This window comes from Paraprevotella sp., from assembly GCF_986071375.1.
Genome location: NZ_CFQRNQ010000003.1, coordinates 1 through 57,671, shown reverse-complemented (window position 1 = coordinate 57,671; position 57,671 = coordinate 1). Strand labels below are relative to the sequence as shown.

Sequence of the window (57,671 nt, the reverse complement as noted above, 5' to 3'; positions counted from 1 at the left end):
ACGCCTTTCGTAGACTACCGTATCATACAACAGTTGCTGTTGGGGGGAGATAATTACTACGGCTTGTCGCAATATTATGACCGTTTTGTGGCGTTCTTTGCCACCGGAAGCTTTTCTTATAAGGGACGCTACACGTTCAACCTGACGGGGCGTATGGATGGTTCCAACCGCTTGGGACGTTCGCGTGATGCCCGTTGGTTGCCTACGTGGAACGTGTCGGGGTCGTGGAATATGTTGGAAGAAGAGTTTATGAAACATCAGGATGTCGTTTCCACCCTCTCTTTGCGTGCCACATACGGATTGACAGCAACAATGGGGCCTGCAGACAACGCTTTGGCCGTGTTCCGTAACTCGACCACTTACCGTGGCGATGACGGTTACAAGGAATCGCAGATTTATATCGAGTCTTTGCAGAACAAGGATTTGACGTGGGAGAAACAATATGAGTTCAACTTCGGGTTCGATTTCGGAGTGTTGCGTAACCGCATCAGTTTGAGTTCCGACATCTACAGCCGTCGCGGATTCGACCTCATCGGTTTGATACGTACCAGCGGCATGGGCGGACAGAAGTGGAAATATGCCAACTATGCCGACATGAAATCATGGGGTGTGGAGTTCACGCTGAATACAAAGAATATCCAACGCAAGGATTTCTCGTGGACTTCGAACTTGACGTTCGCTTACAATCATAACGAGATTACCAATCTGGAATCTACTTCCAGCATTTTCGATTTGATGGTGGCCGAAGGTGCCCCGTTGGAAGGCTATCCCGTACGGGGATTGTTCTCTTTGCAGTATAAAGGTTTGAACGGGCAAGGGATTCCACAGTTCATCAACGAGAAAGGCGAACTGACCTCTACGGGTATCAACTTCCAAAGTACGGATCCCACGTATTTGAAATATGAAGGTTCGGTGGATCCAACCGTGACCGGAGGATTCGACAACCAGTTCAAATATAAGGCTTGGACGTTGGGATTGTATTTCACCTTCCAGGCCGGCAATAAGTTGCGCCTGGATCCGGACTTCTCGGCTTCATACGGTGATTACAGTGCCATGCCTAAGGATTTGAAAAACCGTTGGATGAAGCCGGGCGATGAGCGTTACACGAATATTCCTGCCATACCTTCATCTTATCAGTATGCGAATATCGAGAATCTGGACGTGGCCTATAATGCCTATAACTATTCGGACATCCGTGTGGCCAACGGTGGTTTCCTGAGGTTGAAGGAACTCACTCTTTCTTATGATTTCAACGGGGAGTGGATGAAAGCCATCGGCATGAACCGTTTGCAGTTGCGTTTGGTGGCTTCCAATTTGTGGCTCATCTATGCCGATAAGAAACTGAACGGGCAGGACCCGGAATTCTTCCAGAGCGGAGGGGTTTCCATGCCTTTGCCGCGCCAGTTGACTTTATCTATACGAACCAGTTTTTAATGATTTGCAAGACAGAAGAAAATGAGAAATAAATATATATCGTGCTATGTAGCTGCGTTTTGTGCCGGTTTGCTTTCTACGGCCTGCAACGACTTTTTGGACGAGGTGCCCGACAACCGTACGGTCATCGACACGCCCGAGGCTGTATCGGAGTTGTTGGTTTCTGCCTATCCCGATGCCAACTGTGTCTTTTTCACCGAGTCCATGTCGGACAATGTGACTGACCGGGGCAATACGCTTGATCCTTATGTGCAACCCGAATGGAATCGGGCCAATCGTCAGGCGTTCTATTGGGAGGACATCGACATGACATATCAGGACAGCCCGAATTATTTCTGGATGGCCAGTTACCAGGCTATTGCGGCGGCCAACCATGCACTTGAAGCTATTGCAGAATTGGAGGCCAAAGGCGTGGATTGTTCCGTACAGAAAGGAGAGGCGTTGTTATGCCGGGCCTACAATCATTTTATGTTGGTGAATGTGTTTGCGCAACATTATAATCCTGCGTTTGCCGCTACCGATATGGGAGTGGCTTACGTGACGGAACCGGAAAAAGAAGTGTTCGGGCATTACGAGCGTGTGTCGGTGAAAGATACATACGACAGAATCCGCAAGGATTTGGAAGAAGGCTTGCCCCTGATTTCCAATAAGGCATACGGCGACACGCCGAAATACCATTTCACCCGTGAGGCGGCCCAGGCTTTTGCCTGCCGTTTCTATCTGTATGTCGGAGAATGGCAGAAAGCTATCGAAGCGGCAGACGAGGCTTTGGGAGATAACCCGACGTTGCGCAATTGGAACGAGTATATCCAGATGTCTACAGCCAACCGGGAGAAAAACTATACTTCGGTGCAGGAGAGTGCGAACTTGCTGTTGGCATCCACCGTATCTCAGTTTGCCGTGGATCAGTCGTTCTATCGTTACGGGTATTCTACGGCCGTCAACAATTCCCTGTTCCAGCAAAATGACAATGTGGTGAACGGAGTGTGGGCTTATCGTGCCGAAGCTTATAATGTGTCTAGCGAGGCTTTGACCATGATGAAGTGGAAACCCTATTTGAAGAGCGACGGCGTGAACTCCAACAGTGGTGTGTATTACGTGATGGAACCCCTTTTCACGACCGACGAGGTAGTGTGCGACCGCATCGAGGCTTTGGCCATGGCCGGACGTTACGATGAGGCTTGCGAGGACATCGAACTGTTTTTGACGAATAAGATAAAGAACTACGATTCGATAGCCCAACCCGTTACCCCCTCGATGGTGGAGACTTATTACAAGAAGTTTGCCCCGTTGCATCCTTATTATGAGAACCAGATGAGTGGGAAGCAGATGGCTTTTGTCAACTGTGCGGTAGATTTCCGTCGCAGGGAACTGTTGATGGAGGGCGGACGTTGGTTCGACATCAAGCGTTTCGACATTGAAATTACCCACGAAGCTTATCAGACAGGGGCAACCGATGTGTTGGTACGTCGTGACCTTCGCCGTGCCGTGCAGATTCCGGAAGAAGTCATTTCGTACGGGGTAGCTCCTAATCCCAGGTAAGGAACTTTGGTAGTAACTATAATTTAAAAAAGCTAACAGATGAAAAAGATTATCATATTTGCAGCATTGTGCCTGTCCTTCCTGACGGCTTGCGACAAGGAGGACCTCGGTGGGTCGAATATACATGTACCGGAGTTCGATTATAATGCGCTGAGCGAGACGGACAAGTATATTTATGACCATTATACGGTGCCATACAATGTAGAGGTCGTGTATCGTTGGAACCAAGGCGACGTGTCGTCCGATGACATGCGGAAAAATTTGGTGCCGCCGCGTGAATCTCAGGTGGAACCGTTTTTGGAGATGATAGAGAAAGTGTGGATGGATACCTACACGGCGGAAGTCGGACAACAGACTTTACGTTCTTACATACCCAAGCAAATCCTTTTGGTGGGGAGTGCCAGTTATAACGATGACGGAAGTACGACGGAAGGTACGGCCGAAGGCGGACGGCAGATTGTATTGTATTCGGTGAATGATTTCAACTTCGAGTTGGAGCAGATTCAGTCGTATGCCCATGTGATGCACCACGAGTTTGCCCATATTTTGCACCAGAATGTAGAATATGATGCAGAGTTCGAGAAAATCACTCCTTCTTATTCTTCTTCATGGATGCAGATGAACGACGAGACGGCGAGGAGCAAAGGGTTCATTACGGCCTATGCTTCTTCAAGTGCGGACGAGGACTTTGCGGAGATGGTGTCTATCATGTTGACAAATTCTCCGGAGGACTGGAACAATATGATAGAGAGTGCGGGGAATGCGGCGGCTGTGGAGGCCTTGCGTAAGAAAGAGGCCATCGTGGTGGCTTATATGAAAAATAACTGGGGGGTCAATATGAAGGATTTCCAGAAAGAGGTGGTGGCCGCAATCAAGGCTGCGGTACGTAATTAAATAAGGACTTGAACGATGAAGAAAATGAGAAAACATGGATGGGCCATGATGATGGCGGTCGTTTGGGCGGCCTGTGTGCTCGGCAGTTGTAAGAATGAGGTGGATGACGTATTCGACCGGGATGCGACATCGCGTATCGAGGCGGCCATCACGGAGTGCGACAATATGTTGCAGAGTTCGGAGTACGGTTGGCGTTTCGATTATACGCCGGCCAATAGTGCAATGGTGAATTTTGTGATGCGTTTTAAGGACGGACGTGTAACGATGGAAAATGCCGAAGGGGAGACTTCCGAATCGACTTATAAAATAGCCAATGCCGAAGGTCCGGTACTTTCATTCGATACTTATTCCATATTGCATGACTTGGCTGACCCGTCGGAGTACCCGTTGGGGACAGGCAAAGGAGGAGAGTTCGAGTTCGTGGTGTGTCAGGTGACGGAAGATACGATTTACGTGCGGGGACGCAAATCGGGAAATGACTTCAAGCTTTCGCGGGCGGCTGAAGGAGAAATCCAGCATGTCCGTTTGGAAACGGCCTTGGATATCGACGGAGGGAAGGATATCACTTTCTTCCACACCTTGCAGGTGGGCGGACAGGATGCCGCTACGTTGTTCTTGGGTAACGACAAGCGCAGTCTGGATGTGATGACGGCAGACGAGCAAACCCGCAATGTGCCGGTGGATTTTACGGCAGACGGTTTTCGCTTTGCTTCGCCGGTTGTGGCTGCCGGGGTGACTGTTTCGGAAATGAAATGGGATAACACGCGGAAGACCTTTGTCACGTCGGATGGTAATGTGGTATTGGCAGAAGCGGCTTCCAGTCCTTTCAATCTGGGACAGACGGTAGAGCAGTTGTTGGCAGCTCCTTACTGCCTTATGAAGGGGGCGAGTGCAGCGGCCACTTTACAGTTGCTGCAATTCTCGAAAGATTTTCCGGAGTGGCAGCGTACGGAGTTTTTCTTCAATGCCGAGGCTACGGTGGATACGTTGAAATATCAGGTGGACACGCAAGAGAATGTGACGGAAGTTGGTCGTACGCAAGGGCAGGCCGTACTCAATTCCATGAGTTTTGTGGTGAACAACCAATACGGTTTGCCCGAGTGGGGGAATTTTACCGTGAAACGGAATGAGGTGAAGGATGCTGATGAAGTGAAGTTCGTGGAAGGTATCCGCAACGGTGCTCCGGCCAATACATTGAACAAGAACATGTATTGTAAGAAAATCAAGGGTATTTTGTTCGATTCCAAGGGCGTGACGGTGGCATCCCGGAATGGGATGTTCTATGTCGTGTCGGCTTCGGACGCAAAAATGTGGTTGGTGCTCGAACCCCAGGGCTTGCCCTCACCGGCAATGGTGATTCCGACCTTAATCAAGCAATAATCAATTTAATTTATCAATAAAAATATGAAGAAACAAACGTTTGTATTATGGGCTTTGACCGGAATGTTGGCTGTTCCGGCTTCGGCTCAAGTGGATTATAAGACCCGTGCCATCGTGGCAGAACCGGAAAATGCCCCGGTGGCAAAGCGTGCTTTGGCGCGGGATGCCGAGGGGGCAGAGTATAGCTATCCGGTCGGTTTGCGTAATCTGGGGATGATTGGTCAGGATGACAATGCCTGTTGTAACTTCCTGTCCTTTAATAAGGTCATTAATCGGGATGCTTATATGTGGGCACCGATGGGGGAAACCGTGTCTTATATCGACAATTCTTCCGTGCAGGCTGTAGACTATCATTGGTTTATTCCCGGTGCGGATGCTACGGAGTTGGAAACACAGGATGCCGATGCGGTTTACAATACGTCTGGTATCTACGATTTCCCGACCATGACGGTGAAGGACGGAGCAGGGCAGACCTATACTTATACGGCACCCGGTAAACTTAAAGTCGGAGGAAAGGGAGAAATTTGTACTTCCAATATGTTGCGATTGGGTACGGATGCCAAAGATCCGGCCACGACGGCTGTAATCGGCCAACGTCCGTTCGGACAAGAAGGAACAGGATATTTAGGAGGAACCAACAGCTTGAATCTGGTGGGGTATGGTAATTTGTTCATGATTGCCCATCCTGAAGCTTCCATTACTAGCGTACGGGCTTATCTGCCGGAAGTGCCCAAACATGAGGAGGGGGCGGAATTGCTGATGCAAATCTGGTATCCATTGACGGGAGAAAACAGCATTCAGTTGATGGGCTTGCCTTTGGAGGCCGTTACGTTATCTATGGATGATATCAAAGAGACAACGGATACGAAACTGAAAAAGGCCGCCGTGGCTGAATTCAAATTGTCCGAACCGTTGAAGATTTCCGATAAGCCTTTCTTCTTGGTGACGATAGAAGGGTTCGGAACGGATCCGTCCAAAGAAAATTTCCGCTTGTACATTGATGTGAAGCCGGTGGAGATGGATGAGTCTATGGCCGGTAACCTGTTGGCACACAATTCATACTGCCGCTTGAAAGGTGAGGATGATTACCTTCGTCCGATTAATTATTACGGCGGTCAGCTTGGCGAGTCTTTCATGATTTGTCCGGTGATAGACACCCATACGGAAGAAGGTGTGGGCATTCAAGGCGTGGAAGCTTTGCAACCGGCACACGCCCAATATAAGGACGGTGTCTTGTCGCTCAGTTCGGAAGGTGCGGAACAAGCCGTGGTGTACAATGTAGGAGGAGAGAAAGTCGTGAACGCTGCGTTGGACGGCGGACAAGCCGATGTGCGTGCCCATTTGGCCAAAGGTATCTATCTGGTACGTTTTATGAAAGGCGGTAAAGTATCCGGTGCAGCCAAATTGTTGTGTAACGAGTAATGTTTATGTTTAATATTAAATTGGAGAGAAAATGAAAAAGTTTACTAAAATGTGGGCGATTGCCGCTTGTGCATTGTTCGCCGGAACGGCGGCGGTAAATGCCGAGGATTATACGTGGAAGTTTGTAACGGCAGGTGATGCGACGACATACGCTATCCGTTCCGACGGGTCGTTATGGTCCTGGGGATGGAACGAGAAGGGGCAGGGCGGAAATGGCGTATCGGAACGTACGGCCACTCCGACGTTGGCAGATGGAAACCGCGTATGGAAAAAGGCCGTTGGCGGGAAAGCATACGGCTTCTTTTTGGCTGAAGATGGTTCTTTGTGGGCGGCTGGAACTCATGAGAGCGGCGTGCAGGGGACAAACGATGGTATCGACCATAAAGTCTTGACACGTATCGGCACGGATAACGATTGGGCCGATATGGCTTGTTCTCGTTTTTGGGGGTATAGTGGTTTTGCTATCAAAACGAATGGTACGTTATGGGCGTGGGGTGAAAATTCGGCCGGGCAACTGGGCATTGGCAATATACAGGCACAGACGGCACCGGTGCAAGTGGGGGCTGATATGGACTGGAAACAGGTTGCTGCCGGTTGTTCATCCGTATTGGCTTTGAAGACCGATGGCTCATTGTGGGGCTGGGGATTCAATATGTATAGTGAATTATTCGGTCATGAAGGTAAACAACTGTCACCGGTCCGTTTGGGTAGCGAGACAGACTGGGAGCAAGTTGTTGTGATAGATTTCCGTGCCTATGCCGTAAAGAAAGATGGTACGTTGTGGGCTTGGGGAGATAATGCCAATAATTTATTAGGATTCAATACTCCGACGGAAGAAGAGACTACAGCGGAAGGTAATCCGGTGGAGGTGGTGACGGTGCCGCAGATAACGGCACCTACGCATGTAACGTCCATTGAAGGTAAGGTTCTTACCATATCCGGTTGTGAGAATACGTTGAGTGTGGCCACAGGAACGGACGGTGTTATCGAGAAAGTCTGGATGTTGGGTTCAAATACAGACGGCGCATTGGGTGATGGAAAAGGTTTGGGCAACGGAAACAAGGACATTCCTTTCGCAAAAGTTCCGGTTCATCCTTCTTTGAAATCCAGTCTGAAATTTGCGGGAATGTCAAGTGGACAGAATTATACGGTAATGCTGACGACGGACGGAGATATTTGGGGTTGGGGATGCAACCGTGGAGGACAATTGGGCGATGAAACCCCGAATGACCAGTTGCAAGTGGCCTATAAACTGAAGCCCATCGTCATCAACTGTCCGCAGGACGAAATCGAAATGTCTGTAGCTGATGTGAAAGCCAAAGCTGACGCAGTTGTGGCTTTTGACGGGGAGTTTCTGACCTTACGGACTTCGGGTCGTCTGACTTCTGCTACGGTATATGACATGAACGGTACTGCAGTGATGATTCTTCCGGCTTCGTCTTCTTCTTGGAACGTGTCTGCCTTGTCAGCCGGAGTCCATGTGGCACGTTTTATGATAGACGGGGCAACTGTGACTTACAAATTCATGGTGAAATAAAATCTTAGGAAGTCTTTGACTTTAAAATGAAAAGGCCATGAAAAGATTATATAGGGGAATATTTTCCTTTATGCTGATGGTATCTTGTGCGCTGCAACTTGGCGCACAAGATACCCGTATTGTACCGGCTGACGAAATTCCCTCTTCGTTAAGGGATGCGGAGGCTGTGAAATTGACGGGTACGTGGGAAACTTCGACTTTTTCGGAATTGAAGATGGCTTTGGGCACGAACGGTATCGGTGCTTCCAATACCGTATTGGCCAAGGTTGACCTCAGTGAAGCGTTTATTGCGGACGGGACCTCATTGTATGTGAGTGCCGGTTTTACTTCCAATGGCGTGTTCAGCGGTTGCAAGGCTTTGAAAGAGGTGGTGATGCCTGTGGCTGAAGAAGCCGCTCATTTTACGTCTTTCGAGAAAGCTTTTGCGAACTGCGGCGCGTTGGAAAAAGTGGACCTTACGGGCTGTGTGAATGTGGAGACGTTCAATAATGCTTTTTATGGTTGTGAACATCTGGCTACGGTGGATTTCGGCACGAATACGGCAGCGGTGGAAAGTAGTTCCTGGAGTTCGGCTTTTGAAAATTGTACGGCATTGACTCACGTGACGTTGCCTGCCGTGTTCGTCCCTGCTTCCAAGGTCTTTTCCGGATGTACGGCTTTACAGGAGATAGATTGGACGGCTTGCCAGGCTGTGGAAGTGCCGGTTTTTTATGCCGATATGTGGGACGGGGTGGAGCTTTCGGGCGTGACGTTAAAACTGGACCATCCGCAGTATGTGCTGTTTAAGGCAGACGCTTCTTGGAGCCAGTTGAACTTAGAGGATTTGAATCCGGAGCCTTCCACGGAGTTCACGGTGGATGCTTCGGACATACCCTCTTCATTGAAGAAGGCTACTGTGATTACGTTGACCGGTACATGGGACAGCAGTGCTTTCAACCTGTTGTGTATGGCCCTGATGGACAACCCTGCGTTCGGGACTAGTGAGAATACTGTGTTACAGAAAATAGACATGAGTGCGGTAAAGGTGGTTGAAGGCACGTCGCTTTGTTGGCAAGGGCTTTCCAGATACGGCATATTCAGAAATTTCAAGGTGTTGGCAGAGGTCGTGATGCCGGTAGCGGAAGAGGCAGCTCATTTTACGGATTTCACTATGGCATTCCAAAATTGTACCGCTTTGAGGAGTATAGATTTGAGCGGTTGCTCGGGGCTGACTTCGTTGGAGATGGCTTTCCAAGGATGTATGTCATTGGAGAAAGCGGACTTGTCTTTTTCTTCCGCTTTGGTGTCGGTGGACAATGCTTTCGAATCTTGCGAAGCATTGGTTTCCGTGGTGCTGCCGGTGCAATTCCCCATGGGGAAAAATACCTTTGCCTATTGTAACGCGCTGAAGGCCATCGACTGGACGGCTTTCGAGGGGACGGAAGTGCCTGAGATGAGCAAGACTTTCTTTATGGGTATTGACGATCTGAAGGCGGTGACCCTGTCTTTGAAATATGAGGCCTATAAGTTGTTCTCAGCCGACGAGGACTGGAGCGAACTGAACCTTTACAATACGGAGCCGGACAAGGTGACGGATTTCGTAGTGGACGCTTCGGACATCCCGTCGAGCTTGAAGAAAGCCGTGACGGTTACGCTGACCGGAGAATGGGATGGCGATGCTTTCAATCTGTTGTCTCTTGCTTTGGGGAATAACGGAGGACTTTTTGTCACACAGAACACGACGTTGGTTACGTTGGATATGAGTCAAATCCAAGTGACCGAAGGGACATCGTTATGGAGAACGGGAATTAAGGAATATGGTATCTTCAACAACTGTACGGCCTTGACAGAGGTGATTCTCCCTGCAGCCGAAGAAGCGGCCAAATTCACGAAACTGAATATGGCTTTTGAAGGGTGTACAGCATTGAAGGATATCGACTTGAGCCTTTTTGCCGGAGCTATGGACATCGAACGTGCGTTTAAGGGTACGGCTATCGAGAAAGCCGACTTGAGTGCTTGCACGGCATTGGGCAGCACGGTCAGTGCGTTCGAAGGTTGTGCGGCTTTGCAGGAGGTGATACTTCCGGCATGTTTCGTAGCCGACAATTATACATTTGCCGACTGTACCGGACTGAAGCTCATTGATTATACGGCTTATACCGATACGCAAGATGCACCGGCTGTTAAAAACAATACGTTTAGCGGTATTGATGATTTGAAGGCGGTGACGTTGAAGGTGAGCGGCCTGAATCATGAACTGTTCGAGGCCCATAAGATATGGTCGGACTTCGATATAGAATATGATGCCAGTGGCATTTCTGGGATGAAGTCCGACGGGAAGGCCAAGCCGCTTACTGTTTATACCGTAGACGGTCGTTACGTGGGTACTTATGCTCCCGGGACGGACTGGCGGTCGTATTTGCCGCAACGCGGTGTGTACATCGTGAACGGTAAGAAGATGATAAGGAAATAAGAAGATATTTCGTATGTAGAAAGAGCCGGATTTATCTGGCTCTTTTTTTATTCAATAAGTAGCTCATACATTCCTTGAACGTGACCGAACCGCTAAGCCACATCAGTCCTCCATAAAGCAGGGCGGCTGTGAAGACTTTTGTTCCTAACAGCAAGTAGGCGTTTTCTATCGGTGAAGTGATAAAGGCGGTCACGGCCATTGCCAACGCGGCCATTGCGGCGTATGGAAACAGGTCGAGGACGGCTTCCCACAGGCGCAGGCCGATTTCGCGCCGGACGAAATAGAACCATACGGTGAGCCAGGCGATATTGATGGCAGTGTACACGCACACCATGGTTTGGATGCCGTAAGGGTAAGAAAAGAATATGGCTCCAATCTGCGCGATGCCTGTGCCGATGGTGTTCCATAGCACCAAGTCCGAACGTTCTTTGGTGATGACCAGGTTGGCGCACAAGTATTGTATCGGTCCAGTGAATGCCCCGATGCACAGAATCTGCATGATGGGGACGCAGTCCAACCATTTCTCTGTGACGGTAATCAGGATTAGTTCGCGCGAAATCAATGCCATTCCAAAGAGGGACGGGAAAATCAAAAAAGCGTTGAAACGTAGCATTTTGCGGAATACCCGCTTATGGCGTTCGCGTTCCGTTTCCACATCGCGCAATACGGGTTGGGCTACGTCTTTTAGGGTGCCGATTACCATGGAACTCACCATGCCCGTCCATTTGTTGGCTTGGTTATAAAGTCCGACATCGTGTACGGCATAGAAACGTCCTAACATGACGGACAGGATGTTGCCGTTGATATTGCTGCAAATGTCGTTGGCCAACAGCTTGCTGCTGAAACCGAACATTTCTTTTAAGGGACGGAAAGATACCGGCAGGGTGGGGCGCCATTTCGAGAAATACCAGAAAAGAATGGTGTTGCAGGTGGTGAAAGCTATGCCTTGGGCGGCCAATCCCCAATAGGCGTATCCTTTTAAGGCCATCGTAAGGCCGATGGCGCCGGATGTGGTGAGGCTAATCACGGTGATGATGGCCTTTTGCTTGACCTGCAACGTGCGGAACAGGTAGGCGTAGTGCGCCGTGCCCAAGCTGGCCATCACGAAACCTAAAAAGGAGAAACGTGCCAACGGGGTCAGTTCGGACAAGTCCTGATGGGCAGCAGCATCCGATTGTTGGTAAAATTCCGTAATCAGCGGGGCCAGAAAGAAGAGCAACAGGTACATGGCGCAACCGGTTGCCACGTTGAACCAGAATACGGCGTTGTAGTCTTCATGTACGATTTGCCTGCGGTTGGCTAAAGCGGTTCGGAAACCGCTGTCTTGCAATATGGAGGCGATTTGTGAGAAAACGGTCAGCAAACCCACCATGCCATAATCCGATGGTGAGAGGATGCGGGCAAGGAAGATGCCGAACAAGGTGCCCAACACCAATTGTGCCCCACTGCTGATGGTGCCCCACATCAGGCCTTTTGCAGTCTTTTCTTTTAGTGTCTTTTCTGCCATGACGGTTGGTCAGAGGTTATCTGGGTTTATATACGGATTCGTGGAATTTGAGACAGCTAAGATAAGGCTTTATTTGCATAATCTTTCAAAAAAGGTAGAGAATATTTAACGCCATTGTCTTTTTTCTCTGTATTTTTATGCTATTCAGCATGTTTTCCTTAAATAGATGAAAATGTTCTTTCTTTGGGCTTTGCCATACGGGAAAATATGCCTACTTTTAGTGCACAAAATGAAAAATGGCGAATAGATAAACCGAAAATACAATGGAAAAGATTCAAGAATTGACCGATAAGCTTTATCGCGAAGGGGTGGAAAAAGGGAATGCCGAGGGCATGCGCTTAGTGGAAAAAGCAAAGGCGGAAGCCGATAAGTTGGTGGCGGACGCACGAAAGGAGGCGGATGAAATCGTGGATAAGGCGCGTAAGCAGGCTCAGGAACTGGAGGCCAATACGAAATCAGAATTGAAACTGTATGCGGGACAGGCTTTGAGTGCATTGAAATCGGAGATTGTGAATGTCGTTTCCGACAAATTGGTAAAAGATGCGGTGAGGGAACTTACCGGCAATAAGGATTTCATGGGGAATTTCATGGTGGCTGTAGCCAAAAGTTGGGCCGCAGGCGGAGACATGGTGATTTCAGCTTCGGATGCCGACGGGCTTACCGCTTATTTCCGTGCCCACGCGAAAGACTTGTTGGATAAAGGGGTGAAGATAGAGAAAGTGAACGGAAAGGCGGCCGCGTTTTCGGTTTCTCCGTCCGACGGTTCTTATAAGGTGAATTTCGGCGAAGAGGAATTTGCAGCTTATTTTAAGGATTTCCTCCGTCCGAAATTGATAGAAATGCTCTTCTAAATCCATCTGCATGAAGAATTATTATGGTTTAGTGGCAAGTATGCCCGACGTGTCCCCCGATGATGCCAAACTGAATTTTACGGTGGCAGACTTCAAAGAGGACTATTGGCCGCAACTTTCCGAAACAGATAAGAAGCTAGTGGCTTTGTTTTTCTTGCGTTACGACCATCGCAACTTGTTGGCATGGTTGGCAGAAGGAGACGGGGCGGCGTTTGACGAACGGGCGATGTTTCCGCGTGAAGCGTGGCCCGAAGCCATGGAGAAGGTGAAGGCCGGCGATGAGCAAGGCCGTGTGTTGCCTGCTTATTTTTACGAGTTCATGGCAGAGTATGCTACCTTGAAAGAAGTGCAGGAACGCTTGCCGGAAGATGTCCTTTCGGCGGCATATTACCGTTATGCGGGCACGTTCAAGAATCGTTTTACAAAAGATTGGTTCGCATTCAACCGGAATGTGAACAATATCCTGATAGCCCTTACGGCCCGGAAGTACGGATTCAATCCGGTTTCCTATCTGGTGGGCGACGATGCGGTGACGAAGGCTTTGGCTGTTTCGGGAGCACGGGATTTCGGGTTGGGTACGGAACTGGATTATATGGACGACGTGATACGTATCCATGAGATGTCCGACCCGGTGGAGAAGGAACGTAAATTGGATTTGTTGAAATGGGAATGGTTGGAAAACCGTACTTTCTTCTGTTATTTTTCAGTGGAACGCCTCTTTGCCTTTCTCATCAAGTTGGACATCATAGAGCGATGGACACATATCGATAAGGAACGCGGCGGGAAAGTGTTCCGCAGTTTAGTGGAACAGCTGAAGGACGAAGTCGAGATCCCCCAAGAATTTAAGAAATAAAAAACGAAAATAATGATATGGCAACAAGAGGTACAGTGATTGGAGTCATCTCCAATATCGTGACCATTCAAGTGGACGGCCCGGTGGCACAGAATGAGATCTGCTACATCACGACAGGCGGAGACCGCCTGATGGCCGAAGTGATTAAGGTGGTCGGTCGGAATGCATACGTGCAGGTGTTTGAAAGTACCCGGGGCATGAAAGTCGGGGCTGAGGCTGAATTTACCGGGCACATGCTCGAAGTGACGTTGGGGCCGGGGATGCTTTCCAAGAACTACGACGGTTTGCAGAACGACTTGGACAAGATGGAAGGTGTGTTCTTGCGTCGCGGGCAGTACACTTATCCGTTGGATAAAGACAAAAAGTGGCATTTCAAGCCCATTGCGAAACCCGGCGACAAAGTAGAGGCTTCAGCCTGGTTGGGAGAGGTGGAGGAAAACTACCAACCCCTGAAAATCATGGCACCGATAGCCATGGAGGGCGCGGCTACGGTGAAAAGCATTGTTCCGGAGGGCGACTATTTGTGCGAAGACACGATAGCCGTGTTGACGGGAGAGGACGGTGAGGACATTGCCGTGACCATGGTGCAGAAATGGCCGGTGAAAGTGGCCATGACCAATTATAAGGAAAAGCCGCGTCCGTTTAAATTATTGGAGACGGGCGTACGTACCATTGATACGATGAATCCGATTGTAGAGGGGGGCACGGGATTTATTCCGGGGCCGTTCGGTACGGGAAAGACGGTGCTCCAACACGCCATCTCCAAGCAGGCCGAGGCCGATATCGTTATCATTGCCGCCTGCGGGGAGCGTGCCAACGAGGTGGTGGAAATCTTTACGGAGTTTCCCGAACTGGTGGACCCGCACACGGGACGCAAGTTGATGGAGCGTACCATCATTATCGCCAACACGTCCAACATGCCTGTGGCTGCCCGTGAGGCATCGGTATACACGGCCATGACGATTGCCGAGTTCTATCGTTCCATGGGATTGCGCGTCCTCTTGATGGCCGATTCCACTTCACGTTGGGCGCAGGCTTTGCGCGAGATGTCCAACCGTATGGAGGAACTGCCGGGTCCGGATGCTTTCCCGATGGATTTGTCCGCCATCATTTCCAACTTCTACGGTCGTGCAGGTTATGTGTACTTGAACAACGGCGAAGTGGGTTCCATTACGTTCATCGGTACGGTTTCGCCGGCCGGCGGTAACTTGAAGGAACCCGTGACGGAAAACACAAAGAAGGTGGCGCGTTGCTTCTATGCGTTGGAGCAGGACCGTGCGGACAAGAAACGTTATCCGGCCGTGAACCCGATAGATTCTTATTCCAAGTATATCGAATATCCCGAGTTTGAAGAATATATATCGAAGCGCATTAACGGTGAATGGACAGCGAAAGTGAACGAACTCAAGACACGCCTTTTGAGAGGAAAGGAGATTGCCGAGCAGATTAATATCTTGGGTGACGACGGCGTACCTGTGGAGTATCACGTGATATTCTGGAAGTCGGAAGTCATCGACTATGTTATCCTACAGCAGGACGCTTTCGACGAGGTGGATGCCGTGACACCGATGGAACGCCAGGAAGACATCCTGAATCTGGTGGTGGACATTTGCCGCGCCGAGTACAAGTTCGACGGTTTCCTTGAAGTCATGGATTATTTCAAGAAGCTCATCAACCTGTGCAAGCAGATGAACTACGCGGAATTCAAGAGTGAGAAGTTCGAAGACTATAAACGCCAGATTCGTGAGATGGTGGCGGAAAGGCAATAATTAATCAGGAAAGTTATGGCAACAAAAGCATTTCAAAAGATATATACGAAGATAAGCCAGATTACGAAGGCCACTTGTACCCTGAAGGCTACGGGCGTGGGGGCCGACGAATTGGCTATGGTGGACGGCAAGTTGGCCCAGGTGGTGAAGATTGCCGGTGACGAAGTGACGCTGCAGGTGTTCGAGGGTACGGGCGGTATCCCTACGGATGCGGAAGTCGTGTTCATGGGCAAGGCTCCGACCCTGAAAGTGAGCGAACAACTGGCCGGTCGCTTTTTCAATGCTTACGGTAATCCCATTGACGGGGGGCCGGAAGTGGAAGGCGTGGAAGTGGAAATCGGTGGTCCGTCGGTGAATCCGGTGCGCCGCAAGCAGCCGTCCGAATTGATTGCGACGGGTATTGCCGGTATCGACCTGAACAACACGTTGGTGTCCGGCCAGAAGATACCGTTCTTTGCCGACCCGGACCAACCTTTCAATCAGGTGATGGCCATGGTGGCCCTGCGTGCGCAGACCGATAAAATCATTTTGGGCGGCATGGGTATGACGAACGACGACTATCTTTATTTCAAAAACGTGTTCTCGAATGCCGGTGCGCTCGACCGTATCGTCAGTTTCATGAACACGACCGAGGACCCTGCGGTGGAACGTCTGTTGGTGCCCGACATGGCCTTGACGGCAGCCGAGTATTTCGCTGTGGAAAAGAATGAGAAGGTATTGGTGCTGCTCACCGACATGACCTCGTACGCCGACTCATTGGCCATAGTGTCCAACCGTATGGACCAGATTCCGTCGAAGGACTCCATGCCCGGTTCGTTGTACTCGGACTTGGCCAAGATTTACGAGAAAGCCGTGCAATTCCCCTCAGGCGGTTCCATTACCATTATCGCCGTGACGACGTTGAGCGGGGGCGACATCACGCATGCCGTGCCGGACAACACGGGATATATCACCGAAGGGCAGCTTTTCTTGCGTCGCGACAGCGATATCGGCAAGGTCATCGTGGACCCGTTCCGTTCGTTGTCCCGTCTGAAACAGTTGGTGGCCGGTAAGAAAACCCGTAAAGACCATCCGCAGGTGATGAATGCGGCCGTACGTTTGTATGCGGATGCCGCCAACGCCAAGACCAAGATGGAAAACGGATTTGACCTGACGGACTACGATAACCGTACGCTTTCTTTTGCCAAGGATTATGCAGACAAGCTGTTGGCCATCGACGTGAACCTGAATACCACGGAGATGCTAGATGTGACTTGGGGGCTGTTTGCCAAGTACTTCAAACCCGAGGAGGTGAACATCAAGAAGGAACTGGTGGATGAGTTCTGGACGAAATAAATCGGAAGCGTATGGCCATTAAATTTCAATATAACAAAACCTCGTTGCAGCAGCTTGAAAAACAACTCAAGATGCGTGTACGCACGCTGCCTATCATCAAGAACAAGGAGAGTGCGTTGCGCATGGAGGTGAAGAAGTGCAAGGCGGAAGCGGCGGAACTGGCACGCAACCTGGAGGCGCAGATTCAGGCTTACGAGGCGATGTTTGCATTATGGAGCGAATTTGACCCGACGATAGTCGGAGTCAAGGACGTGGATTTAGGCGTAAAAAAGATAGCCGGGGTGCGGGTGCCGGTGCTGAACAGTGTGGAACTGGAGGTGCGTCCGTTCAGTATGTTCAGCAGTCCCAAGTGGTATTATGACGGGATTTCTTTGTTGCGCGGCCTGGCGCGGACGGCCATAGAAAAGGAATTCGTGCAGGCCAAGCTCGACCTGTTGGAGTATTCGCGCAAGAAAACGACCCAGAAGGTGAACCTTTTCGAGAAGGTGCAGATACCCGGTTATGAGGATGCGTTACGGAAAATCAAACGTTTCATGGAGGATGAGGAAAACTTGTCCAAGTCTTCCCAGAAAATATTAAAAACCCTTCAGGAGAAGAGAAAGGAGGCCGAGGCATGATTACGAAGATGAAGAAACTTACTTTCCTTATTTATTATAAGGAGTACGAAGCTTTCTTGAAACGGATGCAGGAACTGGGGGTATTGCATGTACAGACGGCACAGGAAGGTGTGGTGGAACCTACGTCAGAATTGGAAGCCAAACTCAGGCGGACGGAGCATGTGAAAGAGTGGATAAACCGCCTGGAGGCTATGCCGGTGTCGGACAATCCATTGGCCGACAACCGTGGCGCGGCGGATATCTTGTCGCATTTGGATAGGATGGAAGAAACCCGGCATAAGGCAGAGGCGGAACTCCAACGTTTGCGGAAGGATGAGGCTGCGCTGTTGCCTTGGGGCGACTTCGACCCGGCGCGTGTCGAAGGTTTGTCGGACATCGGTTATGCCATGGGCTTCTTTGTCTGCCCCGAACGTTCGTTCAATGAAGAGTGGGCGGCATTGTATTATGCTACTGAAGTGACCCGTGAAAAGGGCAAGGTCTATTTCGTGACCCTTACGCCGGTGGGCGAGGAGGTGGTGCTCGATGCCGAACGGTTGCGCCTGCCCTGTGTCTCGTTGATGGATTTGCGGAAGCAGATACGTGAAAAAGAAGAAGGAATAGCCGCTATAGAACATGAAATGGGGAGGTTGGCGCAAGGTTATGTAGCCCGGCTTCGTGGTTATGAAGATGAATTGCGCACCTCCATAGCTTTCGACCGCGTGGTGTTGGGCACGGAACAAGTGGCCGACAACCGTTTGATGGTGTTGCAAGGATGGATTCCGGAAGACAAGGAAGCCGAAGTGAAATCTTTCCTTTCCACTCAGGAGGTCTATTATGAGATACGTGCGGCGCGCAGGGAAGACAATGCTCCGATTAAATTGAAGAACAATGCATTCGTACGGATGTACGAGGTGCTGACGAAGATGTACGGCATGCCCGACTATGCGGAGTTTGACCCCACGCCGTTGGTCGCCCCGTTCTTCACGTTGTTCTTTGCCTTCTGCATGGGCGATGCAGGTTACGGATTGGTGCTGATTGCTTTGGGATTTTTCCTGAAACACAAGCTTTCTTCCTCTTTGAAGGGTATCATGAACTTGGTGATTACGTTGGGAGCGGCCACCACCGTGTTCGGTGCCGTTTTGGGTACGTTCTTTGGGGTGAGCCTCTTCGACGTGGATGTGCCCGGGTGGATGAAGCAATTCATGATCGTGGGTAAGATAGGCGACACGAGCTATGACAAACAAATGCTGTTAGCCTTGATTATCGGCGTAGTGCACATCTGCATCGCCATGACGGTGAAGGCCATCGGTGCTACGGTACGTTACGGTTTCAAGGAGTCGCTCTCTGATTGGGGATGGCTGCTGCTTGTCGTCGGTTTCATCTGTACGGGCGGCCTTTCTTTTATGAAAGTGATCTCGGAGAATGTATCCAATACGGCTTTCCTTGTGATCGGCGGCGTGGCGGCCATCGGCATTTATTTGCTGAACAACCTCCACCGCAATGTTTTTGCCAATATCGGAGCCGGATTGTGGGACACGTATAACATGGCTACGGGGCTGATGGGCGACGTGCTTTCCTATATCCGTCTGTATGCCCTCGGGTTGGCCGGCGGTATGTTGGGCGGTGTGTTCAACCAGTTGGCCTTTATGGTACGCGACGGTGCGGGAGACGCATTGTACGGAGTTCCTGGATGGTTGGGTTGCGGGCTGATTTTAGTGTTCGGCCATACGTTGAACATCGCCATGTCTTGTCTGAGTGCTTTCGTGCACCCGCTTCGTCTGACCTTTGTGGAATATTTCAAGAACTCCGGCTACGACGGAAAAGGAGAGGCATACGAGCCTTTCAGCATAGTAAAAAACAAATAATCAATTAATCACAAATAAAATTTAGAACATTATGAATGAAATTTTAGGTTACATCGGTTTGGGCTTGATGTTTGCCTTGGCCGGTATCGGCAGTTGTTACGGTACGACTATTGCGGGAAATGCTGCCGAAGGGGCGTTGAAGAAGAATCCTTCCAAATCTTCCAGTTACATGATTTTGTCTGCCCTTCCGGCCACACAGGGGTTGTATGGTTTTGTGGCTTTCCTGATGTCCATGGGGCGTGATTTCACGACGGAGGGACCGTTGATGTTAGGCATCGGTTTGGGAGTCGGTCTGGTATGTATGATTTCCGGTATCCGTCAGGGGCAGATTTGTGCGAACGGTATCGTGGGCATTGCCCAGGGACACGACGTGCAGACCAATACGATGATTTATGCAGCCCTTCCGGAATTCTATGCCATCTTGGCTTTGGTGGCCGCATTGATGGTGTAAGGATTAAACAAGTATTTGATAAAAACAGTCAGGCCGTGCTCGTGAAGGGCGCGGCCTGATTGTTTTGGGAAGCATCGAAGATAGTGGGATGGTTCCGGAGCCATGCTTGGGGCATGATGCGTGTCTGCTTTTGGTTTGAAATGTATAAATCCTGACAGAAATGGACGGCTGAGGATGTCGGTTCTGCAATCTGCTGCAAACGAAAAATCATTCGGCTGAGAATGAAAAATCAATCTCAGGAGAATGATTTTTCGTTTGGCGCACAAATTTTATCCATTCTCAACCTGTTGGTTTCAAGTGGTTTAGAGTGTCATTCTTTCCACCATTCCTCTACCGTATGGAATCGGTTTGAATTTTGACAGTCATGGCCGGGTCAGTCTGTTCATAGCCGTAGGGCGAGAGGGCTATGCCTCCGTCTCCGATTCCCGATGTGCCGCTGTTGGTGCGTATACGCCCGTCGGCAATGGCGATGTCCCAGTCTGTGCGGGCTGCGTAGGTCTGTTGGGCGAGGGTGTCGGTCACGGCACAAGTGCCTACCACGGTATGCGTCTTGAGAGAGAAGTAAGTCCACTGCCCCTTGACATTGGGGATGACGACCGTGTGGTCTGCCGTACTTGCGCCGGTGGTAAGAGGTTGCTCGGCGGAACAGGCTGCCGCAAGAAAGGAGAAGAATATCAATCGTGCGAGTTGTTTTTTCATCGTTCTGTCTTTTTAAGTTATTCCGGTTATTCCGTCGTCCGGTAGCGCAGGGTGATGGTCTGGCTGCCGGTGTCGGGGTTGGCGAAGCGTATCTTGGCCTGCCGGCCTTCGGCTGTGCGCAGGAGGAAGGTACGGTCGGTCACGTTGCCTGCCTCGTCGGTGTAACGGAAGGCCGAGGCAGAGACGGGAGCGTCTTCTGCGGCCCGGATGCTGAAAGGATTGCTGCCGTCGCGCAGCTCCACTGGTAGGGTGCCACGGTAGGGGTATTCCACGGGCTGCGTCCCACGGTAGTCCACGATGGAGAGGGCCGTGACGCGCCCCGTGCCCTTCACCTTGCCCCTGAAACCACGCAGGATATTGAGGTAGAATGTTTCTCCGCCGCGCCCTTCTTCCGTCATGTATTCGGTCAGGTCCAGGGCTATTTCGATGTTTCCGGGCATGTATTGCCCCTGCATGGGGTAGTCTCCCCCTTGGTTGTAGAAAGCCCGGCAGGTGTGGTAGCCGATGATGCCCCGTTCGTCTACGTCGCTTTCCGTGGCCAGACCGAAAGAGAGGTCGTTGCGTGAAGAGAAGTCGAGCGCGAGGCGGAAGACTACGAGTGGGCGGTGGATGCGCATGCGGATGGCTTCCACCGTGCTGCCCAGTTGCTGTTCGGGCACGTTGGCGTCACGGAAAAAGTCGTAGGGGAGATAGAAGCGTCCGCAGTCGTGGCTATGGGTACCCCAGGAGTTGACCACGATGAAGGCTCCCGTATGCGGTGTCCCCTGTGCGTCGGTGTAGACGACCGTGTCGTCGTATCCGGCTATGGTGAGGGCGTGTGCCCCGTCTGTGGCAAGGCCTTTGAGCAAGGAGCGGTAGCCGGTGAGCGAGGGACCTTGGTAGTCGTCGTCGATCTCCCATCCGCTGCTCATGGCCGAGAAGGTGAGCACACCGCCCGCCGCGCTGCCGTCGCCGGCATCGTAGAGCCAACGTTTCATCAGGGGGATGCTGTCGGCAAACGTCAGTACCTCCTGCGTGCGGTATTGTTGGGCCTTGTAGTATTTGTCATATCCCGTGGCCCATTTGAATTGGTAGGTGCCAGAGGTGCCGTAGTCCTGTTCGGTCATGATGCCGTAACGCTCAGACAGGTAGAGGCCCTGGTCTACAAAGTCGCCCTGGTCCTGTCCGTCGTTGAGCAGGTTCCACGAAAACTGATAGCTGAAACGATGGTCGGCAGAAGCATGTGCGTCGCGGTCGAGCAGGCGGTTGACCTCGTAAGTGAACATGTAACCGATGCCGGAAGCCTGGGCGCAGGAACCGCCCTTCTGGTCCAATATGGGCGGAAAGAATTTCCGTGTGGAATTGTCCACCGCAGGCGGTAACTGTATTTCTGCCCGGCTTTGCAGGCGGAAAGGTGTGCGCGGCAGGCGCATGTCGCTTCCGATGGGGATTTGCGCCCATGCGCCTTGGGCGCATAGGTGCAAGGTTATGCATAAGAGCAGTACGGGCTTACTTTTCATGGATGCGGCGGTAAGTTTTCAGGGCTTCCTGTCGGACGGCATCGGGGAGCGATGCGTCTTCGCTCATTTTCAAGGCTGTCGCCGCGATGTCGGTGGCATGGCAGGAAACGGTGTGCCATCCTAAGGCTTCGAGCAGCAGGATTTGAGTGTCCCCGTCTCCGCAGGCCTGCAGGTAAGCCAACAACTCCGGAACTTTGTGGTGCGGCAAGGTGTTGCGCAGGGCGCGGATGGTGAAGGTCCGTTCTTTTTTTGAGGCTTCGCCTTTCATCGCCTTGTCGATGTCGGTGGTCAGCCGGTCGGCACTGTGGGCTATGGTATTTCTGATTTTACCGCGCAGGTTTTGTTTGTCGAGGTATTGTACGGATGGCGCATCGAACTGCCGGTCGAATTCGGCGAGTAGGTCTTCTTTGGGGAAGCAGGCGAGAGCCGTCATGACATTAAAGTTGCAACGGTCGCTGGTGTTATTGGCGATAGACAGCCGGATGAGGGCCGGAATAAGGCGTCGGTCGCCGTTTTTGGCGATGAAGCGTATCGCTTGGCGCTGTACCAGTTCGTAGGCATCCTGCGAGGCTTCCGTCACGGCTGTGATGAAATGGTCGTCGGGGGTGGCAGAGAGGGCCATCAGCGCTTCTAAGCGGACTACGCCGTAAGGGGATTCACGATAGATGCGGAGCAGGTCGGCTGACGAGAGCGCACCGGCTCTTCTCAACTGTTCGATGGCCAATGACTGCACGTCCGGCAAAGGGCTTTTCAACAGCCTTTTCCAAGAAGAAGCCTTATTTTGCAACAGCAGGCCGTCCACATCCACACTTCCGGGCACGGGGGCAAAGCGGAATGTGGGATCACCGATGACATGGGACTCCAGGAGATTGGAAAAGCGTACAACGTCTCCTACGCAACCGCCTTGGGCTGTCAGTCCGATGAAACGGTCGTACCATTTGTCTTGCAAGGCATTGACCGTATTGGCTATGACAGCCACCGTAGAGCCCGGCTGGAAGATGTATTCGTTCGCTATGCAGTCATCCTGGTGGAAGGAGCCGCAGAAACAGGCATCAATCATTACGACGGGTACATTGGGGCGGTAGCCGAATATCTTGAAATCCTCCAGATGCAGGTCTTCGTTAGCTACGAGGGTAGAGTCGGCGATGCGCAGGCTGTCGGCTAGCGGGTTGTCGCCGAGCCAGGTGGACGGCAGGTCGAAACGTTTCTCCAGTACCACGCGCAAGGAGTCGTAATTACGTCCTCTTTCGCGGGCCTCCTCCACGTGCATCCTCACGTTGCGGATGATAAACTCCTTAGCCTCGCGCACCGTGCGGATGGGAGCCGTACCGTTCAGGTATTCCGTGTCGAAATATCCGTGGTGGTGCAAGATGGCCAAGTCCAGGTCGGTACGCATCATTTCGTTCATCAGATGTTCTTTTACCGGATTGTGGTCGGTGTGGTCCATATAGCTGATGCGGTTGGTGCGTCCGGCCAGTGAGGGGAAATGTTCGAAATAAGCCGCTTTCTCGTCCATGCGGGCGGTTTTGGATTCGGAGATATACCCGTGGCCGCTGAAGAAGAACAGTTGTCCGAGTGCCCGTTGTCTTTCTTTCTCCCTTACAGCCTTGGCCAGATATTCCCTGAGCTTCTGGTAGCGGGAGCTTTCGGGCGTGTCGGTAGGCCGGATACGTCCGCTGTACAAGTCCGGATAGACTTTCTGGCTGCTTTGGGGAGTGAGGGAATAATAAAAATAGGGTTTCTCCTCATCCTTCCCCTGAAACTTGAATTGCAGGCCGAAGTCGTCGTAGAACCGGTCTGAAGGGACAGACGACTCGCGGCGGTCACTTTTTTGGTTCATCTTGAAGGCACTGGTCAGGTGCTGTGCGTCGCGAACCATGACGATGGGGATGTCGCCCACGAAAACAGTCCCTACGATAGGATCGGATTTCTGTTCGTGCAAATGTTTCAGGGTGGCACGGATGGAGTCGGGCACCTGCCACCGGTCGATGACCGTGTACACTTTAAGGCCATGCAGGCGTTCTATGGCGCGGGCATAAGCGTCCACTTCAGGCCGTGCTTCCTGATAACTTACCGAGTCTATGACGATGGCAAATCCGTTACGTGCCGCAGTTTGAACCGTAAAAGCCAGGCAAGTAAGGACGGATAATAATAATTTTTTCATGATGTTCCTTGTTCTATGAGGGTTATTTTAATCGTTTGTAGGTTTTCAGAGCTTCTTGGCGCACTTGTTCCGAGTGGGAATGGTCTTTCATGAGTTTTTCCACTACGGGGAGTACCTGCGCCGAAGTATAGGCCTGGCGGTGCCATCCCAAAGCCTCGAGCAAAGGCAACAGCAGTTCGTCGTCTTTTAGCGTAGCGGCATAACCGGCTACTTGGGGCAAGAGGTAAGGCGGGCAATAGATTCGCATGAAGTTGATTTGTGTCAAAGCACGTTTGTGCGACATTTCTCCTTTACACAGCTTTTCAATCTCTTCGTCCCATCTTCCGGCATAGTTTTCGGCGTTTTTCAATACGCCTTTGGCATAGGTTTCGGGTTGGACCACGTAGGGAGCCACTTGCCGGAGTCTGTCCTCTACAGCGGGGAGCAGATTCTGTCGGGAAAAGAACTGTGCGCCTTGTAGGGCATTGAATGCCACTCGCGCCGATGTATTTACGTCGCAGAGTTTCCCGGCCAACGTATTTGCCAGACGAGGATCACCGTTTTTGATAAGCGCATTGACTGCAAAACGCTGCAGCAATTCGAAATTGTCGTCTGCTGCGTTTTCAATGGCAGAGACAAAGTCGTCGGAATGCTGTTGTTGGAGGAGCAAGAACGCTTCCAGGCGGACACTTTCGTAGGGTGACGTTTTCAGATATTCCAACAGGTGTTGGTCGGAGGGTTCCTTGCTTTCTTGCAACTGGTGCAAGGCCAATGCCTGTATATCCGGATGGGGACTGTGGCGGAGCAACCTTTTCCAATCTTTCGGCTTGCCGGAACTGATGAGGTCATTAAGAGAGTGATCTTGTTCCGGAAGGAATGCAAAAGTGGGGTCGCCTACCACGTGCATTTCCAAATCGGGATTGAGTTGGTTCAGGAATCCGATCATAACACCCTGTTCCAACAGGCCGGCAAAGCGGTCCGGCCACTTGTCCTGAAGTACGTTGACAGAGCCTCCCAGTCCGCAGATTGTCTTTCCCGGTTGGAATATGTATTCGTTGGCAATGCAGCTCTCACGATGCCAGGAACCGTTGTAACAGGCGTCCCAGAAGGCTACTCTGCAATTCGGCCGGAAAGCGTAGCGGGCGAAATCAGACAACACAATGTGGGTCATGGCGCTTTCCAAAGAGTCGTCCTTTGCCAAAGTGCTGTCATCCAACTCTGCCATCCAAGCGTCGGGTAACTGGTCCCGGCTTTGTAAGTTTCGTCTGATACTGTCCGTATCATATCCGAAATGCCGGGCACGGCTCAGGGAGGCGCGGTAACAATGCAGCAAGTACTCGCGTGCTTCTTCCGCAGTTGAGGGTTGGGGCCAAGCACTGAGGTACTGTGTGTCGTAATCGCCATGATGGTGCATGAAAGCCACGCTCAGGTCCGGCGACATGAGCGCGTTCATCAATTTTTGTTTGATGAGTTTTTCGTCGGAATAGTCCATGTAGCGGTAGGCATTGGGACGGTGTGCGAGCGAAGGGAAGTGGGCATGCATGGAAGCCATTTCGTCGATATGGGCCGTTTTGGATTCTGACAGGCTGCCGCTGCCTGTATAGACAAAGACGGACATCATACGTTCGGGATGCAATTTTGCTTCCGTTGCTTTCTGCAAGTAAGCTTTGAGCTTGGTGTAACGTGAACCGGGTATATCGCCGTCGGTGGGACGGATGCGTCCGGAAAACAAATCGGGGTGTACTTGCTGACTTCCCCGTGCCGATAATGAATAGTAATAATATGGGGCTATACTGTCGCGTTTCAGAAAGTCGAATTGCAACGAGAAGTCGTCATAATAACGGTCTGACGGGACAGAGGATTCTTGCCAAGGCATTTTCTGGCTCATCTTGAACGCACTGCAAAGATGCTGTGCGTCGCGAATCATAGGAATGGGGATGTCACCGATAAAAACGGTGCCTATGATGGCTTCGTGAGGCCGGGCGTGCAGACCTTTGAGAGTAGCACGGATAGAATCCGGTATTCCCCACCGGTCGATTACGGTATAGACTTTGAAATGTTGTTTGGATTCCAATGCCCGGATGTATTCAGCCAGTTCGTGTTGAGCCTGTTGGTAGCTGATGGAGTCGATGACGACGGCAAAGCCTTTTCGTTCGGCGTGCAGTGTAGGGCAAAAGAATAGCACGCACCACAGGCTGATAATAGAGTAGATGTTTCTTTTTCTCATAAAACTAATCCTTAAAATTGCAAATATACTCCTGCGGTAGAAAGCGAACGGTTCGTACCGTCGAAAGTATCATCATATTCGTTCTTGTCCCTATAGAACTTGAAATCCGTGGATATATAAATGCCTAAAGTTATTTTCTTAGGAAGGGGGATGGCTACTTGTGCCAAAGCCCCTATCAAGGCGTGTCCGGAAGTGGCATACTCGAATTGTGGACGGGTGTATACGGCAGAAATGTCTTCATCGGCCGTTCTGGTGTTTCCATTTCCGTAAGTGCGGTTCAACGGTATACGGTAACCGCCATGGACAGACAAGTCCAAACCTGCAGATTTGATTTTCAGGAACTTGCCTGCAGAAAGTTGTGTGGTTAGTAAGGTGGATGTTTGTTTGGCTTTTCCGGTGGACAACTGGTGATTATAGGCAGATGACGTGAATGCGGCCAAAGCGTCTACGAAGAAATCCTGCTTGTCGTCTTTCAATCGTTCGAAGCGATATTCCAGTCCGGCGGTCATTCGCTGGTCATCCTGAATTTTATATTTGCTGAGCGTCTCGTAATATACCAGGTTCCCGTGTTCGGTGTCTGTCATCATTTTCTGGTCCCGCCATATACCTTTTCCGGAATGGTAGGAAGCCGTCAATACCAGATGGTGATGTGTCAGACGGTGAGGGGAGAGGAGGAAACGGTTCTGTAGCATCCATTCATCCGAAGTGTAGTCTCCTCCGTAAAATTTATAGGAAGAACCTCCGTCTGTAGCTTCTTCCGAAACATGCGTATAACGGACTTCCGTGAAATTCCCGTATTTTTTGTGTTCCGGTTCCCATACAAGTTGCAAGGCACCGGTATAATTCAGTCCCTTATAGGCACGTTGGTAGCCTGATACGTCACCCGACGAGATACGGTAATAGTCCCCCATACCTTTCATCAGGAAAAAACGGTGGCTGTTGAGTGTGTTGACCAACGTATAGGCGATGTCCGAATTATAAAAGGAAATGCCGGCCGTAGCACCTAGTGCCCATTGGGAGTTCAACCGGTGTTCCGCTCCTACGTAAATAGGCAGGACGGTGGTATTGGTTTTGGGGCGAGGGTCTGTCTGGTCGGACAGGCTTCCTAATGTCAATCCGATAGAGATTCCCCCTTTCCAGGATTCATTCCATGCATAAGAGGCCGTCATGCCCATTTCAAAAGATTCCGTGGTAGCGTCGCTTGCCACTGAATCGCAAAGCACAAATGGGTTATCGGGGTTGAGGAAAAGGGTGGAGTTCCACTTCTTGTCTTTCTCTTGTAAATTACGGTAACTGATGAAGCCCGACACGTCTACCTTGCCCAGGTTTTTAATTCCACCCATATAAAACTTGAGATTATCCGACTGTCTGCCTTCATCCACCGCCCGGTAACTTCCACGTCCAATCGTATAGTCCAGTTTGGCCACACCCTTGTTTTTGTAGGAATTAGAAGAGATGCGCGAGGGGTTCAGGCTAGTATACCGGATATTGTCCGACACATTAGCCGAACTTTCATTCCATTCGCTTCGGTACTCTTCTAAAGATTGCGCGTGCATCGGGACGAGAGGACCCAAACTCAACGACAGTAACAGGAAGTAACGTTTCATTTTCTTTTCGGATTAAAACAGGGATGGGATTTGCTCCCGTCCCTGTCAGTTTTCATAATTATTCATCAACACTTGTAGGAGTTTCTCCCGGAGTCAACGGTTGGTCGCGCAAGAAATCGGCGGCAGAATCGTTGGTATCTTTGTAGACGGGTCGCCCGTTCTTCATTTCGACGACCTTGCGGCGGATACATTTGGCCGAATACATAGGGTTGCCTTTCACGCCGGTAGCATCATCTTGCGGCAAGAATGTGGGGTAATGGGTTTCGCTGTCCGCATCGTAGATGTCTACTGCGTCGAGCACATATTTGCTGGGGATGACCAGATAGGTCATAGTAGTGGATGAGGTTCCCGGTTCGTACATCACGCTCGACTCCAATGCCGCGTAAGCCTCCGGTGTCATGCCTTCCGGCAATTTTGCCAACACATAGGAACGTCCTGAGGTTCCCAGTCCGAAAGCAAACATGTATTTGTTGTTGTAGAAGATGGTTTTCAAGTTGGGAGCTGCATAGTCCACATCGTTGGCGTTGTAGTCCAAATAGATTTCCCAATCGGCGTTGCTCAGGTCCGGGCAGTTGGCGTAGTCTGCCGCTTGCGACGCATCTTCGCCGTATGCCAGTTTGTGGTTTGTGGCATCGTTGGCAATCAGGACACTCTCACCCGGTTGGAGGGGATAGTCGTGCCCGTTTCCGGGGAATGCCACCACGGAACCCTGTCCGCAGGCGTAAAGGTCTTCGTAGCCATTGGCTTGCCATGCATTTGCCGTTTGTTGGTTCCCGGCAGGTGCAGTCAGGATCAGGTTGTCCAAGTATTGCACTTCGTCCGAGTTGTTGACAATCTCAAAATAGCTCTCGTGCATGTAATACTGTTTGCTTCCTGCGTTGTGGATGGTTTTGAATATCAGGGTCGATTGCATGATTTTTTGTAGGTTGACCGTAACCGGAGTATGGGCATAAAGGTCCACTGACGTGCTGCCGCTGAGGGAAGCCTTGGCTTCATCGGCCACCTTGCCGGTGACCGTCACTTTGTACTGTCCCTGCGGAAGTTCTATCTCTTTCGGGTTAGCGTCCAAGGACAACGTGTCGTTTTTAGTAGTCGAACCCAAAATGAGCTTAAGCTCTTCCACGTTAGACGCTTCCACGTCCGATGGAAGGGAATAGCTGACCGTCAGTTTGTAACTCTTCATACCCTCGTCGTTATCTTCGCTACAAGACACGAAGGAGAGGCCGCATACGGCCATCATGGCTATGACACCACTTTTAAGAAACTTCTTTCTCATGTTTTCTGTTTGTTAAATGTTTATATATAGGTGTGCTCTCAAAGTTTCAGCTTCAGTTCCGCTCCGAAGTACATGTCCGGGTATAGTTGCGTTTTGGCCAAGCTGTGCGGGTTGGTGTGCCACTTCTTAGTATTGGTGAAGTTGTTGGCGATGACGGACAGTTCGGCCACACGGCCTATTTCTTTGGTAAAACGGAAGCTCAGCAATGCCCATGGCTTGATGACATCCTTTTCGTACAAGTAAGGTTGTGTGCGGTACATGATGCGCGACTTGTCCGCGTCGTCGGCATCGGCCGGGCTCCATGCCGTGTAACGGCCCTGCTTGTCGTAGTATCCCACGGGGTCGACTACCAGGTAATCCTTGTCTTCGTAAGACTTGAGATAGTAGCGGCTGTTTCCGTTCTCGTTTTCGTAGATGGTTTGGGTGCTTTCGTACCATACGACCTGTACCGATGTGGTGAATACCATTTTGATGGCCGGGATGTGGGTGATGAGCCGGAACGTGGAATTGAACCGGTCTCGCAGGTTCCCTCCGCCCGAAGGGAGCACGCCTACGTAGTCGAACGAAGAATTGATATAGTTCAGGGGCATGTTCTCATTTTTGCGCTTGATATGGAACCATGCCCCGCTGATGTTCAGCGAGGTGTGCAAGGGCTTGATTTCACCGAAGTCCAACCCGTACTCGATGCCATGCTTGTGCGTGGTCGTACCGTTGGCTGCCCGGCTCCAGGTATACATCTCGGTGGTCTTCGTCCGCAGGGCTGTATGCTCCGTCCCATCCACGCGGTAAGTCACGTCGCCGCTTGCGGCATCGAATACGGGGTCGGTTGCCGTGGCCGGCACGGTGTACTTGTCATAGTTTTGCCAGATGAGTTGTGACGTAAAGCCCAGTTCGTGCCGGTGGGATTCATGGAAGAATGTGGCAAAACCCTTTATCCTGTTGATGCGGAAAGACAGGCCCGCTTCCCATTTCGTGGAGCGTGCCGGACGCAGGTCGGGGTTAGCCGTATTCTTTACTACGTCCGTCGTGATCAATCCCAAACGGTCCTTTGTTTCCGTCCCGTATTTAGACAGGCTGGCATTGTCGAAATAGGCATAGTCGGGATAGAGGTACATCAGTGTGGGCATCTTGTTGGAGATGCCGAAACCTCCGGTCAGGGCCAGCAAGTCGAAAACAGGATTGTTCCGGCTGTCCAACAGGTTTAGCGTGGCGTTGACACGAGGCTCGGCTACGAGGAAGTGGCTGATACCTCCGCTTTGTTTCCGGTCTACAAACATGTTGCTGACGCGTACTCCGGCTTCCAGCATAAGCCCCATGGAACCCAACCCCTTACGCAGACGGCTGCTGGCAAAACCCGACAAGGTGCTTTGGGCAGGTATGTCCTTGTAGCTCCGTGGACGGAGAGTCTGTGCCCCTTGAGCCTGCGGCGGGTTATTTTCGTCGTAAGTGAATCCTTCACCCCGGTTGGCATCGTAAGTGTATTCTGCGCCGAGTTTCAGGTTGGCATAGTCGTTTTCCGAGATTTGCAAGTATTTGTTTGCCACAGCTTGGGCATACAGGTTGACGGGGATGCCCTCGATGCGGTAAGCCGATGTGTAGCCCACATTACGTATCTGAGCTACGTGTACACCCGGTTCGCGGGCTGTCGTGACCAGTCCGTCGGGATTGTTCACCCAATTGTCGTGGCTGTCTACCGTGCGTGACATTTGAGCTGAGAGATTATAGTCCAGCGAAGAGAGAAAGCCTCCGGCAGGCTTGTAACGCCCACTCACGGAAAGCCGTCCGCCCACGTTGGTGTTTTTGTAATGTATTTGTTGTTCCTCGAACTGGGGATCGTCTTTACGGTTGTTCACGTTAGAGTAAAAGGCTCCTTTTACGTTAAGGGAAAGCGGCCCGAATTGGGCGGAGTATCCGGCTGAGGCCGTGATGCGGTCGTATCCCATGTAGTGCTTGCGCGTATCGGCCCACGACTGCGACCAGTCTACGCTGAAGTTTGCAGCTCCGCCCCTTTTGAGGTTGAATCCCTTGCCGGCGAAGACTTGTTTGGAGTTTGGGTCCGTTTGGAACTTGGCTTCCCAAGGCGTGTGTCCCGCTTTGGTTTTGACTACCACTACGCCCGACGTCAGATTACCGTATTCCACAGAGGGGATACCGCGTATCACCTCCATCGATTCTATATTTCCGGCACTGACGGTGCGTAGGTCTACGCCTCTTCCGGCTGTCGTCTGTTCGCTCATCCCGTCGCTTTGCATGCCGGAATTGGCGCCGAATTTGCTGGGCGATACCACTTGCAGGTTCGATTCGTTGCTTAAAGGGGTGCCGTCTACTACCACCAAGGTGCCTAAGGCATTGTTGTCGTCATCTTCTATTTCGCGTATGTGTGCCTGCCCCAGATTGTTCAAATTCGGATTTTCAATCAGGTTGCCCGGTACGAGCTGCAACAAATCGTTCAGGCTTTTGGGTTGTACGTGGCGTATGGCGTCCTCTCCGATAAGCGATTTAGAGCCCATTTGTTCTTGCCGTGCCGTCACTGTTACATTCTTAAGGTTGAGGCTCAGCTCTTTGAGCGTGACATCCAGTCTTGTTTTTGAGGATTGGATATGCACCGTGCCCGTCACCGTTTCATAACCTACAAAGGAAACACGGTACTGGTAGGTACCTTCTTTCAGTCGGGTCAGCTTATAGTGTCCGTTCCGGTCGGTATGGGAACCTATGACGTTGTTCAGGCTTACCGTAGCTAACTCTATAGGTTTTCCCTTTATGTCGCGCACGGTTCCTTCCAATATATTTGAAGCATTTTGAGCAAAAGACGGGAGAGAGAAGAAAAAGAGTAGGATGATGCCGAGAATGGGATTTTTTCCTTGTAACATGACGTTTAATTTTTGAGGTTACAAAATTATCCCATTCGAGAATGTTCGTCAATACTTAAATATCGGTATATTTTGTTGTGTATCGGGTGTATTGTTCGGATATAAGTCATTCCGTTACGCAGGAATAACTTATAATAAGTATATTTACTAAATATCTTTAAACGGGAATCCGTCAAGGCCGAAGGAAATCTTCAGCCAAAGACACGGCATGTCGGAAAGCCGTATCCTGTCCCGGTACGGTGATGAACAGATGGACGGTGCCTGGCAATACTTCACGGTGCGCTGTCACGCCGAGGCGTTTCACGTGGTCGGTGAATTCTTTCCCTTGGTCGCATAAGATGTCGCGTTCGGCAGCCACGAGAAGCAGTCGGGGCAGACGTGAGAGCAGGCTGTCCGGGCAAAGGGAGGGAGATATGAAAGGATGTTTGGCTTGACCGCGTGTGTAGGCTTGATTGAAGGCCTCCATCAACGAACCGTCTAATGCTGCTCCCTTTTGATAAGTTTTCCAAGAAGGCGATGCGTCGTTCCAAGCAGATACCACTGGGTAGAAAAGCAGGAGAGAGCGAAGAGGCGGCATCCCGTTTTGCAGGTTATGCAGACAGACGGACAAAGCTAAGTTGCCTCCCGAACTGTCTCCTCCGACGGAAATGAGTTCCGGTGAGCTGCCCCATTCCAAAGCTTTTTTGCGAGCCAATTTTACGGCACGTATACAGTCCTCCAGTCCGTCCGGAAACGGATGTTCGGGAGCCAGACGATAGTCTACTGCCAACACGATTACATTGCCCGTGGCGGCTAATGTCTGGCAAAACCGGGCGCAACTGTTAATGCTTCCGAATGTCCATCCTCCTCCATGCAGGTAAATGAGGAGAGGCAGAGGACTTTGATTCTTTTTTACGGGAGTGTACAGACGCAGAGCCGGAGTGATATAGATGGCATTTACGTCGGTTGGTAAAGGTGTAGGAATATTACGTGATGCCCGGATGCGAGTGAGGGGTACGGTGTCGCCTTGTATGGCTTGCAGTATGGCTTGGGTCTGTTGTTCCTGTAACCCGTCGGGCATGGCTGACAAGAACCGGTCGGCTTCGCGACGGAACGCATCACGGTCTTTTTCTATGGAGCTTTGGCCGTAAACAGTAGGTAAAGTACCTAACAGACTAAAGCATATCAGAAGTATAGTTCTCATTTTTTGTTTTGAACGACTTGTTACTATTTATCGTATAAAATAAAAATCGCAACCATTCCTTTGCCGGATGATTGCGATTTTTTTCGTACTCGAAGCGGGACTTGAACCCGCACAGCCGTAATGGCCAAGGGATTTTAAGTCCCTCGTGTCTACCGATTCCACCATTCGAGCAACCTTGGAGCGGAAAACGAGACTCGAACTCGCGACCCCGACCTTGGCAAGGTCGTGCTCTACCAACTGAGCTATTTCCGCAGGGGACTTGTGTATTACGGCTGCAAAGATAGCGTATTTCGGGGTTTACACCAAATTTTTCTTTTATTTTTTATCGGTTGTTGATGACCATCGTGTTACCGGAATACGTGATGCGATAACGGAACAGGCTTACCCCTTCTTCACCGATACTGATTTGTCCCTGATTGTTCAGGTTGTAAGTCCGACCGCAGGATACGCATGCGGCATAGCCGCCTTCTTTCAGTTGCAGGGCGCGGGATATATTGTAGGCAGAATAACAGTTGGGGCAGGCCAAATCGTAGCAGACGGGCAGGGAAGTCGTGCTACCCAGTTCGGGGATGTTGGGCAGGCCGACAATAAAACCGGCGATACCCATTTGAATGGAAGAGTTACCGGCAATGGCAGTGGCATTGACCGGAGTGGTGTGTCCGCTTTCGTCTGTGAACAGGAAACGGTCGCGGTCGCGGCGGATGGTCGTATAAACTCCCAAACTGTTCAAGGCCGCGTTGAGTTGCGGTACAGTATTGACGTTTTTGTACACGAAATAGGCCGGATAGTTGGAGTAGGTGTTTTGTACGTCCTCCTTGCAGGCCGTGAGGCATAGCAATGCCGTGAAGATAAAAAAACTCCGTATTCTTTTCATATCAAAGAAACGGAGTTTTTTGCCTTTTATTGTGGTGTTTCTTATCTTCCGAGCAGACGGTTTTCCGCTTCACGGGTGCGGGCGAAGTTAAAACCGCTCCACACTTGTTCCATCAGCTCATGTATCTTGTCGTTGCATAAGTTGCCGATACTTCCTTCGTGGGTATGGTGCACGCGTTTGTCGGGGGTAAATTTTCCGGCTTCGATGTCCAGTCCCACTTTCTTGTAAGCATCGCGGAACGGCATGCCGCCCGTGGCCAACCGGTTCACTTCTTCCACGCTGAACATGTTGTCGTATTTCGGGTCGTCAAGGATATGCTCGTTCACTTGTATCTTATTAATAATGTAGGCCGCCATGCGCAGGCAGTCCTTCAGTTCTTCGAAAGCGGGCAGGAAGACTTCCTTGATGATTTGCAGGTCGCGGAAGTAGCCGCACGGCAGATTGTTCATAATGAGTATAATCTGTTGGGGCAGTGCCTGGATTTTATTGCATTTGGCACGCGTCAGTTCGAATACGTCCGGGTTCTTCTTGTGCGGCATGATGCTCGACCCCGTGGTGCAGTTGTCCGGCAGCTTGACGAAACCGAAGTTTTGTGAGTTGAACAGGCAGGCATCGAAAGCCAGTTTGCTCAGCGTCCCGGCGATGCCCGCAAGGGCGAAGGCCACGTTGCGTTCCATCTTTCCGCGTCCCATCTGGGCGTAGACCACGTTGTAGTTCATCGAATCGAATCCGAGGAGTTCGGTGGTCAGCGTACGGTTGAGGGGGAATGATGAACCGTAACCGGCGGCAGAACCGAGCGGGTTGCGGTTGGTCATCTTGTAGGCGGCCTGAAGGAAAAGCAGGTCGTCCACCAGACTTTCCGCGTAGGCCCCGAACCATAGTCCGAAACTGGAAGGCATGGCCACCTGAAGGTGGGTGTATCCCGGCATGAGCACCCCTTTGTAGCGTTCGCTTTGGGCTTGCAGTTCTTCGAACAGCACTCTGACTTCTTCTGCGATGTCCTGAAGTTGCGCGCGGGTGAACAGTTTCAGGTCCACCAAGACCTGGTCGTTGCGCGACCGGCCGCTATGAATCTTTTTCCCCACGTCGCCCAGTTTACGGGTGAGGAGCAGTTCCACTTGCGAGTGCACGTCTTCCACGCCTTCTTCGATGATGAAGCGTCCGGCTTCGATGTCGGCATGGATGCGGCGCAGTTCTTCCAACAGCACCGGCTGCTCGTCCTTGCCGAGCAGTCCGATGGATTCCAGCATGGTGATGTGCGCCATGGAACCCAATACGTCGTACCGGGCCAGATACAAATCAAGTTCACGGTCGCGGCCGACCGTGAACTTTTCTATTTCTTGATTGACTTCCGTATTTTTTTCCCAAAGTTTGCTTGCCATATTGTCTTTGTGTGATTAAGCTCCGTATGGAATCATGGCCAACATGTCCGCCAGTTTCTCTACACCCTCTTTCAGCGGTTTGGCCACCATACCTTTGATGAACGGGTTGAGGTCGGCTCCTACCGTCAGTTTCATCTTGCATGCCGTTTCGGAAGTGGGCAACAGTTGAATCCACAGGTTGAGATGGATGGGGGAATTGACCGTTTCAAATTTGATACATTTCGGTTCCTCACGCTCAATGATGCGCAACGAAACCTCTCCCAACGGGGAAATGTTACAGCTCACGGAGTCCGTGTCGAATGTCATTTCCTGGATACGTTCGTTCAGTTGGTTCAACTTGTCTTCCGGCACCTGGCCCGACATCATGGCACGTACCGACGGGGCGTTGAACCGTTCCTTGATGACGGCCAGATTGTTCAAGTCGGCCAATTTGGCATAGACGCACGACTGCGCGTAGGGAATAGGCTTGACGTTGCTTTCAAATTGTTGTTTTGACATTTTTCCGTTTTCCTGTTGATGAGACGATTAACCGTTCCAATGGGCCGGGTCTTTTCTCCATTCGTTGAGTACTTCCACGTCGCTGGGGTCGATATAGCCGATGCGTACGGCCTCTGCGACTACGGCTTCATAATTAGTCAGGGTAATCAGTTTTACGTTAGCCGCTTTGAAAGCCTGGGCGGCCACGTCGAACCCGTAAGTGTAGGCTGCCACCATGCCGCTCACCTCGCAACCGTTGTTGCGGATGGCTTCTACGGCTTTCAGGCTGCTTCCGCCGGTAGAAATCAGGTCTTCTACGACAACGACCTTCATGCCCGGACGAAGTTCGCCTTCAATCAGGTTTTCCAGACCATGGTCTTTGGGTTTGGAGCGTACGTAAACGAACGGAAGGTTCAGCAAATCGGCTACCAATGCGCCTTGTGGGATGGCTCCTGTGGCCACGCCGGCGATAGCGTCGGCTTCGGGGAAACGCTCGGCAATGAGGCGTCCTATCTCGATTTTTACGAAATTGCGCAATTCCGGGTAAGACAATGTTTTGCGATTGTCGCAATAAAATGGGGATTTCCATCCGGAAGCCCATGTGAAAGGATTGGTCGGCTGAAGTTTGATGGCTTTGACCTTAAGCAACTTAGCTGCGAAAATCTTCTCTAATGTTTCCATAACTGTCCTAAGTTTATAATTCGTGCTGCAAAGATAGTGAAAGGTGAGCGCAGAGACAAATGAAAAGCGAAGTTTTTCAAGTTTGGCTATGCCGAGCCGCATCCTATTTTCGCGATAGCAAAGATAGTGAAGAGGGAAGACTATTCGGGGGAAAGAGAACTTTTTTCAATGTATAGATTCACGTCTGGCTCAGACCGTTCTATGGCTTTTGGGCGCTCATACGGAGACGCTTGCATCTCCGTGAAGGACAGGTGAAGGCTGTGAGGAAGAAAGTTCACCGTAATGGATTGAACCACAGTTTGTATGAAGGATGTGAACCCTTTTTTCGTTCAATCTTATTGTATGGTGTTGTATGGGTGGCGGAGGTGGCACACGGCATAAAATCGCTTGCAGCAGCACGCAAAATCGTTCTCAGCAGAATGAAAAATCATTCTCAGCCGAACGATTTTTCGTTTGGCGCAGAAAATTCGGGGCTTTTCTGGTATACAAAAATCCCTTGCCGTCCCGGGCGCGAGGCTGCGGGAGGCAAGGGAGATGAGTGGGCAAGGTTTCATTTCTTGATGAACTTGCGTGTCACGGTTTGTCCGTTGGTTACAACCTTTAACAGGTAAACACCCGAGGGGAAACTGTGGCATGGGATACGGATGTCCGTTTCCCATGTTTGTTCCGCATGTTTGCACCGTCCATCCAATCCGATGACGTAAATCTGTTTCTCACTGTGGGCCGGCATGTGGCAGGCATGAAGGTTTTCGGTCACGATGGCCGGATAGATGTGGATGGTGTTTTCGCGGGAAGAGCGGATGTCGCTTCCGGGGAATCCCACGGCGTGGAACGCACGGGTATCCCGTATCCCGGGATAGGCCACTGATTTTACCTCAATCGTGCCCTTGCCGTTTTGGGTGGCATGGAGGTACGTGTGCCCGGAAGCATCCTCTTCGATATAAGCGAATTCGCTGCCTTCGATAATGTTCCAGACGACTTGCGGGTTTGTGGCCTCTTCCGGGTAAACCTTTGCCGCCAGTTCTATGCGTTGCACTCCGGTGGCATTGTCGATATAGAGTTCGTCTTCGGGGTAGATGCGGATGCTTTCGACCGGAACGGGGAAGGATGCTTTTTCCACCGTCAAGTCCTGATGCAGTTGTGAGCCGTCGATGGTCGTGGCGCGTACGATAATCTGCCCGGCCTGAGTCCCGTGGGCGACCAACAGTCCTTGTGGGGTGACATAGGCCAGTTCTTCGCCCTGTATAATCGTCCAGTTCACGTTCTTGCACGAGGCGTTCGCCGGGTAGATGTGGGCATACAGGTGCAGGCAGGCTTGTTGTTCGTTCAATATGGCATCTTTTTCCAAATGTGTGACGGCCAGTTCTTCGGCCAACCGCAAGTTTTGGGCTTGCGCTGCGCTAGCTGTGTTCGATTGGGCAGAAGCCATGGCGAGACTGCGCTTCATCGGTTGCCATTCATCTTCGTAATAAGCACTATACGCTATGGCATAGTAAACCACGCCTTCTGGAGCTGTGAGGTCGGTGTACGACTGGGTGCTGCCGGAAACGGTAGCTATTTCGGTTAACGTTTCGGGCGAGGTGCCTCTCAGGATGCGGTAATGGTCTATGTCGCGTCCGGAGTAAGCATTCCACATCAGGTTCCAACTGCCGTTCATGCCTTTGTTGATGGTCAGGTGGACGCTTTGGTGGGGCGTACCGCTTTCCGTCGGTATGCCGAAACTGGTGTTCAGGCAGATACGGTAGCGCGAAGTGGTGACGGCCGGGTTGGAGGCCATGTCGGTGAACCCCTCGTCTGACGGTTGTGCTTCGCCAATCAAGTCGAATTGGTTGTAGTGGCTGCCCTCTTTATAGATGCAGACCGTGGAAATGTAATCCGGAAGGTTCCTGAACTTCCAGTTGATCCGGTTTTTCCCGGTCGTGGGGTCTACCGTGACCAAGGCGATCTGCGGGGCTTCCATTCCTTCGAGCACATCGATGGTACGTTCTTGGTAGATGTTTCCGCAACCATCGTCTTCCACGGTCATGCGCACTGTATAATGTCCGGTATGCGTGAATGTGGCCCGTACCTCTTTCGTATTTTCCTTCCGTTCAAAACTGATGCCATAGTGCCCGGGAGTATAAAAGTCATCGTCGTCTTGTGACTTGACGGTGAAACTTACGCTCCGGTTGGCCATGAAGATGTCGTCCGATATTTCAAAGTTGGTTTTCGTGTGGGCCAACGTGATTCCGGGCAGGGTGAATGTGGCATCCAACGGTGGATTGACATAGGTGGACACTTCGCTGCTGATGCCGTCCACGGTTACGGTAAGGGTCTTTTGTCCGGCTGTGCTCCACACCACTTCGTACGTGTGGTCATCGCTGTGGTCCAGCACGGTGGCATCGGCTCCGAAGTCCACTTGTATCTGTCGGCCTTCCGTGCCGACATACCGTATAGTGGCCGATTTGTCGCGACAGATGCGTGGCGGCAAGGACAATAACGGTTTAGGGAGGATTTCCACCGCCAAGGGGGTGGTGAAATCCGAGGTGGCGAACCATCTGTCTATGCTTTGGATCTGAATCTCATATTTGCCTACCGGTAGTGCGGATACGGGGATACGGATTTGCGTTCCCGTCAGTTCCTGCAAGGGTGAGGGCAGAGGGGCGGCCTCGTTGCTTAGCCCGTTCAACGGGGAAATGATGAATGCCCCTTCTCCGGAAGCCCCTTGTTTTTTCACGCTCAGGTTATAACGCATCTGGCAGGCCGGGGTTTCGGTGTCTTCAGCAGCGTTCCAGGATATGGTGAGATACCCGTCTTCGTCCTGCGTGGCGCGCAAGCCTTGCGGAGCGTGCGGTGGCGTATTGGAAATGCGGCTGTTGGCCGTGCTCATGTCGTCGCCGACGTTGTTCAGGAACAAGGGCTTTCCGTTGGCATCTTTTCCAAATAGCATATAGGAACTGTTGTCGTCATCGGTGGTTTGCAACTCAAACTTTCCTCCTCCGTAGTTGTACAGCCAACTGTTCAAGTTCGTGCCGACTAAATCAAGGTATCCGTTGTTGTCCAGATCGTAGAAGATGAGGTCTTTGGCTACTCCCACGGGGCCTTCCACTACTATGGGATTTTCATACTCAACCTGTCCGTTCCGGCTGAGGTAAATGTGATAGAACCGGTTATTATCACTATATTCCTCATCTATGATGATGTCTTTGACACCATCGTTGTTCAAGTCGGCAAATGTCGGAATGGTTTGGGTTTCGCGGTAATCGAAGATGATGTCGGTTGCTATCCTTTGGAACTTGAAGTTGCCTTGGTTAATGAACAGCACCAATTTGTGGCTGCTAAGGCGGCTGTTTTCGTCCCACTGCTTGCTCCAACCGGCCATGTCCATCAGGTTGTCGCCGTTGATGTCGGTATATACGAAATCCTCATCAAATTCATGGGCAGACCAATTGTCGCTCGGGAAAAAGCCTATGTTGTCGATAGGATGAGCCACGAACGTGCGCCAGTCGCCTGTATTCTCATAGATGGTATCGTTTTGGTCGGTATATCCGGATGAGTTCCTCCAATAGTAGTCGGGCAAGCCGTCGTTGTTGAAATCATAGATGGGATATTCCCAATAATAGGAAGTCACGTAAAAACCTATTTTGGGCACGAATGCATCGCCGACGGCATGGGTTACGGAGAAACGCCTGTTGCCCTGGTTGAGCATCAGGTTGTCTTTGAACTCCCTGTCTTCCCTGTTCATGCCACCGATGAAGTCCACCAAACCGTCCCGGTTGTAATCCCATGCAAAGTTCAGGGTGATGTTCAGGTTCGTGTTGTAGATGCCCGGTGCTTTTTCGAAATCCTGTTCTTTCGTGGGTTGGTACACACCGTCCTCGGCGAGCAGTTCGGGTTGCCCGTCGAGGTCGATGTCGGCAATTTGTTGTATATAGCCGTTGTTCATGGACAACGTCCTTTTGTCGAACCGGACGGCACTGACATGCAGGTCTTCCGTGCGGGGAGTGCTGGTATTGCCTTCCGCGTCGGTCACGCTCAGCGTGATGTGCTTTTGTCCCGGTTGGTCGAACACGACTTTTAGGATGCTTCCTGAAGCTTCGGAAGAGATGATGGTGCCACCGTCCAAATCCCAGTTATAACGAAGTGAGGGGTCGGCCGGGCCGTCATAACCCATGATGGCCGTGTCGGCAGTCGTGATGTCCTTGTCTGCGATGTAGAACGGGGCATGCGCCACTTCATGCCGGTAGACGGCGGCATCCGACCACGCGCTGCCTTTTCCCATGGCGTCGATGGTTTGCACAGCGATGTAATAATCTCCTTTTCGCCAGCCGGACACGTTGAGCGTCTTGTCCAAGTTGTACTCCATATTGCCCGGCATCAGGTTCAGGCGGTGTCCCTGTTCGTCGGCGCAGGCATAAAAGATGTCCCCTTTGCCCGGGGCGGTACCGATGCGCAGGGCGTAGGTCAGATCGGCGGTTGGAGTCAGGTCATCCTTTCCCGGTTGCCAGTTGATTTGCAGCATTCCGGATGCTGCATCGGACACGAGGGTCGGCATGTCCGGTTTCTCCGGGGATTGGTTGGCGGCTGTGGCTTCCTGCTTAAAAGAATAAAGGAAGCTGTTTGAGGCAGTAGGAAGCTTGTCCGTGGTGCGTTCAAAATACATGCTATGGACCAGGATGTCGCAGAAACCGTCGTTGTCGAAATCGCCGGCGTAAACTTCGGCATCGCCCTTCAATTCTTCCGGAGATTCATACTGCACGATTTGGGTGGGTATCAATGCGCCCGGCATTTCTTTGAAAAGCATGTCCTTGCTTCCTTTCAGCCAATAAAGGTCGCATTCCCATCCATTCCAGACTTTGCGGTCCGCATTCTTTTCCAAGGCCAATATGTCGTAACATCCGTCGTTGTCTACGTCGGCGCATCCGATGAAAAACAGTTGGCGGTGGAAGGTATTGTCTTCGTTGATGGTGAAATTTCCTTTTCCGTCGTTAATGGCCATTACCAGGTAGCAATATTCTCCCGTGGCTGACGAATGGCTGAAAGGCAACAGTACGTCCACATAGCCGTCGGCATTGAAGTCATAGAAATGAATGCGTTTGTCCATGGCCAGGTTGCTCATCAACGTTTGCCTTTTGATGCTCCCGTCTTTTTGGAACACCATGCTTTCCACCGTCTGGGTTTCTTCATCATAACAGATGTAGTCCATGATAAAGTCTCCGTTCAAGTCACGTGGGTATAGCCTGCCGTTTTGTGGTGCCAGAAGAAAACGGTTGTTGCCCCGGTTGAGCAATAAGGTGCCGGTGGATTCGTCAATCAGGTCTGCGTGTCCGTCCTTGTTGAAGTCCATGCTATAGAATTCCCGGTTACTGGAGAAGGTAGCGACGTGGGCTGACGGGGAGCCTCCGATAGCTACGCCCACATCGCCGCCCAAGTTGCCCAGGCCTATGCCTGAGGAGGAGGGTTGTGATTCCCAACGGTTATATACCAATGTGTCTTCTTCTGATGAAATAGGTATGATTTCGATGGGGCTGAAACTGCCGTCGGCAGCTTGGCGGTATATTTTACGGTTGTCGTGCATCAGGTCGATGCGCCCGTCGTTGTTGTAGTCGCAGGGATAGGGTGCCTCGCTGACATTATCGGGAATTTGCCATGAAGCGTCCTGTTCGGAGAGGGCGATGATTCCGCCCTCCAAATAGCGGATGTCCGGGAATGCATCGTTGTTCAGGTTGCACAGCCGGGCATGTTTCCCGTTTTCGGGTATGGAGTGTTGTTCCATAGGCATTAGTCCCGGATATTGGTAAGAATGGAAACGGAAATCCGTTCCTAAAAATTCCATCTTGCCGTCACCGTTGATGTCATAGATGTTGCTCATGGCTTCGATGGGGTGGGTCGTGTTTGTCGGTAGGATAATATGGCTGATTTGTACATTGGCGGTGGTGCCTTCCACATGTTGGGCTGTCAGATACACATTATTCCAACCTTCCTGGATTCGTCCTCCGTGTTGGGTGTCGCTGCCTGTGCCATCTTGGTTAATCGGATAGAACAGTGAAATCTTGTCCTTTTGGGTATCGATGCCACTGGCATGAAAGTATACGGTGGCATCTCCGTGATCATCCGGGGCATAGAACGAACCGACTTTAATGGTGGCTATTTCGCCTTTTTGGGCTGTGCCGGTCAGGGTATACACTCCGTTTTGTTCTACCCAACGATAGCTGTCGTCTTGTGCTTGGGCTGCCGTAACTCCCCAAAGGCCACAGAGTACAAGGAATAAGACACGGGATAGCACATGGAGAGTGCCATTGGATGTGAGAGGGGGTGCGCCGGAGAAGGCATCATGATAATGTTTTTCCATATTTATACTTTTTGTGCCTTATGCAACCCCGGAGCGGCATTTAATCAAGGAATCGTCGGCCATATACAAAAAAGCGTGGGTCGCTGTACCTGTCGCTCGTCCCACTCTTCAAGGCGTCTCGCATTGCCTCCCCGTCAAGGACGAGCAACGCAGAAGCCCACGCAGAATATGTGTACAATCCATCCCTTTGTATCCGTGCTTACGAACGGATACAACGAGGACTATATGAATACATATCCCAATGGGCATCTATCGTTGCTTTGTCATTTGACAGGGATTCAAGTTTGCGAGACTTTGAAGAGTCAAAAGAACAAAGCGTCTGATAAACGCCTTTTCCTATATGTCATCCCACCCCTCCGCTTCTGCTTGTCAGATTGCTTCAAGGTGAGGATGTGGCAAATTTACAATTTATCTCTGAATAAGGAAAACGGTTTGGTGTTTTTCTTTAAGGAAATGAGCGGCTTCCTTGCTTTTTACGAATGTCCTGCCCATGCGAGGCTGAGCACGCTGAAGCGGACGCGGCAGGCACGGGCAATGGCCTCGGCACAGGACAGCATGGTGGCTCCCGTGGTGATGACGTCGTCCACTAACAAGATATGGCGGCCTTCCAAATTCCCAGGATGCCGGACGGCAAAGATGTCCCGGACGTTCTCACGCCGTTGCCGGTGGTCCAAGGTGGTTTGGCTCGGATTGGATTTGGTACGCACCACGCTTGTCGTATCGGTGGGGATGCCGGTGGCTTCGGATATGCCCCATGCTATCCAATCGCTTTGATTATAGCCCCGTTGCCGTTCCTTTTTCCGGGACAAGGGAATGGGTACGATAAGGTCTATCCCGTTGAAAAAATTTGTGGCTTTCAGTTCCTCGGCCATCATGCGCCCCATGGTTTTCCCGACTTCGGGATGGTTATGGTATTTCAGTTCGAACAAAATGCGGCTGTGAGGAGAGTGTGGGGTGTAATGGAAAAAAGAAATTCCTTTCTCGATGGGAACCAGTCCCCAAAATATGCGGGCGATGTCGTTTTCTTCAAACGAGATGGTCCGGACACGTGGGAGGTCGGCCTGACATCGTACACAGAGCACCTCTTCACCCTGCGACATGCGCCTGCGGCAACAAAGGCAATACCGGGGGAAGAAAAAGTCCAAAAGGGCTTGTAGGTACGGCGAGAGACTATGTAAAATCCTCTTCTTCCACATGCAGGCAACGCGTAATGGCATTCATTTCAAATCCGCGGCTGAGGCCGAAGCGAATGAGTTTCCCGTTGTGCTCATAGTCGGAAGCAGCCTTCACGCTCCGGGCTTTGCTTTGCAGAAGCTTACGGAGGACACACAGGTATTCCTCTTCTTCGATTTCGGCCAGCGCCTCCCGGCAACACGTGTCGGGAATGTTTTTAAGTCGGAGGGCTTGCATGATTTTGATGCGCCCCCATTGGTTATATCTGAATTTGTCCCGTACGAAACACCGGCAGAACCGGGCTTCGTCGATGAATTTTTCCGCTTGGAGGCGTGTGAGCACTTCTTCCTGTTGCGCTGCACCGAGTCCCCATTTGTCTAGCTTCTTTTGGATGTCGGAAAGACAGTATTCCGCGCCGGAACAGCAGGCCGCAGCTTTGTTGAAGGCTTCTTGTGTGGTCAGTTCTTTCATTTTCTGCATCGTATCATTCGTTCATTGTCGTAGAAATCTTTCTTCAAAGTGACGTCTCGTAAGCCGAGGCTTTGGAACAGCCGGGTGGTTTCCCGTCCGTATGCCCTGTTGATTTCCACGTAAAGCCGTCCGCCCTCTTTCAACGTCTTTACGGCATATTCCCCTATTGCCCGATAGAAAAGCAATGGGTCATGATCCGGGACAAAGAGTGCTTGCGAAGGTTCGTAGCGCAGCACATTCTCTTCCATGTCCTCCCGTTCATGTTCGCAGATGTAGGGGGGATTGCTGACGATGATGTCCCAAAGCGGGGAATCCTGCTCTTTGGACGGAGAGTCCAGAATGTCCTGACACCGGAAATCCACGGCGGCTCCTAAACGCTCTGCATTCTTCCGGGCGATGGCAAGAGCTTGCGGGCTGATGTCGATGGCGGACACTTGTGCCTGCGGCAGTTCTTGGGACAGCGTGATGGCTATGCAGCCGCTGCCCGTCCCGATGTCCAATATGTCGGGCGATGAAAATCCGGATGCTTTTTCGTCCCGTATGATCCACTCCGTCAATTCTTCCGTCTCGGGACGCGGCACAAGAACACCCGGGGCAACGGAGAAAGTACGGCCGCAGAAATCCGTTTGTCCTAAAACATATTGTACAGGTTCTTTTTGCGACAGGCGTTTCACAATATTTTCAAGGTCCCGGCGTTCTTCTAAGGAGAAAGTCCGGTCCCGTCCCATGCAGATGTCGATTGGTGTGAGGCCGAAACGGGTCTCCAATACAAGGCGGGCTATGGCGCGTGCCTCACTGGCAGGGTAGGACATGCAGAGGCGGTCGAAGATATAATTGAAAGAAGCGTTCATCTCTGTGATGGGTTTGTCGGACAAAAATAGGCATTTTTATCGGATTGGTATATGACAACAGACGAAAAATACATGTCCCGTTGCATACAACTGGCACGCAACGGGTTTTATGGCGCAGCACCGAATCCTATGGTGGGGGCTGTCATTGTACACGACGGGAAGATTATCGGCGAGGGATACCACGTGCGTTGCGGCGGACCGCATGCCGAGGTGAACGCGGTCCGTTCTGTGCGTAATCCCGAACTGTTGAAAGAGAGTACGATATACGTAAGTCTGGAGCCTTGCTCGCATTATGGAAAGACGCCTCCTTGTGCCGATTTGATTGTGGAAAAGGGAATTCCCCGTGTCGTAGTCGGGTGTATGGATCCGTTTGCCAAAGTGGCGGGTCGGGGCATTCGGAAATTGCAGGAGGCGGGCATTGAGGTCACGGTCGGTGTGTTGGAGGCCGAGTGTCTGGCACTGAATCGTAGGTTCATTACTTTCCATACGCACCGTCGTCCTTATATTACGTTGAAGTGGGCTGAATCGGCCGATGGCTTTATGGATAGCCAGCGCACGGACTACGAGAAAGAAAAACCTTACGCATTTTCCACGCCGTACACCCGGATGTTGGTACATCGTTGTCGGGCGGAGCATCAGGCTATTTTGGTCGGGCGGCAGACAGCTTTGGCCGACAACCCTTCGCTGAATTTACGAATGTGGCCGGGTAAATCTCCTTTACGCTTGGTGATAGACCGTAGAGGCGACCTTCCCGGGCATCTTGTTCTTTTTAACGATGGGGCGGAAACGCTTGTATATCTGGATGTTTTGTCCGTTCTTCCTCCGTATGGAAAACAGACGGGAGTGACTTGCGTACGCTTGGATTTCAGTCGGGATATTTTGCCGCAAATTCTGGATGATTTATACCGTTTGTCTGTCCAATCTCTTTTGGTGGAAGGAGGGCATAGGCTGCTGGAAAGTTTCATTTCGGCCGGACTTTGGGATGAAATCAGGGTGGAACAGTCCCCGGTATTTCTAAAAGAGGGCGTCCCGTCTCCGTCATGGCCTCACGGACGGATACGGACCATAGAGGTAGAAGGCCATTTGCTGGTTCATATACTCTCGTCGCGAGGCAGTTCGGCTGTATAATCGTGTGGATGAACGCAAAAATACTTCGATTTATCGAAATTTTGCATAATTCAACGCTCTATGTTTCGTAAAAGTAAAAAATGTGCGTACTTTTGTACCTTGATAAATAATATTGTATTGATAGATTTATGAAAAAATCCATATTGTCATTGTCTTTAGCCGTGCTTTCCGTGTTATTGATATGCTCGTGTAAGGACGACGACGAGGTTGTGTTGAGTTCTGATTGTTATATTAGCAGTTTTACGTTGGGGAATGTGAAGAGGCAGATTACGACGGTGAACTCTGCCGGTCGGGATACTACTTATACCATTTCTTATAGTGCTTCTTACTTTCCTATGACGGTCAATCAGTTAGACGGGACGATAGCCAACAAAGACTCTCTTCCTGTAAACAGTGATGTGAAAGCCGTATTGGCCACTGTGGAATCTTCCGGAACCGTAGTGTACAAGAAGGTATCCGAGGGAGAGGACGCGTGGAAGGCTTATTCTACTTCGGACTCGATTGATTTTACGTCGCCTTTGACTTTCCGGGTATATTCGCCCGACTATTCGGCAAGCCGCGATTATACTTTGCAGGTGAATGTACACCAACAAGACGGAGAAGTGTTTTTCTGGGAAAAAATGGCGGAACCGGCAGCATGGTCGACTGCGGAAGCGGTAAAGACGGTGGTGTGGAAAGGATACGTATGGCTGTTCAGCCGGGAGAATGGCGGTGTGCGTGCGTTTACGACAGCTCTGGCAGACGGAAAAAGTTGGACCGAACGGACCTTGTCGGGATGTGCGGCGGCCGATGTGTCGACTTTGGTGGTATTTGGCAATGAATTGTATGTGAGCGGGGTGGACGGTACGTTGATGCGCTCGGAAGACGGACTGAATTGGAGCGTATGTGCGGCAGACCGCAGCGTACGTTTGTTGGTGGCCGACAGGACGCATCTTTATGCGCTTTCGGACGGACGTGTTTGGCGTTCGGCGGATGGCGCGTTATGGCTTGAAGAAGCTTTGGACGAAACGCCGGCTTTCTTGCCGGTACAGGATTTTGCAGCCGTCTCTTATACGCAAGAGAATGGCTTGGAGCGGACGTTGTGGATTGGCAACCGCAGCATGGACGATTATCCATCAGACGAGGCGGCCATGGTGTGGAGCCATAGTCTGGCCGCAGGGCAGGAAACGGCTGTTTGGGCTTATTTCAATGCCGCGCCGGACAACCGTTATACTTGTCCCCGTTTGCAATCCCTGAATCTCATGCGTTACGATGATGTGTTGTTGGCTTTGGGCGGTAAGTCACTGGACGGGACGGCCCATAAGGCTTTCGACAATATGTATGTGAGCCGGGATAATGGTGTGACTTGGAAAACCGACGGGGTATACGTCCTGCCCGGTGGTTTGGAAGGAAAAGATGTGTTGATGTCCGCCGCGGTGGATGCCGAATACCATGTGTGGCTTGTTGCAGGCAGCGAGGTTTGGCGCGGACGGTTGAACCAGTTGGGGTTTGAAGACCGTTGATTCAAGCGGGCAGGCTTAAATATAGATACAACGGGGATGAAGAAGGTTCTGGTAACATTGTTTTGCTTGTGGTTGGGGCTTCCTTGGGGGGGCAAGGCGCAGGACGACATTTACCGGATGGAGTTGGGCGGCGGTGTAGGCGGATGCTTTTATTTGGGCGATGCCAACAGCAAGCCGTTTGCTCATTTGGGAGCCATGGGAAGCGTTGTGGCGCGCTACATCTTCAATCCTCGTATGGCGATAAAAGGGAACCTGGCTTTGGGGCATATATCGGGTGAGACGGGGAAAGACTTCTTTCCCGAGAATGCTGGAAGCGGCGATGCTGACGGGGGGAGGCCCGGCGTGGCGCATTTCAAGCGCAATGTGATAGATTTCGGTGCCCAGTTCGAATTTAACTTCTGGGGATACGGTATCGGGCGCGGCTACGAAGGATACAGCCGTATCACTCCTTATATGTTAATCGGAGCCGGACTGACATTGGCACCCAAGCCGGTACAGGCCGATGCGGGATTCAATATCCCGGTGGGAGTCGGAGTCAAGTTTAAGGTAAGGCCCCGGTTGAATATCGGGTTCGAATGGAGCATGCGTTTTACGACAACAGACCGTTTGGATGTATCCAATATGGATGGGGTGATACTTCACGATCCGTACGGTGTGAAGAGTGGCGGTTTTAAGAACAAGGACTGCTATTCGTTTACGATGTTGTCGGTCACTTACGATCTGTTCCCTAAGTGTGTAAATTGTAATAATATAAAATATGTCTTTTAACAACGAAATAGACGCTGCGCGTGTTCCTCGCCACGTGGCCATTATTATGGATGGTAACGGGCGTTGGGCGAAAGCCAAAGGGTTGCCGCGCACGGCCGGGCACCAGGAGGGGGTGGAAACCGTGAAGAAGATTACGGAGGAAGCTGTCAGGTTAGGTGTCAAGTACTTGACTTTATATACGTTTTCCACAGAAAACTGGAATCGTCCGGTGCCCGAGATAGCGGCACTCATGGGATTGATTCTCGACCATCTTGAAGATGAGATTTTCATGAAAAACAATGTCCGTTTCCGTGTAATCGGCGATATGTCCCGTATTCCGGAAGCCGTGCGTGTGCGTTTGGAAGAATGTATGCAGCATACGGCCGCTAACGGGAAGATGACGATGGTCATCGCATTGAGCTATTCTTCCCGTTGGGAATTGGCGCAGGCCATGCGGCAAATAGCTGAAGAGGTGCAAACAGGTGTTTTGTCGCCGTCCCGGATTACGGAAGAGACCATCGAAGCCCATTTGGTTACCCGTTTTATGCCGGATCCGGATTTGCTGATTCGTACAGGCGGTGAATACCGTATCAGCAATTACCTGTTATGGCAATGTGCCTATACGGAATTTTATTTCTGTGATACCTATTGGCCGGATTTTGATGAGAAAGAGTTCCGCAAGGCGATTGCGGATTACCAGTCGCGGGAACGCCGATTTGGCAAGACCAGTGAACAAGTGGCTACAAAATAAGCAACACCGACGTATGAAAACAGTAAAGAGCATCTGCCTTACATTATTAATATTGGGTACGGGTTTTCCATCCGTGCAAGCTCAAACGGGAGAAAAACAAATCAAGCCAACCGTAGAATATTCCCGTGTGCCCCGTTCCTACACTATCGGAGGAATTTCCGTGGAGGGAGCAAAGAACTATGACGATTATATGCTTATCGGGTTGTCTGGGCTTACGGTCGGCCAGAAAGTCGATATTCCGGGGGAAGAAATAACTGATGCTGTCAAGCGTTTCTGGCGTAACGGTTTGTTCTCGAATGTTTCGATAGAAGCGGATAGCGTGGTGGAAGACAAGATTTTCCTTTGCATCAAGCTGACACAGCGTCCGCGTGTGTCGCAGATCAATTACAGCGGTGTGAAAAAGGGAGAGCGTGAAGATTTGGAAAACCGTATCGGTCTGTTGAAAGACAACCAACTCACTCCGAACATGATAGACCGTGCGAAGTTCTTGATTAAAAAGTATTTCGATGAAAAGGGATACAAGAATGCCGAAATCGAGATTTTGCAGCGGGATGATGTGGCCGCACCGGACAAGACCATCGTGGACATCCGCATCGACAAGAAAGAGAAGGTGAAGATACACTCCATTACGATCGAGGGGAATCATGCTTTGAGCACGAAGAAGATAAAAGGAACGATGTTCGTTCCGGGCGTTTTCAAGAAGACCAACGAGAAAGGACGTCCCGGCAGTTGGTTCCGTACGAAGAAATTTATTGAGGAAAAGTACAAGGAAGACAAGGAAAACCTGATTAAGAAGTATAACGAACTGGGATATCGGGATGCCGTGATTCTGGAAGACAGCGTGGTGCCTCATAATGAGAAGACGGTGGACGTGTATGTGAAGGTGGAAGAAGGCCAAAGGTACTATCTGCGCAATATTGAATGGGTCGGCAATACGATTTATCCCACGACAACATTGAACAATTTGTTGCGGATGAAGAAAGGAGACGTATACAACCAGACGAAACTGGAGGAGCGCACGTCGACCGACGAGGATGCCGTGGGTAATCTTTATTACAATAACGGATATGTGTTCTACCGGTTGGATCCGGTGGAAGTGAATATCGACGGCGACTCGATAGATTTGGAACTCCGTATCTTCGAGGGGCCGCAGGCCACGATACGCCACATCGCCATCAGTGGTAACGACCGTGTGTACGAGAGCGTGGTTCGCCGTGAGTTGCGTACCAAACCCGGTGACTTGTTCAGCAAGGAGGCTTTGGAACGTTCCTATCGTGAAATCGCTTCGATGGGGCATTTCGACCCGGAACAGATTGACCCGAAGGTCGTTCCTTCGCAGTCGGACGGTACGGTGGACATCGATTGGGGATTGGTGTCGAAGTCGAACGACCAGATAGAGTTCTCTTTAGGTTACGGGCAGACGGGTGTGATTGGAAAAATCGGCTTGAAGTTCTCGAATTTCTGTTTGGCCAATTTGTTTTCAAAAGGTGGGCTCCGCCGGGGGGTACTGCCACAGGGGAACGGCGAGACGTTTAGTATCAGCGGACAGACGAACGGGCAGTATTACCAGTCGTACAGTGTCAACTATATGAATCCGTGGTTCGGAGGCAAGCGTCCTAATGCCTTGTCGTTCTCGGCTTTCTTCTCTAAACAGACAGACGTGAGCGACAACTATTACAACTCCTCTTACTATAACAGTTACTATAATTACCTGTATGGTTATGGTACGAATGGGTATAACTATTATGAGAATTTCCTCGACCCCGATTCGTACGTGAAACTGTTCGGCTTGTCGTTGGGATGGGGTAAGCGTTTACGTTGGCCGGACGATTATTTCCAACTGTCGGCCGATCTCTCTTACCAACGGTATATTTTGAAAGATTGGAATTATTTCCTCATCGCAAATGGTTCTTGCAATAACATTGCGTTGAATCTGGCATTGTCCCGTAATTCTACGGACAATCCGATTTATCCGCGTCGAGGTTCTGAGTTTACATTATCCGTAGGATTGACGCCCCCGTATTCTTTGTTTGACAACAAGGATTACAAGAATCTCGCGAACAACTACCAAAGCGCAAGTTACGACCGTGAGATGCAGGAGAAGTACAAATGGATCGAGTATCACAAATGGAAATTCAAACTCCGCACCTACACGGCTTTGAGCAGTGCGGTGAAATGCCCGGTGTTGATGACCCGTGTGGAATTCGGGTTGTTGGGAGCTTATAACAAGTATAAGAAGTCGCCGTTTGAAACCTATTATGTCGGGGGAGACGGAATGTCCGGTTACTCTACGACGTATGCTACCGAAACTATCGGTTTGCGCGGTTACGACAACGGTTCTTTGACTCCAAGCGGATATACGGGTTATGCCTACGACCGTTTCACGTTGGAGTTGCGCTATCCGCTCATGCTGCAAGGTTCAACGAACATCTATGCGCTGACCTTCATCGAAGGCGGTAATGCGTGGTCGAGCGTGAAAGATTTCAATCCGTTCGACATGAAACGTTCAGCCGGAGTCGGTGTGCGTATATTCTTGCCGATGGTAGGTCTGTTGGGAATCGACTGGGCATACGGTTTCGATGATGTCTTCGGTTCCAAACAATATGGCGGAAGCCAGTTCCATTTCATTTTGGGACAAGAATTCTAATTTAAAAACAGAAGAAAGATGAAAAAGTTATTCACTTTGTCGTGTTTGCTCATGATAGTGGGCGCACAATCAATGGCACAGAAGTTCGCGTTGGTCGACATGGAGTATATCCTGAAGAATATCCCGGCATACGAGCGTGCCAGCGAGCAGTTGAACCAAGTCTCCAAAAAATGGCAGGCCGAGGTGGACGCATTGACGGAAGAGGCACAGGTTTTATATAAGAATTACCAAAGTGAGGCCGTCTTCCTGAGTACGGAACAGAAAACCAAGAAAGAAGAGGAAATCGTAGCCAAGGAAAAGGAGGCTGCCGAGTTGAAGAAGAAATATTTCGGTCCGGAAGGTGAGTTGTTCAAGAAACGTGAAAGCCTGATGGCTCCCATCCAGGATGAGATATACAATGCCGTAAAGGACCTTTCGGACAGTAAGGGGTATTCGTTGATTTTGGACCGTGCGTCCGATACGGGTATCATTTTTGCCTCTCCGAAGATAGATATAAGCAATGAAGTACTGGCGAAATTAGGATATTCCAACTAACATTCGTACATTTGCATGCTATATGAAAAATAATAATATAAAAAATAGACATTAAGATGAAAAAAGTGATTTTAATGGCATTGTTGCTCGTACCGATGAGCATCTTTGCACAGAAGTTTGGCCATTTCGATTCAAGTGCCATTATCCAACTCATGCCGGAATATACTACGGCGCAGACCGAAATCCAACAGCTCCAGGCTCAGTATGAGAACGACCTGAAACGTATGCAGGACGAACTGAAGAAAAAGTCTGAGGAGTACGACAAGGAGAAGGCAAACCTGTTGGACAATGTGCGTCAGCGTCGTGAGGCTGAGTTGCAGGATTTGTACAACCGCATTCAACAAAGCTATCAGGACAACCAAAAGTCTTTGCAAGAGACTTCGCAGCAGAAGATGCAGGCTATTTCCGACAAGATGTTGGGAGTTATCAAGCAGATTGGGACAGAGGGCGGCTATGTTTATATCATGGACGTTTCGGCGGGTATCCCTTATATCAGCACGACGTTGAGTACGGATGTGACGGCTGACATCAAGCAAAAGTTGGGCTTGAAATAAGCGGGATATTTTTCGTGCTTTTCGCATACAGGCTTCCCCGGTGGCATTTGCTGCCGGGGAAGCCTTTTATTTGCAAATGTGTTTTTCCGAGAAAAAAAGGCTGTTTTTTATCGGTATGAACATAAAAATGAATACCTTTGTTACGGTATAATAATATACGGTTCATGATGCGAAAAATGAATAAGTTAGTCTTGTGTCTCTCTTTTTTGTTGTTGCCTTTCGCGGTCAAGGCGCAGGCTACGCAGGGCAAATTCGGTTATCTGAGTTACAATGCCATATTTCAGGCTATGCCCGAATATGAGGTTTCCCGGCAAAAGTTGGCGGGCTTGAAGTCTAAATATGATAAGGAAGCCCAACGGAGTGAGGAAGAATTCCAACGGAAGTTTGCGGAATTCCTTCAAGGACAGAAAGAATTTCCGGAGAACATCTTGTTGAAACGTCAGCATGAACTGCAAGACCTGTTGACCAAGAGTATCCGTTTCAAGGAAGAGTCACAGAAGTTGCTCGTGCAGGCGGAAAAGGATTTGCAGGCCGACATGCTTTACTTGTTGGACGAAGCCATTCGTGCCGTAGGTGTGGAAAGAGGGTATGCCTATATTATCAATACGGACGGTAATACCTGTCCTTTTATCAATCCCGCAATGGCTGACGATGTGACGAACTATGTGAAAGAAAAGCTTCAGTTGCCCATTAGTGTCGAACCATGAAAGTTGCTTTAACTGAAAAGCCGGGGCCTATCGGAGTGTTCGACTCCGGTTACGGCGGATTGACCATCCTGCATGAGATCCGCCAGTTGATGCCGCAGTATGATTATCTTTATTTGGGGGATAATGCCCGCACACCCTACGGGACTCGTTCGTTCGAGGTCGTATATGAGTTTACGCGTGAAGCCGTGCAGAAACTCTTCGACTTAGGTTGCCATCTGGTGATATTGGCTTGCAACACGGCTTCGGCCAAAGCTTTGAAAACCATTCAGCAGAACGACCTCCCCAAAATGGAGGGGGAGACGCGTCGTGTGTTGGGTGTCATCCGTCCTACGGCAGAATGTATCGGGCAGATAACCCATAGCCGTCACGTAGGAATTTTAGCCACATCAGGTACTATCAGTTCCGGTTCCTATCCGTTGGAAATCCGGAAACTTTATCCCGACATTGCCGTGAGCGGGGAAGCCTGTCCCATGTGGGTGCCGTTAGTGGAAAATTACGAATACGATTCGCCCGGAGCCGATTATTTTGTGGAAAAGCGCATCGGCAACCTGCTCCGGAAAGACCCTGCGATAGATACCATTATTTTGGGGTGCACGCATTATCCCTTGTTGTTGAACAAGATTCTGAAATATACTCCTCGCAACGTGCGTATCGTCCCCCAGGGAGAGTACGTGGCCTACAGCCTGAAAGATTACCTGCAACGCCATACGGAAATAGAAACGTTGTGTACGCAAAGCGGCACGTGCCGCTTCCTGACCACGGAAAGTCCTGACAAATTTGTGGAGTCGGCTTCCATTTTCCTTCGTCAACATGTGGAAGCCGAGCGCGTGGTGTTGGAATAAAAAATAGTGGTGATAAGATAGATATGGGAGTTTGGTATGTTATTTAATTCGATTGAGTTTTTGTTCTTCCTCCCTCTTGTATTTACAGTGTATTGGCTTATTTTAGGGGGGGGGTAAGTGTAAGAATATTTTTATAGTTGCGGCCAGTTATGTTTTCTATGGATGGTGGGACTGGCGGTTTCTGTTCCTAATGGCGTTGACTACATTCTGTAGTTATTTCAGCGGCATTTTATTGGTAAAGTATGATACGTATCCGTTGAGGCGGAAATGGATATGTGGAGGAAATATCCTATTGAACCTTCTTATTCTGGGATATTTTAAATATTATAACTTTTTTGGAGAGAACTTTGCAGCTTTTTTCCGAATGTTGGGTTGGGAAGTAGACTGGGTGACCCGGGACATCCTTTTGCCGGTGGGCATCAGTTTCTATACGTTCCAGGCTTTGAGTTATACGATTGACGTGTATCGCCGTAAAATGTTTCCTACCCACGATGTGGTGGCCTTTTTTGCATTTATCAGTTTTTTTCCGCAGTTGGTGGCCGGTCCGATAGAAAGGGCGACCCACCTCCTTCCGCAGTTTTTAAAGCCCAGGGTATTCTCTTATGCGGCGGCAGTAGACGGGATGCGGCAGATTCTTTGGGGGCTGTTCAAGAAGATGGTCGTGGCAGATAATTGTGCCGATGCCGTGAATGAGATTTTTGCCAATTACCAGACCGCTGACGGCATGCAACTGTTCTTGGGTGCATTGTTTTTCACGTTTCAGATTTATGGCGACTTTTCGGGATATTCCGATATAGCTATCGGTACGGCACGCCTTTTCGGGGTGGATTTGATGCGTAATTTCAGCTATCCTTATTTCTCACGTGACATTGCCGAATTTTGGAGGCGTTGGCATATCTCCTTGACCACATGGTTTCGTGATTATATTTATATACCTTTGGGAGGAAGCCGTTGTGCGAGGTGGAAAGTCATGCGCAATACGGCTGTGATTTTTCTGGTCAGTGGATTCTGGCACGGGGCTAACTGGACATACGTGTGTTGGGGGGCGTACCATGCCATGCTATTCTTCCCCTTGCTTTATTTCGGGAAGAACCGTAAACATGTGGACGGTGTGGCCGAGGGGCGCATATTGCCTACGGTAAAAGAGGCCTTACAGATGCTGATGACATTCTTGCTTGTCGTTCTCGGTTGGGTGATATTCAGGGCCGAGACGATAGGGCTGGCATGGGAATATATTGCCAGGATGTTTACACATTTCACGTTCAGGCTTCCGGCCCATGGGAATGACCCGTTGATTTATATAGGCATCCTCTTATGTGTCGAGTGGTTGCAGAGGGGTAAGCAGCACGGGTTGCAAATCGGTGCCGGTGGTTGGTTTAAGTACAGGGCTGTACGTTGGTTGCTTTATTACGTGGTTTTCATTGCGACGTTCTTGTTGTCCGGGCAACAGGAAGAGTTCATTTATTTCCAATTTTAAATAATAAGAAGTCATGAAACGGTTCATTGTGAATGTATTGTTCTTTTCTTCTTTCTTATTGGCTTTGGCCATAGGCATGGAGTGCATGCTGCGCCGTGTACCGAATACTTATGCTTTCAAACGGAGTTTGATGGAAGAACAAGGGAGGCATATCAAGACCTTGGTCTTGGGCAGTTCCGTGGCAGAGTGCGGGATTGCTCCTTCTTGTTTCCCGTCCGGGACTTATAATCTGGCTGTTTCGGGTCAATGGTTGCGTTTTAACCTCCAAATGTTCGGGCAATATCAGGAATATATGCCGGAGCTTGAAAACGTGATATTGGGAGTGTGTTACCATACGTTGTGGAGTGACGATGACGTGGAGACGGATGAATGGAGTATTGTGGAGCATGGCATCTATTTGGATATCCATTTGGAAGATGATTTTTTGCCGCATAGTGAATTGTTGTCCCTCGGTGCCCGTTCATTGAGAAAATGGTCGAAGTTCTATCTGTTGCACGGGCAGACTATGCTGTGCGACTCATTGGGGCTTGACCACAGCTTCGATTTGTCGGAACGGGCTGCTGATTGGCGGGAGAAGATTGCTTCTGTGGTTGCCGGGCACAATGGCTTGGTACAGTCGGACAAGGACGGGGTGCGCTATGGCCGCAATATGGAACGGATATGCCGTTTGGCAGAGATGTGCAGGGAAAAGGGAATAAAGTTGTGGATAGTGGCACCGCCTGTGCATGAAGATTATTATGCGAGGTTGGATTCCTGTGCGTTGATCCGACTCCGTAACGGATTGTCCGAACTGTCTTCTGAATATCCTAATGTCCGTTGGTTGGATTATTTAGGTGACACGCGTTTTTCAGATGATGATTTTTATGACGGGAATCATTTGAGTGCCGATGTCGGGGCGCGGAATTTCTCCCAAATCCTTCGGGAGGATATGGGGGTATAAGCCAAAGTTACAATTCCGCCACGCGGTATCGGTTTCCATAATGTGTATGTATCTTCTGTACCCCTGCGGCTACTAGGGCTTGCGCCAGTTTGGGCAGCGTCACGCCTGCCATCGCCCCGGGTTCAAGTCTCCGCAGCCGTGCGAATATTTCGGGCAGCGAAAGCGGGCGTACCTTCTCGCCCGGCTGAGCCGCACGATAGTAGCGGCGCA

42 protein-coding genes, 2 tRNA genes and 1 pseudogene (1 of these 45 running past the window's edge) are annotated in these 57,671 nt (G+C 50.7%); 25 read left to right on the top strand and 20 right to left on the bottom strand.

Annotation, left to right across the window (positions count from 1 at the left end):
- The 7 genes in view from AC5RDV_RS02565 to AC5RDV_RS02535 are tightly spaced (at most 39 nt apart) and all read left to right on the top strand, a layout consistent with a single transcriptional unit that may run on beyond the window.
- Positions 1–1,434, top strand: partial view of a SusC/RagA family TonB-linked outer membrane protein gene (locus AC5RDV_RS02565; RefSeq protein ID WP_282747085.1) — the 3' end only. It extends 2,127 nt beyond the left edge of the window; the window shows 1,434 of its 3,561 coding nt (coding positions 2,128–3,561); its start codon lies off the left edge, out of view; it ends in the stop codon at positions 1,432–1,434.
- A gap of 21 nt (positions 1,435–1,455) precedes the next feature.
- Entirely contained in the window at positions 1,456–2,976 is a 1,521-nt protein-coding gene (locus AC5RDV_RS02560; RefSeq protein WP_008626431.1) for a RagB/SusD family nutrient uptake outer membrane protein, read from the top strand.
- A gap of 39 nt (positions 2,977–3,015) precedes the next feature.
- Positions 3,016–3,870, top strand: coding sequence for a putative zinc-binding metallopeptidase (locus AC5RDV_RS02555; RefSeq protein WP_282747088.1), 855 nt, complete (start codon positions 3,016–3,018; stop codon positions 3,868–3,870).
- Positions 3,871–3,885: 15 nt separating this feature from the next.
- Entirely contained in the window at positions 3,886–5,250 is a 1,365-nt protein-coding gene (locus AC5RDV_RS02550; protein ID WP_282747089.1) for a DUF4302 domain-containing protein, read from the top strand.
- A gap of 24 nt (positions 5,251–5,274) precedes the next feature.
- Entirely contained in the window at positions 5,275–6,672 is a 1,398-nt protein-coding gene (locus tag AC5RDV_RS02545; protein ID WP_008626426.1) for a T9SS type A sorting domain-containing protein, read from the top strand.
- A 31-nt stretch (positions 6,673–6,703) separates the two neighbouring features.
- Positions 6,704–8,209 (top strand): T9SS type A sorting domain-containing protein, encoded by a 1,506-nt coding sequence (locus tag AC5RDV_RS02540; protein ID WP_008626424.1) that lies wholly within the window; start codon positions 6,704–6,706, stop codon positions 8,207–8,209.
- 37 nt (positions 8,210–8,246) lie between these two features.
- Complete coding sequence (locus AC5RDV_RS02535; protein WP_282747091.1) at positions 8,247–10,661, top strand: leucine-rich repeat protein; 2,415 nt, start codon at positions 8,247–8,249, stop codon at positions 10,659–10,661.
- A 31-nt stretch (positions 10,662–10,692) separates the two neighbouring features.
- Here the strand turns inward: AC5RDV_RS02535 and AC5RDV_RS02530 are convergent, their stop codons facing one another.
- On the bottom strand, positions 10,693–12,168 hold the full coding sequence (locus tag AC5RDV_RS02530; protein WP_282747092.1) for a lipopolysaccharide biosynthesis protein: 1,476 nt from the start codon (positions 12,166–12,168) through the stop codon (positions 10,693–10,695).
- Positions 12,169–12,431: 263 nt separating this feature from the next.
- Here AC5RDV_RS02530 and AC5RDV_RS02525 point away from each other — a divergent pair, with 263 nt between their 5' ends.
- The 7 genes from AC5RDV_RS02525 to AC5RDV_RS02495 are packed head-to-tail and all read left to right on the top strand — an operon-like array spanning position 12,432 to position 19,888.
- Positions 12,432–13,019 carry a V-type ATP synthase subunit E family protein gene (locus tag AC5RDV_RS02525; RefSeq protein ID WP_130893599.1) on the top strand — a complete coding sequence of 196 codons (588 nt, stop codon included), beginning with the start codon at positions 12,432–12,434 and terminating at the stop codon, positions 13,017–13,019.
- Positions 13,020–13,029: 10 nt separating this feature from the next.
- Complete coding sequence (locus AC5RDV_RS02520; protein ID WP_008626415.1) at positions 13,030–13,872, top strand: DUF2764 family protein; 843 nt, start codon at positions 13,030–13,032, stop codon at positions 13,870–13,872.
- Between the two features lie 17 nt (positions 13,873–13,889).
- Positions 13,890–15,641 (top strand): V-type ATP synthase subunit A, encoded by a 1,752-nt coding sequence (locus AC5RDV_RS02515; RefSeq protein ID WP_008626414.1) that lies wholly within the window; start codon positions 13,890–13,892, stop codon positions 15,639–15,641.
- 15 nt (positions 15,642–15,656) lie between these two features.
- Positions 15,657–16,976, top strand: coding sequence for a V-type ATP synthase subunit B (locus AC5RDV_RS02510; RefSeq protein ID WP_008618330.1), 1,320 nt, complete (start codon positions 15,657–15,659; stop codon positions 16,974–16,976).
- 11 nt (positions 16,977–16,987) lie between these two features.
- Positions 16,988–17,593 carry a V-type ATP synthase subunit D gene (locus tag AC5RDV_RS02505; RefSeq protein ID WP_008626413.1) on the top strand — a complete coding sequence of 202 codons (606 nt, stop codon included), beginning with the start codon at positions 16,988–16,990 and terminating at the stop codon, positions 17,591–17,593.
- Positions 17,590–19,437 carry a V-type ATP synthase subunit I gene (locus AC5RDV_RS02500; protein WP_282747093.1) on the top strand — a complete coding sequence of 616 codons (1,848 nt, stop codon included), beginning with the start codon at positions 17,590–17,592 and terminating at the stop codon, positions 19,435–19,437. Before AC5RDV_RS02505 ends, AC5RDV_RS02500 begins: the two co-directional genes overlap by 4 nt.
- Before the next feature lie 31 nt (positions 19,438–19,468).
- Positions 19,469–19,888, top strand: coding sequence for an ATPase (locus tag AC5RDV_RS02495; RefSeq protein ID WP_008618333.1), 420 nt, complete (start codon positions 19,469–19,471; stop codon positions 19,886–19,888).
- A gap of 330 nt (positions 19,889–20,218) precedes the next feature.
- On the opposite strand, the gene AC5RDV_RS02490 is transcribed toward AC5RDV_RS02495, so the two are convergent.
- From AC5RDV_RS02490 to prmC, 18 genes are all read right to left on the bottom strand, one after another.
- Positions 20,219–20,587 carry an HmuY family protein gene (locus AC5RDV_RS02490; RefSeq protein WP_282747097.1) on the bottom strand — a complete coding sequence of 123 codons (369 nt, stop codon included), beginning with the start codon at positions 20,585–20,587 and terminating at the stop codon, positions 20,219–20,221.
- 26 nt (positions 20,588–20,613) lie between these two features.
- On the bottom strand, positions 20,614–22,086 hold the full coding sequence (locus tag AC5RDV_RS02485; RefSeq protein WP_282747098.1) for a C1 family peptidase: 1,473 nt from the start codon (positions 22,084–22,086) through the stop codon (positions 20,614–20,616).
- Positions 22,076–24,250, bottom strand: a complete 2,175-nt coding sequence (locus AC5RDV_RS02480; protein WP_282747099.1) for a HEAT repeat domain-containing protein — start codon at positions 24,248–24,250, stop codon at positions 22,076–22,078. The genes AC5RDV_RS02485 and AC5RDV_RS02480 overlap by 11 nt, the downstream gene beginning before the upstream one ends.
- A 22-nt stretch (positions 24,251–24,272) precedes the next feature.
- Entirely contained in the window at positions 24,273–26,456 is a 2,184-nt protein-coding gene (locus AC5RDV_RS02475; RefSeq protein ID WP_282747101.1) for a HEAT repeat domain-containing protein, read from the bottom strand.
- Between the two features lie 11 nt (positions 26,457–26,467).
- Positions 26,468–28,063, bottom strand: coding sequence for a DUF6850 family outer membrane beta-barrel protein (locus AC5RDV_RS02470; RefSeq protein ID WP_282747102.1), 1,596 nt, complete (start codon positions 28,061–28,063; stop codon positions 26,468–26,470).
- A 58-nt stretch (positions 28,064–28,121) separates the two neighbouring features.
- On the bottom strand, positions 28,122–29,339 hold the full coding sequence (locus AC5RDV_RS02465; RefSeq protein WP_008626401.1) for a DUF4876 domain-containing protein: 1,218 nt from the start codon (positions 29,337–29,339) through the stop codon (positions 28,122–28,124).
- A gap of 38 nt (positions 29,340–29,377) precedes the next feature.
- Positions 29,378–32,209, bottom strand: a complete 2,832-nt coding sequence (locus AC5RDV_RS02460) for a TonB-dependent receptor (protein ID WP_282747103.1) — start codon at positions 32,207–32,209, stop codon at positions 29,378–29,380.
- A gap of 172 nt (positions 32,210–32,381) precedes the next feature.
- Positions 32,382–33,392, bottom strand: coding sequence for an alpha/beta hydrolase (locus AC5RDV_RS02455; RefSeq protein WP_008618354.1), 1,011 nt, complete (start codon positions 33,390–33,392; stop codon positions 32,382–32,384).
- Between the two features lie 86 nt (positions 33,393–33,478).
- A tRNA-Leu gene (locus AC5RDV_RS02450) sits at positions 33,479–33,563 on the bottom strand.
- Positions 33,564–33,568: 5 nt separating this feature from the next.
- Positions 33,569–33,644, bottom strand: a tRNA-Gly gene (locus tag AC5RDV_RS02445).
- Between the two features lie 70 nt (positions 33,645–33,714).
- Positions 33,715–34,266: a hypothetical protein gene (locus AC5RDV_RS02440; RefSeq protein WP_021980744.1), complete on the bottom strand. Its 552-nt coding sequence runs from the start codon at positions 34,264–34,266 to the stop codon at positions 33,715–33,717.
- 41 nt (positions 34,267–34,307) lie between these two features.
- Positions 34,308–35,648, bottom strand: coding sequence for an argininosuccinate lyase (gene argH / locus AC5RDV_RS02435; RefSeq protein WP_021980743.1), 1,341 nt, complete (start codon positions 35,646–35,648; stop codon positions 34,308–34,310).
- A gap of 15 nt (positions 35,649–35,663) precedes the next feature.
- Positions 35,664–36,146, bottom strand: a complete 483-nt coding sequence (locus tag AC5RDV_RS02430) for a hypothetical protein (protein ID WP_021980742.1) — start codon at positions 36,144–36,146, stop codon at positions 35,664–35,666.
- Between the two features lie 27 nt (positions 36,147–36,173).
- On the bottom strand, positions 36,174–36,806 hold the full coding sequence (gene pyrE / locus AC5RDV_RS02425) for an orotate phosphoribosyltransferase (RefSeq protein WP_021980741.1): 633 nt from the start codon (positions 36,804–36,806) through the stop codon (positions 36,174–36,176).
- Positions 36,807–37,356: 550 nt separating this feature from the next.
- Complete coding sequence (locus AC5RDV_RS02420; RefSeq protein WP_270652267.1) at positions 37,357–43,137, bottom strand: FG-GAP-like repeat-containing protein; 5,781 nt, start codon at positions 43,135–43,137, stop codon at positions 37,357–37,359.
- 473 nt (positions 43,138–43,610) lie between these two features.
- Positions 43,611–44,237, bottom strand: coding sequence for a ComF family protein (locus AC5RDV_RS02415; RefSeq protein WP_118145977.1), 627 nt, complete (start codon positions 44,235–44,237; stop codon positions 43,611–43,613).
- 70 nt (positions 44,238–44,307) lie between these two features.
- Positions 44,308–44,790, bottom strand: coding sequence for a regulatory protein RecX (locus AC5RDV_RS02410; RefSeq protein WP_118145979.1), 483 nt, complete (start codon positions 44,788–44,790; stop codon positions 44,308–44,310).
- On the bottom strand, positions 44,778–45,632 hold the full coding sequence (prmC, locus tag AC5RDV_RS02405) for a peptide chain release factor N(5)-glutamine methyltransferase (RefSeq protein ID WP_270757297.1): 855 nt from the start codon (positions 45,630–45,632) through the stop codon (positions 44,778–44,780). Before prmC ends, AC5RDV_RS02410 begins: the two co-directional genes overlap by 13 nt.
- A gap of 51 nt (positions 45,633–45,683) precedes the next feature.
- Here prmC and ribD point away from each other — a divergent pair, with 51 nt between their 5' ends.
- From ribD to AC5RDV_RS02350, 11 genes and pseudogenes are all read left to right on the top strand, one after another.
- On the top strand, positions 45,684–46,760 hold the full coding sequence (ribD, locus tag AC5RDV_RS02400) for a bifunctional diaminohydroxyphosphoribosylaminopyrimidine deaminase/5-amino-6-(5-phosphoribosylamino)uracil reductase RibD (RefSeq protein ID WP_118145981.1): 1,077 nt from the start codon (positions 45,684–45,686) through the stop codon (positions 46,758–46,760).
- A 128-nt stretch (positions 46,761–46,888) separates the two neighbouring features.
- Positions 46,889–48,262: a DUF6242 domain-containing protein gene (locus tag AC5RDV_RS02395; RefSeq protein ID WP_282747104.1), complete on the top strand. Its 1,374-nt coding sequence runs from the start codon at positions 46,889–46,891 to the stop codon at positions 48,260–48,262.
- A gap of 36 nt (positions 48,263–48,298) precedes the next feature.
- A complete protein-coding gene (porG, locus tag AC5RDV_RS02390) occupies positions 48,299–49,030 on the top strand; it encodes a type IX secretion system protein PorG (protein WP_008626371.1) in 732 nt (243 codons plus the stop codon).
- Positions 49,020–49,760, top strand: coding sequence for an isoprenyl transferase (locus tag AC5RDV_RS02385; RefSeq protein ID WP_008626370.1), 741 nt, complete (start codon positions 49,020–49,022; stop codon positions 49,758–49,760). Before porG ends, AC5RDV_RS02385 begins: the two co-directional genes overlap by 11 nt.
- A gap of 13 nt (positions 49,761–49,773) precedes the next feature.
- On the top strand, positions 49,774–52,407 hold the full coding sequence (locus tag AC5RDV_RS02380; protein WP_282747105.1) for a BamA/OMP85 family outer membrane protein: 2,634 nt from the start codon (positions 49,774–49,776) through the stop codon (positions 52,405–52,407).
- 18 nt (positions 52,408–52,425) lie between these two features.
- On the top strand, positions 52,426–52,941 hold the full coding sequence (locus tag AC5RDV_RS02375; protein ID WP_282747106.1) for an OmpH/Skp family outer membrane protein: 516 nt from the start codon (positions 52,426–52,428) through the stop codon (positions 52,939–52,941).
- Positions 52,942–52,997: 56 nt separating this feature from the next.
- A complete protein-coding gene (locus tag AC5RDV_RS02370; RefSeq protein ID WP_008626365.1) occupies positions 52,998–53,495 on the top strand; it encodes an OmpH/Skp family outer membrane protein in 498 nt (165 codons plus the stop codon).
- A gap of 176 nt (positions 53,496–53,671) precedes the next feature.
- The gene (locus tag AC5RDV_RS02365; protein WP_282747108.1) at positions 53,672–54,202 is read left to right on the top strand and encodes an OmpH family outer membrane protein; all 531 of its coding nucleotides are present in this window, start codon (positions 53,672–53,674) and stop codon (positions 54,200–54,202) included.
- Positions 54,199–55,044, top strand: coding sequence for a glutamate racemase (gene murI / locus AC5RDV_RS02360; protein ID WP_282747110.1), 846 nt, complete (start codon positions 54,199–54,201; stop codon positions 55,042–55,044). The genes AC5RDV_RS02365 and murI overlap by 4 nt, the downstream gene beginning before the upstream one ends.
- 36 nt (positions 55,045–55,080) lie before the next feature.
- Positions 55,081–56,521, top strand: a pseudogene (locus tag AC5RDV_RS02355) (MBOAT family O-acyltransferase).
- 13 nt (positions 56,522–56,534) lie between these two features.
- Entirely contained in the window at positions 56,535–57,461 is a 927-nt protein-coding gene (locus AC5RDV_RS02350) for a hypothetical protein (protein WP_130893584.1), read from the top strand.
- Positions 57,462–57,468: 7 nt separating this feature from the next.
- On the opposite strand, the gene AC5RDV_RS02345 is transcribed toward AC5RDV_RS02350, so the two are convergent.
- The coding region (locus tag AC5RDV_RS02345; protein ID WP_282747112.1) for a DUF3874 domain-containing protein at positions 57,469–57,671 on the bottom strand (203 nt) is incomplete at its 5' end.

What these genes read in the sequence shown, in the direction of transcription:
- AC5RDV_RS02410 (WP_118145979.1), bottom strand. Translation starts at nt 44,790, where the DNA reads ATGCAGAAAATGAAAGAACTGACCACACAAGAAGCCTTCAACAAAGCT.
- AC5RDV_RS02350 (WP_130893584.1), top strand. Translation starts at nt 56,535, where the DNA reads ATGAAACGGTTCATTGTGAATGTATTGTTCTTTTCTTCTTTCTTATTG.
- AC5RDV_RS02430 (WP_021980742.1), bottom strand. Translation starts at nt 36,146, where the DNA reads ATGTCAAAACAACAATTTGAAAGCAACGTCAAGCCTATTCCCTACGCG.
- AC5RDV_RS02560 (WP_008626431.1), top strand. Translation starts at nt 1,456, where the DNA reads ATGAGAAATAAATATATATCGTGCTATGTAGCTGCGTTTTGTGCCGGT.
- murI (WP_282747110.1), top strand. Translation starts at nt 54,199, where the DNA reads ATGAAAGTTGCTTTAACTGAAAAGCCGGGGCCTATCGGAGTGTTCGAC.
- AC5RDV_RS02395 (WP_282747104.1), top strand. Translation starts at nt 46,889, where the DNA reads ATGAAAAAATCCATATTGTCATTGTCTTTAGCCGTGCTTTCCGTGTTA.
- AC5RDV_RS02375 (WP_282747106.1), top strand. Translation starts at nt 52,426, where the DNA reads ATGAAAAAGTTATTCACTTTGTCGTGTTTGCTCATGATAGTGGGCGCA.
- AC5RDV_RS02530 (WP_282747092.1), bottom strand. Translation starts at nt 12,168, where the DNA reads ATGGCAGAAAAGACACTAAAAGAAAAGACTGCAAAAGGCCTGATGTGG.
- AC5RDV_RS02385 (WP_008626370.1), top strand. Translation starts at nt 49,020, where the DNA reads ATGTCTTTTAACAACGAAATAGACGCTGCGCGTGTTCCTCGCCACGTG.
- porG (WP_008626371.1), top strand. Translation starts at nt 48,299, where the DNA reads ATGAAGAAGGTTCTGGTAACATTGTTTTGCTTGTGGTTGGGGCTTCCT.
- AC5RDV_RS02440 (WP_021980744.1), bottom strand. Translation starts at nt 34,266, where the DNA reads ATGAAAAGAATACGGAGTTTTTTTATCTTCACGGCATTGCTATGCCTC.
- AC5RDV_RS02545 (WP_008626426.1), top strand. Translation starts at nt 5,275, where the DNA reads ATGAAGAAACAAACGTTTGTATTATGGGCTTTGACCGGAATGTTGGCT.
- AC5RDV_RS02525 (WP_130893599.1), top strand. Translation starts at nt 12,432, where the DNA reads ATGGAAAAGATTCAAGAATTGACCGATAAGCTTTATCGCGAAGGGGTG.
- argH (WP_021980743.1), bottom strand. Translation starts at nt 35,648, where the DNA reads ATGGCAAGCAAACTTTGGGAAAAAAATACGGAAGTCAATCAAGAAATA.
- AC5RDV_RS02515 (WP_008626414.1), top strand. Translation starts at nt 13,890, where the DNA reads ATGGCAACAAGAGGTACAGTGATTGGAGTCATCTCCAATATCGTGACC.
- AC5RDV_RS02500 (WP_282747093.1), top strand. Translation starts at nt 17,590, where the DNA reads ATGATTACGAAGATGAAGAAACTTACTTTCCTTATTTATTATAAGGAG.
- AC5RDV_RS02470 (WP_282747102.1), bottom strand. Translation starts at nt 28,063, where the DNA reads ATGAAACGTTACTTCCTGTTACTGTCGTTGAGTTTGGGTCCTCTCGTC.
- AC5RDV_RS02495 (WP_008618333.1), top strand. Translation starts at nt 19,469, where the DNA reads ATGAATGAAATTTTAGGTTACATCGGTTTGGGCTTGATGTTTGCCTTG.
- AC5RDV_RS02510 (WP_008618330.1), top strand. Translation starts at nt 15,657, where the DNA reads ATGGCAACAAAAGCATTTCAAAAGATATATACGAAGATAAGCCAGATT.
- AC5RDV_RS02475 (WP_282747101.1), bottom strand. Translation starts at nt 26,456, where the DNA reads ATGAGAAAAAGAAACATCTACTCTATTATCAGCCTGTGGTGCGTGCTA.
- AC5RDV_RS02520 (WP_008626415.1), top strand. Translation starts at nt 13,030, where the DNA reads ATGAAGAATTATTATGGTTTAGTGGCAAGTATGCCCGACGTGTCCCCC.
- AC5RDV_RS02415 (WP_118145977.1), bottom strand. Translation starts at nt 44,237, where the DNA reads ATGTCGCAGGGTGAAGAGGTGCTCTGTGTACGATGTCAGGCCGACCTC.
- AC5RDV_RS02550 (WP_282747089.1), top strand. Translation starts at nt 3,886, where the DNA reads ATGAAGAAAATGAGAAAACATGGATGGGCCATGATGATGGCGGTCGTT.
- AC5RDV_RS02505 (WP_008626413.1), top strand. Translation starts at nt 16,988, where the DNA reads ATGGCCATTAAATTTCAATATAACAAAACCTCGTTGCAGCAGCTTGAA.
- AC5RDV_RS02535 (WP_282747091.1), top strand. Translation starts at nt 8,247, where the DNA reads ATGAAAAGATTATATAGGGGAATATTTTCCTTTATGCTGATGGTATCT.
- AC5RDV_RS02420 (WP_270652267.1), bottom strand. Translation starts at nt 43,137, where the DNA reads ATGGAAAAACATTATCATGATGCCTTCTCCGGCGCACCCCCTCTCACA.
- AC5RDV_RS02460 (WP_282747103.1), bottom strand. Translation starts at nt 32,209, where the DNA reads ATGTTACAAGGAAAAAATCCCATTCTCGGCATCATCCTACTCTTTTTC.
- AC5RDV_RS02455 (WP_008618354.1), bottom strand. Translation starts at nt 33,392, where the DNA reads ATGAGAACTATACTTCTGATATGCTTTAGTCTGTTAGGTACTTTACCT.
- ribD (WP_118145981.1), top strand. Translation starts at nt 45,684, where the DNA reads ATGACAACAGACGAAAAATACATGTCCCGTTGCATACAACTGGCACGC.
- AC5RDV_RS02480 (WP_282747099.1), bottom strand. Translation starts at nt 24,250, where the DNA reads ATGAAAAAATTATTATTATCCGTCCTTACTTGCCTGGCTTTTACGGTT.
- AC5RDV_RS02365 (WP_282747108.1), top strand. Translation starts at nt 53,672, where the DNA reads ATGAATAAGTTAGTCTTGTGTCTCTCTTTTTTGTTGTTGCCTTTCGCG.
- AC5RDV_RS02555 (WP_282747088.1), top strand. Translation starts at nt 3,016, where the DNA reads ATGAAAAAGATTATCATATTTGCAGCATTGTGCCTGTCCTTCCTGACG.
- AC5RDV_RS02370 (WP_008626365.1), top strand. Translation starts at nt 52,998, where the DNA reads ATGAAAAAAGTGATTTTAATGGCATTGTTGCTCGTACCGATGAGCATC.
- prmC (WP_270757297.1), bottom strand. Translation starts at nt 45,632, where the DNA reads ATGAACGCTTCTTTCAATTATATCTTCGACCGCCTCTGCATGTCCTAC.
- AC5RDV_RS02465 (WP_008626401.1), bottom strand. Translation starts at nt 29,339, where the DNA reads ATGAGAAAGAAGTTTCTTAAAAGTGGTGTCATAGCCATGATGGCCGTA.
- pyrE (WP_021980741.1), bottom strand. Translation starts at nt 36,806, where the DNA reads ATGGAAACATTAGAGAAGATTTTCGCAGCTAAGTTGCTTAAGGTCAAA.
- AC5RDV_RS02540 (WP_008626424.1), top strand. Translation starts at nt 6,704, where the DNA reads ATGAAAAAGTTTACTAAAATGTGGGCGATTGCCGCTTGTGCATTGTTC.
- AC5RDV_RS02485 (WP_282747098.1), bottom strand. Translation starts at nt 22,086, where the DNA reads ATGAAAAGTAAGCCCGTACTGCTCTTATGCATAACCTTGCACCTATGC.
- AC5RDV_RS02380 (WP_282747105.1), top strand. Translation starts at nt 49,774, where the DNA reads ATGAAAACAGTAAAGAGCATCTGCCTTACATTATTAATATTGGGTACG.
- AC5RDV_RS02490 (WP_282747097.1), bottom strand. Translation starts at nt 20,587, where the DNA reads ATGAAAAAACAACTCGCACGATTGATATTCTTCTCCTTTCTTGCGGCA.